This is a genomic window from Pseudarthrobacter sp. TE3704, from assembly GCF_056279405.1.
In genome coordinates this window covers 790,156-841,443 of the sequence record NZ_JBWCCJ010000001.1, presented here as the reverse complement: position 1 = coordinate 841,443, position 51,288 = coordinate 790,156, and the positions used below count along the sequence as shown (strand labels likewise).

Annotated in this window: 50 protein-coding genes and 3 riboswitches (1 of these 53 only partly in view); of the genes, 18 read left to right on the top strand and 32 right to left on the bottom strand. The window is 67.2% G+C overall.

The annotated features are described in order from the left end of the window. Positions 1 to 88: 88 nt before the first annotated feature. On the bottom strand, positions 89 to 838 hold the full coding sequence (locus ACZ9BC_RS03945) for a 3-hydroxybutyrate dehydrogenase (RefSeq protein WP_476244818.1): 750 nt from the start codon (positions 836 to 838) through the stop codon (positions 89 to 91). A 52-nt stretch (positions 839 to 890) separates the two neighbouring features. Then, positions 891 to 2,273 (bottom strand): MFS transporter, encoded by a 1,383-nt coding sequence (locus ACZ9BC_RS03940; RefSeq protein ID WP_476244817.1) that lies wholly within the window; start codon positions 2,271 to 2,273, stop codon positions 891 to 893. Positions 2,274 to 2,401: 128 nt separating this feature from the next. On the opposite strand from ACZ9BC_RS03940, the gene ACZ9BC_RS03935 reads away from it, so the two are divergent. Beyond that, positions 2,402 to 3,319 (top strand): LysR family transcriptional regulator, encoded by a 918-nt coding sequence (locus ACZ9BC_RS03935; RefSeq protein WP_476244816.1) that lies wholly within the window; start codon positions 2,402 to 2,404, stop codon positions 3,317 to 3,319. A gap of 28 nt (positions 3,320 to 3,347) precedes the next feature. Here ACZ9BC_RS03935 and ACZ9BC_RS03930 read toward each other — a convergent pair whose 3' ends face one another. The 11 genes from ACZ9BC_RS03930 to ACZ9BC_RS03880 all read right to left on the bottom strand — a co-directional run bounded on the left by ACZ9BC_RS03930 (position 3,348) and on the right by ACZ9BC_RS03880 (position 15,419). After that, a complete protein-coding gene (locus ACZ9BC_RS03930; RefSeq protein ID WP_476244815.1) occupies positions 3,348 to 4,268 on the bottom strand; it encodes a spermidine synthase in 921 nt (306 codons plus the stop codon). A 32-nt stretch (positions 4,269 to 4,300) separates the two neighbouring features. Continuing rightward, on the bottom strand, positions 4,301 to 5,842 hold the full coding sequence (gene rfaE2, locus ACZ9BC_RS03925) for a D-glycero-beta-D-manno-heptose 1-phosphate adenylyltransferase (protein WP_476244814.1): 1,542 nt from the start codon (positions 5,840 to 5,842) through the stop codon (positions 4,301 to 4,303). After that, positions 5,839 to 7,335, bottom strand: coding sequence for an aldehyde dehydrogenase family protein (locus ACZ9BC_RS03920; protein WP_476244813.1), 1,497 nt, complete (start codon positions 7,333 to 7,335; stop codon positions 5,839 to 5,841). Before ACZ9BC_RS03920 ends, rfaE2 begins: the two co-directional genes overlap by 4 nt. A 41-nt stretch (positions 7,336 to 7,376) precedes the next feature. After that, positions 7,377 to 8,078, bottom strand: coding sequence for an SDR family oxidoreductase (locus ACZ9BC_RS03915; protein WP_476244812.1), 702 nt, complete (start codon positions 8,076 to 8,078; stop codon positions 7,377 to 7,379). Positions 8,079 to 8,126: 48 nt separating this feature from the next. Next, complete coding sequence (locus tag ACZ9BC_RS03910) at positions 8,127 to 9,599, bottom strand: PfkB family carbohydrate kinase (RefSeq protein ID WP_476244811.1); 1,473 nt, start codon at positions 9,597 to 9,599, stop codon at positions 8,127 to 8,129. Further along, positions 9,596 to 10,354 carry a D-sedoheptulose-7-phosphate isomerase gene (locus tag ACZ9BC_RS03905; protein ID WP_476244810.1) on the bottom strand — a complete coding sequence of 253 codons (759 nt, stop codon included), beginning with the start codon at positions 10,352 to 10,354 and terminating at the stop codon, positions 9,596 to 9,598. The genes ACZ9BC_RS03910 and ACZ9BC_RS03905 overlap by 4 nt, the downstream gene beginning before the upstream one ends. Further along, entirely contained in the window at positions 10,351 to 11,604 is a 1,254-nt protein-coding gene (locus tag ACZ9BC_RS03900) for a glycosyltransferase (protein ID WP_476244809.1), read from the bottom strand. The genes ACZ9BC_RS03905 and ACZ9BC_RS03900 overlap by 4 nt, the downstream gene beginning before the upstream one ends. After that, positions 11,601 to 12,635 (bottom strand): glycosyltransferase, encoded by a 1,035-nt coding sequence (locus ACZ9BC_RS03895; RefSeq protein ID WP_476244808.1) that lies wholly within the window; start codon positions 12,633 to 12,635, stop codon positions 11,601 to 11,603. The genes ACZ9BC_RS03900 and ACZ9BC_RS03895 overlap by 4 nt, the downstream gene beginning before the upstream one ends. Further along, positions 12,632 to 13,720, bottom strand: coding sequence for a glycosyltransferase family 9 protein (locus tag ACZ9BC_RS03890; RefSeq protein ID WP_275730744.1), 1,089 nt, complete (start codon positions 13,718 to 13,720; stop codon positions 12,632 to 12,634). The genes ACZ9BC_RS03895 and ACZ9BC_RS03890 overlap by 4 nt, the downstream gene beginning before the upstream one ends. Next, complete coding sequence (locus tag ACZ9BC_RS03885; RefSeq protein ID WP_476244807.1) at positions 13,720 to 14,256, bottom strand: D-glycero-alpha-D-manno-heptose-1,7-bisphosphate 7-phosphatase; 537 nt, start codon at positions 14,254 to 14,256, stop codon at positions 13,720 to 13,722. The genes ACZ9BC_RS03890 and ACZ9BC_RS03885 overlap by 1 nt, the downstream gene beginning before the upstream one ends. Before the next feature lie 200 nt (positions 14,257 to 14,456). Next, complete coding sequence (locus ACZ9BC_RS03880) at positions 14,457 to 15,419, bottom strand: sigma-70 family RNA polymerase sigma factor (RefSeq protein WP_476244806.1); 963 nt, start codon at positions 15,417 to 15,419, stop codon at positions 14,457 to 14,459. Between the two features lie 145 nt (positions 15,420 to 15,564). Between ACZ9BC_RS03880 and ACZ9BC_RS03875 the strand changes: the two genes are divergently transcribed. Then, complete coding sequence (locus ACZ9BC_RS03875) at positions 15,565 to 16,605, top strand: NAD-dependent epimerase/dehydratase family protein (protein ID WP_476244805.1); 1,041 nt, start codon at positions 15,565 to 15,567, stop codon at positions 16,603 to 16,605. 48 nt (positions 16,606 to 16,653) lie between these two features. Here the strand turns inward: ACZ9BC_RS03875 and ACZ9BC_RS03870 are convergent, their stop codons facing one another. Next, entirely contained in the window at positions 16,654 to 17,298 is a 645-nt protein-coding gene (locus ACZ9BC_RS03870) for a hypothetical protein (protein WP_476244804.1), read from the bottom strand. Positions 17,299 to 17,482: 184 nt separating this feature from the next. Between ACZ9BC_RS03870 and ACZ9BC_RS03865 the strand changes: the two genes are divergently transcribed. The 6 genes from ACZ9BC_RS03865 to ACZ9BC_RS03840 all read left to right on the top strand — a co-directional run bounded on the left by ACZ9BC_RS03865 (position 17,483) and on the right by ACZ9BC_RS03840 (position 21,770). Beyond that, positions 17,483 to 18,466, top strand: a complete 984-nt coding sequence (locus ACZ9BC_RS03865; RefSeq protein WP_476244803.1) for a hypothetical protein — start codon at positions 17,483 to 17,485, stop codon at positions 18,464 to 18,466. Continuing rightward, on the top strand, positions 18,466 to 18,897 hold the full coding sequence (locus tag ACZ9BC_RS03860) for a phage holin family protein (RefSeq protein ID WP_476244802.1): 432 nt from the start codon (positions 18,466 to 18,468) through the stop codon (positions 18,895 to 18,897). The genes ACZ9BC_RS03865 and ACZ9BC_RS03860 overlap by 1 nt, the downstream gene beginning before the upstream one ends. Continuing rightward, positions 18,894 to 19,556 carry a DUF3618 domain-containing protein gene (locus ACZ9BC_RS03855; RefSeq protein ID WP_476244801.1) on the top strand — a complete coding sequence of 221 codons (663 nt, stop codon included), beginning with the start codon at positions 18,894 to 18,896 and terminating at the stop codon, positions 19,554 to 19,556. The genes ACZ9BC_RS03860 and ACZ9BC_RS03855 overlap by 4 nt, the downstream gene beginning before the upstream one ends. A 109-nt stretch (positions 19,557 to 19,665) precedes the next feature. Beyond that, positions 19,666 to 20,865 (top strand): YihY/virulence factor BrkB family protein, encoded by a 1,200-nt coding sequence (locus ACZ9BC_RS03850; protein ID WP_476244800.1) that lies wholly within the window; start codon positions 19,666 to 19,668, stop codon positions 20,863 to 20,865. A 331-nt stretch (positions 20,866 to 21,196) separates the two neighbouring features. Beyond that, a complete protein-coding gene (locus ACZ9BC_RS03845) occupies positions 21,197 to 21,454 on the top strand; it encodes a hypothetical protein (protein ID WP_476244799.1) in 258 nt (85 codons plus the stop codon). A 139-nt stretch (positions 21,455 to 21,593) separates the two neighbouring features. Next, positions 21,594 to 21,770, top strand: a complete 177-nt coding sequence (locus ACZ9BC_RS03840) for a CsbD family protein (RefSeq protein ID WP_476244798.1) — start codon at positions 21,594 to 21,596, stop codon at positions 21,768 to 21,770. 69 nt (positions 21,771 to 21,839) lie between these two features. On the opposite strand, the gene ACZ9BC_RS03835 is transcribed toward ACZ9BC_RS03840, so the two are convergent. The 6 genes from ACZ9BC_RS03835 to ACZ9BC_RS03810 all read right to left on the bottom strand — a co-directional run bounded on the left by ACZ9BC_RS03835 (position 21,840) and on the right by ACZ9BC_RS03810 (position 26,753). Beyond that, on the bottom strand, positions 21,840 to 22,589 hold the full coding sequence (locus tag ACZ9BC_RS03835) for a glycosyltransferase family 2 protein (protein ID WP_476244797.1): 750 nt from the start codon (positions 22,587 to 22,589) through the stop codon (positions 21,840 to 21,842). Positions 22,590 to 22,591: 2 nt separating this feature from the next. Continuing rightward, entirely contained in the window at positions 22,592 to 23,971 is a 1,380-nt protein-coding gene (locus ACZ9BC_RS03830) for a PIG-L family deacetylase (RefSeq protein WP_476244796.1), read from the bottom strand. Further along, positions 23,965 to 24,975, bottom strand: coding sequence for a hypothetical protein (locus ACZ9BC_RS03825; protein WP_476244841.1), 1,011 nt, complete (start codon positions 24,973 to 24,975; stop codon positions 23,965 to 23,967). The genes ACZ9BC_RS03830 and ACZ9BC_RS03825 overlap by 7 nt, the downstream gene beginning before the upstream one ends. Before the next feature lie 113 nt (positions 24,976 to 25,088). Continuing rightward, complete coding sequence (locus ACZ9BC_RS03820) at positions 25,089 to 25,568, bottom strand: Dps family protein (RefSeq protein WP_476244840.1); 480 nt, start codon at positions 25,566 to 25,568, stop codon at positions 25,089 to 25,091. 109 nt (positions 25,569 to 25,677) lie between these two features. After that, positions 25,678 to 26,355 carry an O-methyltransferase gene (locus ACZ9BC_RS03815; RefSeq protein WP_476244795.1) on the bottom strand — a complete coding sequence of 226 codons (678 nt, stop codon included), beginning with the start codon at positions 26,353 to 26,355 and terminating at the stop codon, positions 25,678 to 25,680. Between the two features lie 74 nt (positions 26,356 to 26,429). After that, positions 26,430 to 26,753 carry a thiamine-binding protein gene (locus ACZ9BC_RS03810; protein ID WP_476244794.1) on the bottom strand — a complete coding sequence of 108 codons (324 nt, stop codon included), beginning with the start codon at positions 26,751 to 26,753 and terminating at the stop codon, positions 26,430 to 26,432. Positions 26,754 to 26,872: 119 nt separating this feature from the next. Between ACZ9BC_RS03810 and ACZ9BC_RS03805 the strand changes: the two genes are divergently transcribed. Together ACZ9BC_RS03805 and ACZ9BC_RS03800 are read left to right on the top strand one after the other, a co-directional pair. Continuing rightward, positions 26,873 to 27,520: a TetR/AcrR family transcriptional regulator gene (locus ACZ9BC_RS03805; RefSeq protein ID WP_476244793.1), complete on the top strand. Its 648-nt coding sequence runs from the start codon at positions 26,873 to 26,875 to the stop codon at positions 27,518 to 27,520. A gap of 175 nt (positions 27,521 to 27,695) precedes the next feature. After that, entirely contained in the window at positions 27,696 to 27,920 is a 225-nt protein-coding gene (locus ACZ9BC_RS03800; protein WP_476244792.1) for a hypothetical protein, read from the top strand. A 98-nt stretch (positions 27,921 to 28,018) separates the two neighbouring features. Here the strand turns inward: ACZ9BC_RS03800 and ACZ9BC_RS03795 are convergent, their stop codons facing one another. The 7 genes from ACZ9BC_RS03795 to ACZ9BC_RS03765 form a co-directional block, all read right to left on the bottom strand. Further along, on the bottom strand, positions 28,019 to 28,315 hold the full coding sequence (locus ACZ9BC_RS03795; protein WP_476244791.1) for a hypothetical protein: 297 nt from the start codon (positions 28,313 to 28,315) through the stop codon (positions 28,019 to 28,021). Between the two features lie 84 nt (positions 28,316 to 28,399). After that, positions 28,400 to 28,657 (bottom strand): hypothetical protein, encoded by a 258-nt coding sequence (locus ACZ9BC_RS03790; protein ID WP_476244790.1) that lies wholly within the window; start codon positions 28,655 to 28,657, stop codon positions 28,400 to 28,402. Positions 28,658 to 28,797: 140 nt separating this feature from the next. Next, positions 28,798 to 29,109, bottom strand: coding sequence for an AzlD domain-containing protein (locus tag ACZ9BC_RS03785; protein WP_476244789.1), 312 nt, complete (start codon positions 29,107 to 29,109; stop codon positions 28,798 to 28,800). Beyond that, positions 29,106 to 29,936 carry an AzlC family ABC transporter permease gene (locus ACZ9BC_RS03780; RefSeq protein WP_476244839.1) on the bottom strand — a complete coding sequence of 277 codons (831 nt, stop codon included), beginning with the start codon at positions 29,934 to 29,936 and terminating at the stop codon, positions 29,106 to 29,108. Before ACZ9BC_RS03780 ends, ACZ9BC_RS03785 begins: the two co-directional genes overlap by 4 nt. Continuing rightward, positions 29,933 to 30,490: a DoxX family protein gene (locus ACZ9BC_RS03775; RefSeq protein WP_476244788.1), complete on the bottom strand. Its 558-nt coding sequence runs from the start codon at positions 30,488 to 30,490 to the stop codon at positions 29,933 to 29,935. The genes ACZ9BC_RS03780 and ACZ9BC_RS03775 overlap by 4 nt, the downstream gene beginning before the upstream one ends. Positions 30,491 to 30,585: 95 nt before the next feature. After that, positions 30,586 to 31,950 (bottom strand): CoA transferase, encoded by a 1,365-nt coding sequence (locus ACZ9BC_RS03770; protein ID WP_476244787.1) that lies wholly within the window; start codon positions 31,948 to 31,950, stop codon positions 30,586 to 30,588. Between the two features lie 7 nt (positions 31,951 to 31,957). Beyond that, a complete protein-coding gene (locus ACZ9BC_RS03765) occupies positions 31,958 to 32,857 on the bottom strand; it encodes a glycerophosphodiester phosphodiesterase family protein (RefSeq protein WP_476244786.1) in 900 nt (299 codons plus the stop codon). A gap of 49 nt (positions 32,858 to 32,906) precedes the next feature. On the opposite strand from ACZ9BC_RS03765, the gene ACZ9BC_RS03760 reads away from it, so the two are divergent. Beyond that, entirely contained in the window at positions 32,907 to 34,256 is a 1,350-nt protein-coding gene (locus tag ACZ9BC_RS03760) for a DUF445 domain-containing protein (RefSeq protein WP_476244785.1), read from the top strand. Between the two features lie 9 nt (positions 34,257 to 34,265). Here ACZ9BC_RS03760 and ACZ9BC_RS03755 read toward each other — a convergent pair whose 3' ends face one another. The 4 genes from ACZ9BC_RS03755 to ACZ9BC_RS03740 all read right to left on the bottom strand — a co-directional run bounded on the left by ACZ9BC_RS03755 (position 34,266) and on the right by ACZ9BC_RS03740 (position 38,286). Next, positions 34,266 to 35,015, bottom strand: a complete 750-nt coding sequence (locus ACZ9BC_RS03755) for a LamB/YcsF family protein (protein ID WP_476244784.1) — start codon at positions 35,013 to 35,015, stop codon at positions 34,266 to 34,268. Continuing rightward, entirely contained in the window at positions 34,999 to 35,811 is an 813-nt protein-coding gene (locus ACZ9BC_RS03750) for a hypothetical protein (RefSeq protein WP_476244783.1), read from the bottom strand. The genes ACZ9BC_RS03755 and ACZ9BC_RS03750 overlap by 17 nt, the downstream gene beginning before the upstream one ends. An 85-nt stretch (positions 35,812 to 35,896) precedes the next feature. Then, the gene (locus ACZ9BC_RS03745; protein ID WP_476244782.1) at positions 35,897 to 36,760 is read right to left on the bottom strand and encodes a methylenetetrahydrofolate reductase; all 864 of its coding nucleotides are present in this window, start codon (positions 36,758 to 36,760) and stop codon (positions 35,897 to 35,899) included. Further along, a complete protein-coding gene (locus ACZ9BC_RS03740; RefSeq protein WP_476244781.1) occupies positions 36,757 to 38,286 on the bottom strand; it encodes an amino acid permease in 1,530 nt (509 codons plus the stop codon). Before ACZ9BC_RS03740 ends, ACZ9BC_RS03745 begins: the two co-directional genes overlap by 4 nt. A 51-nt stretch (positions 38,287 to 38,337) precedes the next feature. Next, a riboswitch (glycine riboswitch) is annotated at positions 38,338 to 38,435 on the bottom strand. A gap of 1 nt (position 38,436) precedes the next feature. Continuing rightward, positions 38,437 to 38,535: riboswitch (glycine riboswitch) on the bottom strand. Between the two features lie 210 nt (positions 38,536 to 38,745). Continuing rightward, positions 38,746 to 38,846, top strand: a riboswitch (glycine riboswitch). 179 nt (positions 38,847 to 39,025) lie between these two features. Between ACZ9BC_RS03740 and gcvP the strand changes: the two genes are divergently transcribed. The 7 genes from gcvP to ACZ9BC_RS03705 all read left to right on the top strand — a co-directional run bounded on the left by gcvP (position 39,026) and on the right by ACZ9BC_RS03705 (position 49,154). Next, on the top strand, positions 39,026 to 41,908 hold the full coding sequence (gene gcvP / locus ACZ9BC_RS03735) for an aminomethyl-transferring glycine dehydrogenase (protein WP_476244780.1): 2,883 nt from the start codon (positions 39,026 to 39,028) through the stop codon (positions 41,906 to 41,908). Between the two features lies 1 nt (position 41,909). Further along, complete coding sequence (gcvT, locus tag ACZ9BC_RS03730; RefSeq protein ID WP_476244779.1) at positions 41,910 to 43,058, top strand: glycine cleavage system aminomethyltransferase GcvT; 1,149 nt, start codon at positions 41,910 to 41,912, stop codon at positions 43,056 to 43,058. A gap of 211 nt (positions 43,059 to 43,269) precedes the next feature. Beyond that, positions 43,270 to 43,653 (top strand): glycine cleavage system protein GcvH, encoded by a 384-nt coding sequence (gene gcvH / locus ACZ9BC_RS03725; RefSeq protein WP_275730844.1) that lies wholly within the window; start codon positions 43,270 to 43,272, stop codon positions 43,651 to 43,653. After that, complete coding sequence (gene glyA, locus ACZ9BC_RS03720; protein WP_476244778.1) at positions 43,650 to 44,975, top strand: serine hydroxymethyltransferase; 1,326 nt, start codon at positions 43,650 to 43,652, stop codon at positions 44,973 to 44,975. The genes gcvH and glyA overlap by 4 nt, the downstream gene beginning before the upstream one ends. 309 nt (positions 44,976 to 45,284) lie before the next feature. After that, on the top strand, positions 45,285 to 46,727 hold the full coding sequence (locus tag ACZ9BC_RS03715; RefSeq protein WP_476244777.1) for an L-serine ammonia-lyase: 1,443 nt from the start codon (positions 45,285 to 45,287) through the stop codon (positions 46,725 to 46,727). Between the two features lie 52 nt (positions 46,728 to 46,779). After that, positions 46,780 to 47,793 carry a lipoyl synthase gene (gene lipA, locus ACZ9BC_RS03710; RefSeq protein WP_476244776.1) on the top strand — a complete coding sequence of 338 codons (1,014 nt, stop codon included), beginning with the start codon at positions 46,780 to 46,782 and terminating at the stop codon, positions 47,791 to 47,793. A gap of 56 nt (positions 47,794 to 47,849) precedes the next feature. Beyond that, a complete protein-coding gene (locus ACZ9BC_RS03705) occupies positions 47,850 to 49,154 on the top strand; it encodes an MFS transporter (protein ID WP_476244775.1) in 1,305 nt (434 codons plus the stop codon). Positions 49,155 to 49,212: 58 nt separating this feature from the next. Here ACZ9BC_RS03705 and ACZ9BC_RS03700 read toward each other — a convergent pair whose 3' ends face one another. Beyond that, a protein-coding gene (locus tag ACZ9BC_RS03700) for a glycoside hydrolase family 65 protein (protein ID WP_476244774.1) crosses the window boundary here: on the bottom strand, positions 49,213 to 51,288 show its 3' portion. The gene runs 270 nt beyond the window's last position; the window shows 2,076 of its 2,346 coding nt (coding positions 271-2,346); its start codon lies beyond the right edge, outside the window; it ends in the stop codon at positions 49,213 to 49,215.

Genomic DNA, 51,288 nt, shown 5'->3' with positions numbered 1-51,288 from the left:
ATCAACCCAAACCCATAGCCCAAGCCAGAGCTCCGGTGAGGCGAGGGCATACTTTCTCCCATCACGGAGCGACAGCGACGCGGGATCGCTAGCGGGCAGACCAGCCGCCGTCCATGGTGTAGCTGGCGCCGGTGACCATGCCGGCATGGCCGGATGCCAGCCATCCCACCAGGGAGGCCACCTCTTCAGGCTCCACCAGGCGCTTGATGGCGGACTCGGTGAGCATCACTTTGGCCAGGACTTCAGACTCGGGGATGCCGTGCACCTGGGCCTGGTCCGCAAGCTGCTTCTCCACCAGTGGGGTGCGGACGTAGCCGGGATTGATGCAGTTGGACGTCACGCCGTGCTCCCCGCCCTCCAATGCCGTCACCTTGCTCAGGCCCTCAAGGCCGTGCTTCGCGGAAACATAGGCACTCTTGAACGGCGAGGCCCGGATGCCGTGCACGGATGACACGTTGATGATGCGGCCGAAGTTGTTGGCGTACATGTGCGGCAGCGCTGCCCGGATCAGCAGGAACGGTGCCTCCAGCATCAGGGTGAGGATCCGCCGGAAATGGGCGGGATCGAACTCCTCGATGGGGCTGACGCGCTGGATCCCGGCGTTGTTCACCAAAATGTCGCAATCCAGGCTCAGGGTGGCGAGCGGGTCCACGTCCAGCAGATCCACCACCCAGGCCGTGCCGCCCACCTCATCGGCGAGGGCCGCGGCCCCGGCGGAGTCGACGTCGGCCACCACCACCTTTGCCCCGCGGGAGGCGAGTTCCCGCACGCAGGCGGCGCCGATGCCGCTGGCCCCGCCTGTGACCAGTGCCTTCCGGCCGTTCAAATCGTGTTCCATCACTGTTCCCATCGTATGCATAGTCAACTGGCTGTCCAACGGCTCAAGCAGCTCAGCGCCGGGCCGCCGGGAGCAGTCCCTCGCGGGCGGCGTCGGCCTTGTCCACGTCCTCCAGGGCAATGCCCTTGGTCTCCCTCAGGCTCAGTACGGCAATGGAGGTGACGACGCAGGCAACCACCAGGTACAGGGCGGTGGGCACCCAGGAACCGGTGTCCTTCAGCCACTGCGTGGCCAGCAGCGGGGCGAGCGAGCCGGCGAAAATGGACGTCACCTGGGAACCGAGGGACACACCGGAGTACCGCATCCGGGTGGGGAACAGCTCCGCCATGATGGCGGGCTGGCCCGCATACATAAAGGCATGCAGGCACAAGCCGATGGTGACGGCGGCGACAATGATCACAGCGTTGCGGGTATCGAACATGGGGAACGCGAAGAACGGCCAGGCGGCACCGGAGATGGCACCGATCAGGTACACGGGCTTGCGCCCCAGCGTGTCCACGAGCCGTCCCACCTGCGGGATGACCAGGAAGTGGATGACGTGGGCGATCAGCAGTGCCAGCAGGAGCGAGGACGTGTCGTACTGGTGCACGCTCTTGAGGTAGACGATCGAGAAGCTCACCACGAGGTAGTACATGATGTTCTCGGCGAAGCGCAGGCCCATGGCCTGCAGGATGCCCTTGGGGTACTTGCGGACAACTTCAAACACGCCGTAGCTGACGGCCTGTTCCTTCTCCACCAGGGCCTTGGCCTCGAGGAAGATGGGGGCCTCGGTGACGTGGGTCCGGATGTAGTAGCCAACAAACACGATCACCGCGGACAGCCAGAACGCCACGCGCCAGCCCCAGCCCAGGAATGCCTCGGGGCTCAGGGTGGAGGACATGATGAACAGCACCAGCGTGGCAAGGAGGTTGCCGACGGGTACTGCCGCCTGCGGCCAGCTGGACCAGAAGCCGCGGGACTTGTTGGGGCTGTGTTCGGCAACCAGCAGCACCGCACCGCCCCATTCGCCGCCCAGCGCGAAGCCCTGGATGAAGCGCAGCGCCACCAGCAGCGTGGGCGCCAGGTAGCCGATCTCGGCGAAACCGGGGAGGCAGCCCATCAGGAACGTTGCCACGCCCACAATGACGATGGTCAGCTGCAGCGTGGGCTTGCGGCCCAGCTTGTCGCCGATCTGGCCGAACACGATGCCGCCGAGCGGACGTGCCACGAATCCGACGGCGTAGGTGATGAAGGCCTGGATGATGCCGTCCAGCTCGTTGCCGGTAGCCGGGAAGAAGTACTTGCCGAAGACCAGGGTGGCCGCGGTGGCGTAGAGGAAGAATTCGTACCACTCCACCACCGTGCCCACCATGGAAGCGGCGACGATCTTCTTCAGCCCCGACCCTTTGGCTGCGGACCCGGCATTGTTGCCTGCCGGGCGTTGCTCTACGCTCACTGTTTCTCCTCAGTGTCCACACTGACACGTGCCGTGATCCACGGCACTGATAACTATCCTGAGTATTGCTGCACAAACTTGCGGCTTCAATGACCAAAGCGGCACCAACTGTGTGCAGAATTGCAGATATGAACGCCAACCCGGATGACCTGCTGGTCCTGCTCGCCGTCTCCCGCTCCGCCAAATTCACGACGGCGGCACAGGCTTTGGGCCTCAACCACACCACCGTTTCCCGCCGGATCGCCGCGCTGGAGAAGGCGCTGGGCGGACGGGTCCTGGCCCGCGCAACGGGCGGCTGGGAACTGACGGAATTGGGCGAACAGGCCGTGCGTGTTGCCGAGCAGGTGGAGGCGGTGCTGGGCACGCTGGGATCTGGAGGCAAGGCACCCGACCCCATTGCCGGCGTCGTGCGCATGACGGCGACGGACGGCTTCAGCGCCTATATCGCCGCCCCGGCGGTTGCCCGGTTGCGGCGGGAGCACCCCGGACTGAGCGTGGAAGTGGTGACCATGACCCGGCGGGCGCTGCAGCAGCGTTCCGGGCTGGACATCGAGGTGGTGGTGGGCGAGCCGCAGGTGCACCGCGCTGAGGCCGTCCGGCTGGGCGACTACATGCTGGGCATGTATGCCTCGCGGGCCTACCTGGCAGAACACGGAACCCCGGCAACGGTGGCCGAACTGAATGAGCATTCGCTGGTCTACTTCGTGGACTCGATGCTGCAGGTGGACGACCTCGATGCGCCGCGGCGGCTGGTGCCGGCCATGCGGGACGGGCTGACGTCCACCAACGTCTTTGTGCATGTGGAGGCAACCCGTGCCGGTGCTGGTATTGGCTTCCTGCCCTGCTTTATGGGCGACCTCCACGATGACCTGGTCCGGCTGCTGCCAACCGAGATCGCCGAACTGCTCCCCTACTGGATGGTGCTCCGGCCGGATTCACTGCGGCGGCCGGCCGTCGCGGCGGTGGTGCAGGCGCTGCGGGAACAGATGGCAGCCCACCACGAAGCGCTTATCGGGAGGGGCAAAACCTCATCGAGTGCTCCGTAACGGCCTTTTTGGGGCTCGAAAACGGCGTTTATGGAGCAATCGATGGTGCCGGAGGATCGTGGCGGACCGGGGACCCGGCGGCGAAGGCGCGAACCTGGGCGTCGTTCCACAGGTGCGCGGGAACGGCACCGCCGAGGAGCCGGCGGGCAAGCTGGGGGTCGTCCCCGAAGGGAACGTCGCTGCCGGCCATCACCATATTTCCGTAGCGCCGGCCCTTCAGCATGGCGGGGTCCGCGATGATCACGGTGTGTTCGAAAGCGGCCGCGATGGTGGCGGCGTCCTCCCGGGCGTTCTTCAGGTCCGGCGCATCGCCGGAGTTCACCACATAGAGCCCGCCCGGTGCCAGGACCCGCCGCACATGCCGGTTGAATTCCGCGGTGGTCAGGGAGCGCGGGGTCAAGGCGCCGGCGAAGACGTCCCGGATGATGAAGTCCCGGGTGTCCGCCGTGAGGGACTCCGTCACCTCACGTGCCTCCCCCACCCGCAGGCGCAGCAGGGGCGCCTTGGGCAGGTCGAACCAGCCTCGCACGTATTCCGCGAGCTTCCCGTCCAGCTCCACCACCACCTGCCGCGCGTCCGGGTAGGCGGCGGCAAAGTAGCGGGCCAGGGAGCAGGCGCCGCCGCCCAGGTGCAGGCCACGCAGCCGCGCGGGCCCGGCAGGAGAAGCGGACGACGGCGGCCAGCGCGACTCTATGAGCGCCGCCATCCAGCGCATGTACTCGAAGTCCAGGAACAGCGGGTCCGCGAGGTCGATGTGCGAGCTCATGACGCCGTTGATCTTCAGGAGCCAGCCGGTGGAATTGTCCTGGTCCGTGATCAGCTCGCAGTCACCGGTGTCGATGTAATAGACGCCCTCCACGGGACCGTCCGGCCTGGTTCCCTTCGGCACGTCCACGACTCCCGCCGTCGAACGGCCGCCCCGGCCTCCTGACCTTCCGCGTTTCGCCATTACCCGTGTCCCGCTTCAGTCATGCTTCAACCCTAGTTGGTAGGCACCGCTCCTTCGCCTTCGCGGATGCGCTTCACCACGGCCGTGGTGGAACGTTCCGCCACGTAGTCCAGGATGGCCACCCGGCCGCCGTACTCCTCCACCGCCGGGGTCTCCGCCAGCATCTCCGGGGTGTAGTCCCCGCCCTTGGCGTACACCTCGGGCCGGAGCTGCTTGATCAGCGGCGCGGCGGTGGGTGTATCGAAGACCGTTACGTAGTCCACGCAGCTGAGTGCGGCCACCACGGCTGCCCGGTCGGCAACACCGTTGATGGGCCGGCCTGCACCCTTGAGCCGGCGGACGGAATCGTCGCTGTTGAGGGCCACCACCAGGATGTCACCCAACTGCTTGGCCTGGTTGAGGTAGCGGGTGTGGCCGCTGTGCAGTACGTCGAAGCAGCCGTTGGTGAGCACGATCTGCTGGCCCTGTGCCCTGTGCACCGCGAGCTGGCGTTCCAGTTCGTCCGCACCCAGCGCCGTGTCCGCGAATGCCCGCAAATAGCGGCTGAGCTGTTCCGTGCTGCAAACCGAAGTGCCCGGCTGGTGCACCACAACGTCCGCTGCGGACTGCGCCAGGTCCAGGCTGGCCGTGAGCGGCAGGCCGGCCGAGCGGGCCAGCGTGAGTGCCGCCACGAACGTGTCCCCTGCGCCGGATGCCTGCTTCTCGGCTGCCGGGCGTGCCCACGTCCGGTGCCGCACGCCGTCGGGGGTCAGGAGCACAGTACCGTCGCGGTCCAGCGTGACCACCACGGCCCGGGCCCCGGTGGCCGCCAGCAGCGCGTCCGCCTGCCCGCCCACGGCGTCCACCCGTTCCTGGCCGTCGGGGAGCCGGCGGTCCAGCAGCCGGGCAGTTTCCTGCGCGTTGGGGGTGACCAGGTCCGGATGCAGCGGTGCCCAGGGGCGCGGGTCGTGCGCATCGACCACCACCATCTGCCGGCGCGTTTCCCGGTCCCCCTGCTCCGCCGCGGCGAGCGCCTCCACCAGTCCGGCACGCACCGGGTCTGCCAGCACTCCGGTGCCGTAGTCGCACACGAGCACGGCGTCCTGGCGTTCGACGGCGGCACGCACCGAGGCGGCGAGCGCGGCCAGCGCATCGGCCGGGACGGTCTTGGCTGAGTCGTCGAGGCGGAGCATTACCTGTCCGCCGCTGCTGATCCGGATCTTGGTGGTGGTCACCATCTCCGGGTGGGAGTGCAGGTGCCGGACGTCGATGCCGGCGGCCACCAGTTGGTTCTTCAGGTCCACCCCGGCGTCGTCCGTTCCGATGATTCCGGCCACGGAAACCCGGGCGCCCAGGGCGGCCAGGTTCATGGCGGTGTTGGCGGCGCCGCCGGGCGCGGAGTCGCGGGCCTGGAGGTCCACCACCGGGGCCGGGGCCTCCCGGCACAGCCGCTCGATGCGGCCGCTCCACCAGCCGTCCAGCATCACGTCGCCGATCACCAGGATGCGCGGTTCTTCAGCCGCGAGCCGTCCGGGCAGCCACTCGGACAGGGCCCGCTGGGTGGAGAGGTCCACGGCGTCGGGAGAGATGCTCATGGCTGGTCCTGCCCTTCAGGGGCCCGTTTTTCAGCGGCTCGTTCTTCAGCGGCTCGTTCTTCCGTTGCCGGTCCGGCGGGACGCATGGCACCGGCGGGCGGCGCGGCGATGTGCACCACCTTGACCTGGCTGAACTCATCCAGCAGTTCGGGACCGTAGCCGAACCCGTGGCCGCTCTCGCCGCGCGGCTGGGCGGCGCCGCCGGGTGCGCCGCCGAACACTTCGTTGACCTTGACCGTTCCTACGGGCAGGGACGCCACAGCCTGCTGGATATGGGCAATGTTGCCGCTCAGGACTGTGGCGGCGAGGCCGTACTTGCCGCTGCACGCCAGGCGCAGGCCGTCGTCGAACGTTTCGACCACCTGCACCGGGGCGACGGGACCGAACGTCTCCTCCGTCATCACCTGCATCCCTTCCGTGCAGCCGAGCAGCACCGTGGCCGGGTAGAAGGAGCCCGGCCCGCTGGGCAGGACACCACCCTCCACTGCCCGCGCGCCCTGGTTGATGGCGGCCGTGACGTGGGCGTGCACCTCGTCCCGCATGCGCAGGTCCACCAGCGGTGCCACCGTGCCGTTGCTGTTCCGCAGCGCGGCTTCGGCTTCAAGGGCGGCGCAGAATTCGGCGGCGATGTCCTGGTGGACGTAGATCCGTTCCACGGAGGTGCAGATCTGCCCGCTGTTGCTGAAGGCGCCGATGGCAGCCTGTTCAGCTGCCCAGGCCGGATCCACGTCGCGGTCCACCAGCAGGGGATCGTTGCCGCCGTTTTCCCGGATGACGTGGGCACCGGTCAGCGCACCAGCCCTGGCAATCCGGGCACCGGAAGCACTGGAACCGACGTGCGCCAGCACATCCACGTCCGCCTCGGACAGAACGGCACCAACGTCCGCTCCGCCGGAAACGGTCAGGAAAACGCCAGGCGGGAAGGCCGGCGCCAGGACTTCACCGAGTGCTTCACCCAACCGCGGGCACCGCTCGCTGGGTTTGTGGATGACGGTGTTGCCTGTGGCCAGTGCCGCGCCAATCAGGCCGCAGGCCACCGCAACCGGATCATTCCACGGAGTCAGGAGGACGGCCACGCCCCGCGGTTCGGCCACCGTGTAGTCGGAGGCAAGCCGGTTGCCCCGGAGGCTGCGGCCGCGGTGGACCGGGCCCAGTTCAGCGTACTGCTCAAGGGTGGAAACAGCGGCGGCGATCCCGGCCAGTGCTTCCCCGACCGGACGGCCCGTCTCGCTGGCGTTGAGCCCCGCCAGTTCCTGCGCTGCTGTCTCGAGCGCCTTCGCCGCTTTGCGGAGCGCGGCGCCCCGCTCGGCCGGTGCGGTGGCGGCCCACTCACCGGCGGCGCGGCGGGCCACCTCCACGGCATGGTGCACCGCACCGGGTTCTGCTTCCGGTACGGTCCACAGCTCCTCGCCGGTACGCGGGTCCCGGATGGTGATGCCGGAGCCTTCTGCTGGGTCCGGTCTTGTGGTCACTTCGGTGGCGGTTGTAGGCATGGTTTTCCTCCCGACGATTCCGTTCTAGTCCGTTTGCGGGTTTAGGGCCAGGAGCCCTCTTCCTCGTGGCAGATCAGCATCTCGCGGACCTCGCACCCGGTGGGCTGCCGCAGCGCGAACAGAATGGCCTGTGCCACATTGCCGGGGTCGTTGAGGCGGGAATCGTCCTGCGGCTTGTACTGCTCGGTGCGGTCGTCAAAGAAGCGCGTTTTCATGCCGCCGGGGATCATGGTGGTGACGCCGATTTCGCCGCCGGTCTCCGCGGCGAGCGCGTGGCTGAAGCCCACCACACCGAACTTCGAGGCGCAGTACGCCGTTGCGTCGGCCACCGCCCGCTTGCCCAGCGTGGAGGCTACGGTAACCACCCGGCCATGGCTGGTCTTGAGGTAGGGCAGGGCGGCGCGCACCACGGACACGGTGCCCATCAGGTTCACCCCGATGACCTTTTCCCATTCTGTGGCTTCGACGTCGGCGAGCTTGCCGCAGCGGTCGATGCCGGCCGCGGTCACCACCGCGTCCAGGCCACCCATGGTTTCGGCCGCTTCCCGCACCGCCTTTTCCACGGCGAGGCGGTCGGCAACGTCCACTTCGAAGGCCTTCACGGCAGACACGCTGCTGATGTCGCGGTCCAGCACCACCGGAGTGCCGCCCGCCTGCAGGACGGCGTCGACGACGGCGGCGCCCAGTCCCGAGGCACCTCCCGTCACGAGGACGCGGCCGGGTGTTGTGGAATCTGCAGTCATGGTGTTCCTTTCGATGGGGAATACAAGTCGATCGGGATGGGAAAAAGGTCAGCTCACCTTGGCGAGCGCGTCGGCCAGTCCGGTGGTGGACCGTGCCGGGTGGTAGGGGACAGTGAGGCAGCGGCCGCCCCAGCTTTCCACGAGTTCCGTTTCGGGGAGCCGGGCGCCCTTGTAGTCGCCGCCCTTGACCCAGATGTCCGGGCGCAGCCGCTCCAGGGCGGCTTCCGGGGTGTCTTCGTCGAAAACCAGCACCGCGTCCACGCATTCCATGGCGAGCAGCAGTTCGGCCCTGTCGTGCTGGCCGATGATGGGGCGTTCGGGGCCCTTGAGCCGCCGCACCGAATCATCCGAGTTCAGGCAGACGATCAGGCAGTCCCCCAGCTCGCGGGCCGCGGTGAGGGACCGGACGTGCCCGGCGTGCAGCAGGTCGAAGCATCCGCCGGTGGCCACCACCGTGCCGCCGCTCTGCCGGACCGAACGGGCAAGCAGCAGCGGTTCCGTGGAGCGGCGCCCGGCTGCCGCCGGGGATTCGTTGTTCCGGCCGGCAGGTTCTGTGGTGCGGTCCGGGAGTGCCGAGACGCCGCCCGCGGCAAGGAAATCCGCTGCCTCGTGGACTGCCAGTTCGGCGGCTTCCTGGAGGGAACGGCCGGCCAGGAGGTGCACGGCCAGCCCGGCCGCCAGGCGGTCGCCGGCTCCGCACGGATCGCCCGCCTCCACGCGCGGGGCTGGAACGGGGTGCGGTGTTGCATTGTTGTCCCGCAGGAGGACTGCGCCCTGTTCGCCCTTGGTGACCAGGACTGCCTTGCTGCGCCAGTGGTCCAACAGGATCCTGCCGGCCCCGACGGCCTGGTCCTGCGGCGTCTGGGACTGCGGCGTCTGCTCCTTATGCGTTTCGGACTGGTGCGCTTCGGGCTGGTGCGTTTCGGTCCCCGCATCCTTCGGGGCCCGGGACTGGGCGGCCTTGACGGCTTCGGACAGGTTCGGCGTAACCACGGCGACGCCGGGGACGGGGTCCGGCCCGGCGGGGTGCGGGTCCCAGATGATGGGTACCTCATCGGCAAGCCGGGCCAGGAGATCCCGCAGCCGGGGGTTGGCCGCTACTCCCCGGCCGTAATCGGCGATGATAATCACGCCGGCTTCTTCCACGGCACGGAGCATGGCGGGAGTGACCTCGGGAACCGGCGTCTTTTCGCATCCTTGGTCAAAGCGGACCACTGGATGGGATCCGGCCCTGACCCTGGTTTTGACCGGCGAGGGGTAGCCGCTGGGCCCTGCCACCAGGCGCACTCCGGCGAGATGTTCCTGGAGCTGCCGCCCGGCGTCGTCGTCGCCCAGCACCGTTACCAGCGTGACGGGCCAGCCGTCCTCAGCCAGCATCCGGGCCACCAGGCCGGCGCCCCCTGCCCGACGCCGAACGTCCGAGACATCCACCACCGGCACCGGGGCATCCGGGCTGAGCCGGGTAGCCTCCCCGGAGAGGTCCACATCCAGCATGACGTCGCCCACCACCACGATCCTCATGGCCGGCCACCTCCCTGGGGCAGTCCGGTTGCCGGCAGCCCGGCTTGAGGCATTCCCGATTTCGGAACTCCGGCTGGAACGGCGGGACTGCGGCGGCCTACCTCCAGGTCGAAGGCCCGGCACAGCGCGTGCAGCGCGATCAGGTGCCCCTCCTGGGCATTGGCGTTGAGGGCGTCGATCATCACGGCCTCATCGCAGGCGTCGGCCAACGGGTTGGGCCCCGCGCCGGTCAGTGCCCAGGTGGTCACGTTAAGGCGGGACGCCACCTCGGCAGCGCGCAGCAGGTTGGGGCTCTTGCCGCTGGTGGACAGCAGCATCAGCACGTCCCCGGACCGGGCGTGCGCCCGCACCTGCCGGGCAAAGACGTCGTCGTAGCCGTAATCGTTGGCGATTGCGGTCACGGCCGATGACTCGGCGTGCAGGGAGATCGCGGAGAACGGGACGCGCTCGCCGTCGAACCGGCCCACCAGTTCGGCGGTGAGGTGCTGCGCCTCGGCAGCTGAACCGCCGTTGCCGGCGGCGAGGAGCCGCTGCCCGCGGAGCAGGCGCTGGGCCAGTTCCACGCCCCAGGCGGCGAGCCTGCCGGACTGGCTGCGCAGGGAATCCAGCGCCGGAAGCACGTTGTCCAGGTGGATGCGGACGGCGTCGGTGCTGGCCGGGTCCACGAACGCGGCACCAGGCATCGCAGCGGGCAGGGCAGGCGGAGTGGCCAGGACCCGCAGGTCGGCTTCCTTCAGGGACCATTCAGCAGTCACAGCACTGCTCCTTCCATGGGAACCACGCCGGCCGGGGCCTCCGCCACTGCCAGCTGGTAGGCCTTTTCGGTTTCGGCGGCCACCCGGTCCCAGGAATAACGGGTCCGTGCACGTTGCTGGCCGGCATTGCCGAGCTCCGCGCGCAGGGACGGGTTCCCAAGCAGCAGGGTCAGTGCCGACGCGATGGCTTCCGGGTCGCGCGGCGGCACGTGCAGACCGGTGGCGTGGTCCACCACCGTGTCCCGGAGGCCACCGACCGCGGCGGCCACCACGGGAACACCGCAGGCCATGGCCTCGAGCGGGACAATGCCGAAGGGCTCGTACCAGGGGGCGCACACCACGGCATCGGCGCTGCGGAAGATCCCCGGCATCTCGCCCCGGGAAACCTGGCCCTGCAGGGACACCTGGTCCGAGACTCCCAGCTCGGCGGCCAGGTCCAGCAGGCGCCGGACCTCCGGGTCGGCGTGCAGCGCACCGGAGTCCCCGCCGCCGCCCACAATCAGCAGCTCGACGTCATCGAACCCCGCCCCACGCAGGTACGGCAGGGCGCGGATCACCAGGTCGACGCCTTTCCGCGGCACCAGCCGGCCCACGGAAAGGATGCGGTGGCGGCGTTTCCTGGCGGCAATGGGGCCGTCCGCGGAGAAGAAACCGAGGTCCACGCCGCAGGGCGCGATGGAAACCTTGCCGGTAGTGATGCCCATGGCTTTGAGCTCAAAGACCTCGTCCGAGCAGGTGGCAATGATCCGGTCCGCGGAGCGGCCCACACCCGGTTCCAGCCAGCGGCGCTCCTGCGGGCTGGTGTCCTCGGCGCCCTGGTGCCGCCGCTTGACGGTGCCCAGGGCGTGGAAGGTCTGGATGACCGGGACGCGGTAGCCGGCGTCGGGCCGCCTTGCAGCGTCCAGTGCAGCCAACCCGGACATCCAGAAGTGGCCGTGCACCACATCCGGCGGCCGCTGGCCCCAGTCCCGGGCCACGCCGTCCGCGAGCTCGCCCATGTACGGCAGCAGCTCATCCTTGGGAACATGGCAGGCAGGGCCTGCATCGACGTGGACCACGTCGAACTGGTGCCCCACCCGAACCCGGGAGGGAAGCCCCGTCGCGTCCCTGCGGGTATACACGGTGACGTGGTGGCCCCGCTTGGCAAGCGCCTCGGAGAGCGCGGCAACATGGACGTTCTGCCCCCCGGCATCCACCCCGCCCAGCGCCGCCAGCGGACTGGCGTGCTCGGAAATCATGGCGATTTTCATGGTGTCTTCCTCTCTCGCGCCGGGACAAGGATCCGCTCGTCCCGGTGCTCGTTGACGGAGTGCCGGGGCAGGCTGCGCAGGTCCGCCAGGAGCTCATCCCAGCGGTCCTGGAACTTGCCCAGGCCGTAACGTTCCAGTGCCGCCTCACGCGCGGCAACGCCCCGCCGTCGGGCTTCATCCGGATTGGCGATCAGCCGCTGCGCACAGCGGAGCAGCTCATCAACATCGGCGGAAACGGCGCCGGCCTCCGGCGGCACCGCCCGCGGCGCTTCGGTGGTGGCCAGGGCCACCACCGGCATTCCCAGGTGCATGGCTTCCAGGAGGGACAGGCCCAGGGAAGTCCAGCGCATCGGGTGTACGTAGACGCGGCAGCGCGCCAGTTCGCGGTGCAGTTCCTGCGTCCGCAGGTCTCCCCGCGCCGTCAGGCGGGTCTCCGCGATCCCGGTGGCGGCGGCAAGCCCGTCCGTCTTCATGCCGAAGACCTGCAGCGGGGCCACCGAGGCGAATGCCGGCAGCAGGTCGGTGCCCGTGACGCGGCCGCGGCGTACCGGTTCGTTGACCACAACCCCCAGCTCCGCCAGCTCACCAGTGTAAAGCTGCCCGGGGTCCGGGATGCCATGTTCGATGACCGTGCTGGACGCGGAACCGTTGTCCCAGGCCAGCCTGTTGAAGTGGGTCACGTGGACGATCGGAATGTTGTGCTGGTCCGCGAGCGGGTGGGTGGTGAACGGAAAGTCGCCCTTCGGCGTGTTGTGCTCCACGTACACCGCCGGGAGGTCCAGCCCGGGGGTGCGGCCGAGTATCCGGATGACCTCCCCGATCTCCTCGGGGCGTTGGAGGACGACGGCGTCAACAGCGTCCGCGTCGAGCGTCGCCAGGTCCACCTCCCGCACGGATGCCGGCCAGTCCCTGCCGGCACGGCCAAGTCCCCAGGCACCGCCTTCCGGCAGGACTGGAAGCAGGTACTCATGACGGCCGCGGACGAAGGCGTCCGTCCAGGAACCGTGGACATGCCAGAGCAGGATTTTCATCTGTTGCGGGCCTTTCTACGGGTGCTGACGTGGGTGCTGAAGGAGCTCACTCCGCCCATCAGCCGTTCCACGGCTGCCACCACTTCCTCAGGGGATACGGAGTCAAGGCAGGGGTGGCCCGGGACGGGGCATACGCGGGCACGGGTCATCCGGCAGGGCGCGTTCTGGTCGCCAAGGAGCTCCAGGGGCACCCCGTAGGGTGCCCAGCGGATGGCCGGCACCACGGGTGAAAAGAGGCAGACGACGGGGGTTCCCACGGCCGCGGCAAGGTGCGCGGGGCCGGTGTTCCCGGTGACCACGGCCTCAGCCCCCGCCATAACACCGGCCATCGTCTGAAGGTCAGTGCGCCCGCCAAGGTCCAGGGCCGAAGGGCCGGCAACGGTTGCGGTGAGGGAGGTTTCATTCGGTCCGCCGGTCACCACCACCCGGTGGCCCGAACCCTGGAGGAGTTCGACGGCGGCCGCGTGGTGCAGCGGCGGCCAGGCCCTGGCCGGGACGGCAGCCCCGGGATGGACCACCACGTAGGGTTCGTGTCCCACCAGGTCCCGGACGTCGGGGACGGATGCCACCCGGAGCTTGCCGTCGTCGCCCGCCGGCAGCCGAAACCCGGCGGCCTCGGCGATGCCCAGGGCACGTTCCGCCTCGGGCTGGTCTTCCGGAAAGTCCTCCCCCGGCTTCAGCCGGACGTCCAGCAGGGATCCCGCGTAGTCGGTGGACGCCCCGGTGATCCGTTGAACGCCGGCCAGCCGGAGCAAAAGTGCCAGCGGCAGCGGGGACTGGTGGAAGGACGTCAGGATGACCGCTTCGGTGATCCTGGAATTGCGGACGTATTCGATGAGCCTGTCGGCGTGCGGGCCGGTCATCTTCGGCGCAGGATTCATGATCCAGGGGCTGTCCCAGCTGTAGACCTCCGCCACCCCGGGCAGCAGGCCAGCGGCGGCCTCACCTTGCCTGCCGCACAGCATCACCACGTGGTTGGCACCGCTGCCGTCCGGGATCCGGCCGTTCGCCACGGCCCGCACAGCAGGCCCGGCCAGGAGCACATCGCCCATGCTGTCCAGGCGCGCCACCAGGACGCGGCCCATCAGGGCGCCTCCCGCAGCAGCCCGACGGCGGCCGCCAGGTCCGGTGCGACCAGCCGCGCTGCGGCCACCTCCTCAGCCCGGGTCACCGGGGTGGGAACCAGCACGCCTGTTGCTCCGGCGGCTTCAGCAGCGCCGACGTCCGCCCCGATGTCGCCGATCAGTGCTGCCTCCGATTCCCGGATGCCGAGTTTCCTGCAGGCACTGTGGACCATGCCGGGTGCCGGCTTGCGGCAGGTACAGCCGTCCTGCTCGGAGTGCGGGCACACTTCCCACACATCAAAGGGTCCCAGGAGTTCTTCCACCCTGGCGTTGACCCCTGCCACGTCGGCTTCGGTGATCAGGCCACGCGCAATACCCGACTGGTTGCTGATGACGCCGGTCGCTATGCCTTCTGCCCGGAGGCCGTCCAGCACGGCTTTGGCGCCCGGCATCGGCCTGACCAACGCGGGGTCCCCGTTATAGGGCACATCGACCACCAGGGTCCCGTCCCGGTCGAACAGGACAGCCCGGAGCTTGGAGGTTACGGAGCTTCCCATATCCACACTGTTCCCCACTGCTCCTGCTCCTAAACAGGGCCGGACGCTTTTCTCGGCTTTCGGGCAGAGAAGTTCCAAGCCGCTGAACAGGCAAGATAGGAATTACGGGACTGTTGCTGCTCCTTCAGGGCCGCCGCGGCGGTGTCACCAGGGATGGTTTCGGGGGCCGGTTTAGCGTGCGGAATGCGGCTGGACAGCCGCTACCTGGTCCTTGCCCTGGCACCGATCCGGCGCGCCGGAACGTCACCTGCTGCGCCGGCATTCACACTCCGGACAGGCCGGCAGGAGCCTACAGGGCCGGGGGCACGGCCAGCGCCGGCACTGAGCCGCGCTTCTGCGCCGCCACTCTGGTCACCGGCAGTTCCACCAAGCCGCGAGCTGCTCTCAAGCCGCCGCTGGAGTTCCACCAGCACACGGGCCAGCCTCCGTGAAACCTGCATCTGCGACATGCCCAGCCGCTTTCCCAGTTGCACCTGGGTCTCCTCGCAGAAGTAGCGGCGATAGAGCAGTTCCCTGTCCTCCGCGGCCAGGTCCTGCATGGCGTCGCGCAGGCATGCCAGTTCTTCCAGCCGTTCGAGCGGAGTATCCGGACACGCCAGCAACTCCCCGATGGACGGCGCGTCCGAGTGCGGGTTGACGGCGTCCAGCGAGTCCGGGTGCATGCTGCTGGATGCCGAGATCGCCTCCTGGACTTCCGCCGGGTCCGTCCCGAGCTCCCCGGCCAATTCCTCCACGCTGGGGTTCCTTCCCAGCGCCTGGGTCAGCTCCGGCTCGGCGCGGAACATGCGGGTTCTCAGGTCCTGGATGTGCCGTGGAGGACGGACCACCCACGTGCGGTCGCGCAGGTATCTCTTCAGCTCACCGGTAATGGTGGGGGCTGCATAGGCAGGAAAGCTCTCACCTTTGGACTGGTCAAAGCCGCGGGCTGCCTTGACCAGTCCCAGATAGGCCACCTGGTTAAGGTCTGCGCGTTCACGGCCGCGGGCTTCGAACCGCGCGGCAAGGGCTTCCGCGAGGTCCAGGTAGCCCAGGACAAGGTCGTTCTCGAAGGCCTGCCGCAACCGTCCCGATGAGGCGGTCGAAGCATTCCGGTGCGGAGGTTCTGGTTGTTGTTGGCGGACTGGCGTAACATCCACGGCAAGTGCGGCAAGAGAGTCGGGCATTGTCGTTGGTACCTCCGGTCTGGTTCCGAAAGCCTGCGGCAAGACTTAGCAGTAGGAAATCATAAGCCTGCTTATAAAACAATCCTTCCTGGCTATAGGCTCGGCATGTCAGCGGAAATACCCACCCCGCCAAGGAGTATTTTTCATGCGCATCGCCATTACCGGAGCCAGCGGAAATGCAGGAACCGCACTTCTCCGCAACCTTCAGGGCCAGCTGGCCAAAAAGCCCGGGAGCCTGCAGCTGACCGGGATCAGCCGCAGGCTCCCCGACACCTCCCGCGAACCCTACGCGGGCGTTGAGTGGCACACCCTGGATATCGGCGTGGATGCTGACCGGCCACTGCTGGAGTCGGCGCTGGCCGGAGTGGATGCCGTGGTGCACCTGGCCTGGCAGATCCAGCCCAACCGGGACCTGGAGCAGCTGTACCGGACCAACGTCAACGGCACCAGGCGCGTTCTGGAAGCGGCCAGGACCGCGGGCGTCAAGCAGATCGTCTGCGCTTCCTCCGTGGGCGCCTACAGCAAAGCCCCCAAGGACCGGCGCGTCGACGAGTCGTGGCCGGCAGCGGGCATGGCCGGCTCCCATTACAGTCGGCACAAGGCGGAGCAGGAAGAGATCCTGGACCGTTTTGCGGAAGCAGAGCCGGGCATTGCTGTGGCCAGGCTCCGCCCGGGCCTCATCTTCCAAAGCCAGGCAGGGAGTGAGATCGGCAGGTACTTCCTGGGCCGGGTCATTCCCCGACTCCTGCCCGGAAAGCTCAGGGTTCCGCTGCTGCCGGCCCCGGACAACCTGATCTTCCAGGCGGTCCATGCCGACGACGTGGCGGAGGCCTACTGGAGGGCCATCGACCAGCGCGCGTCGGGAGCCTTCAACATTGCCGCCGAACCCGTCCTGACACCCCAGGAACTCGCCCGGATCGTGGGCGCGCGAAGGATCCTCCCCGTCCCCATGGGACTGCTCCATGCGGTTGTGGACATCTCGTGGAGGTTGCGGCTGCAGCCCACGGACTCCGGATGGGTCGAGATGGCGGCAGGGGCTCCCATCATGGACACAAGCCGGGCCCGCCGCATCCTGGGATGGGAAGCGAAAACCTCATCCGTCGATGCCGTCAAGGAAGTCCTTGAGGGCATGGGAAAGGGGAAGGGTGTCAGCCCTTCCCCCCTCCTCAAGCCGCGCCGGCCCTGACGGCCTCAGCGGCGGCGGGCCGGCCCTATGAAAGCCTGATACCGGCGGCTAGATACCGTTTCGCGGGTTTTCCCTGTCCCTGCGGGCGGCTTCCTCCCGCGCAGCCTCGGCACGGGCAGCGTCGCTGCGGATCGGATTGCGCCCGTCAGTTTCTGCCGGGATCCCATCCTGGCGTGCAGCGTCGCCGCGGCGGGCTTCTTCGTCATCAATCCGCCCCCGGTCCGCGTGCAAGCCCTCGCCCCGGGCGCCGCCCATTCCACCAGCCGGACCGGCCGCTGCATCCCTGTCCACTGCTACGTCCCGGGCAGCGTCATCACGGGTGGCTGCACTCCTCCTGCTGCCATCCTTCTGGACATCGGGATCCACCTCGTCCGCCTTGCGGGTATGGCTGGCAACGTCAGCACGAAGCGACTGCGCTTCCCGGGCGGTCGACTCAGCTTCCTGCCGGAGCCGCGCAGCGTCCACCTGGGCCTGTTCCGCGTCAGCACGTGCACGGGTGGCCTTAGCCTCGCGCTCCCGGGCGTCCAGTTCCATTTTTTCGGCCTCGCGGCGAATTTCTGCTGCCTTTTCCCGGTGCGCTTCGTCGCGCTTTTGCTGCAACGCCTTCCGGCGCCTCCCGGTTAACAGCAGCAGCACAATCAGCACCACCACAACAATGGCGACAACCACCCAAACCCATGGAGCTGTTTCCAAATTACCCACCACTTTCCACTCGATGTGACCGTGCAGGCCTGCGCCATTCCGGCTGACTTCTGGAACCGTTATAACTCGCTTAGCAAGGGTACTTACCTTTTATTAGTAATCATGCTTATTATTTTACGGCCAGTATTGCTGGTTCTTGATCAACAACCGGCCTTCTTGGAAAGAGAGAGCGAAGATGACAGAGAACCAATGGCCCGAGGATCCCGCTTACACGGCTCCCCCGGCCTCTACGGGAATTCCGGGCGAGCGGACGGCCTCCACCTTTCCACCCGCCGCCACTCCTCAGACCGGAGTTACACAGACCGGGGTTACACAGACCGGGGACACCTCCGGGGCGTCCCGAAAGGATGCGGCGAAGGAAGAAGCAGCAGACGTAGCCCGCACCGCAAAAGGCTCCGCCCAGAATGTGGCGCAAACGGCCAAGGAAGAGGCGGCCAACGTCGCGTACGAGGCGAAGAACAGCGCAAAGGATCTCCTCAACCAGGCCAAGTCCGGGCTGAGCAGCCAGGCCGGCACCCAGCAGCAGAAGGCGGCCGAGGGCATTCGCACCATTTCCGGCCAGCTGCAGAGCATGGCTAACGCTCCGGAGCAGCAGGGCGTGGCCAGCGACCTCATCCGGCAGGCCGCGGAGCGCAGCGAGTCCATGGCTTCCTGGCTTGAGAACAGGCAGCCGGGCGACCTGCTCGGCGAGGTCCAGCGCTTCGCCCGCAACCGCCCCGGCACCTTCCTGCTCCTCGCAGCAGGCGCCGGCATCCTGGCCGGCCGCCTCACCCGCGGACTCACCGCAGGCGCCCCGGAGAGCTCCACCACCACGCCCCGCACAGCCGGGCTGGCAGGACAGTACTCCGGCACCCCCTATGGCGACCAGTACAGCGAATCCTACGTACCGGCCGGTGGCACCGTCCCGCCCCCGCCGGTCCAGCTCCCCGGCCCGGCCACTACCACGGCAGGGTACGACGGCGGCGCTCCCGGCAGCGGCTACGGTGAGACCGTGCGTCCGGCCAGTGGGCTGGACAGCCCGCAACTGGTGGAGGAACCGTGGTCGGGAAACCAGGTTGCCAATGATCCCTTGGGTGACCGGGATCTCGCCGACGAGCCGATGACCAATGATCCCCTGACCCGCGATCGCCGCGCAGGCGGCCAGTCAGGCGGGCTCTGATGAGTAGTCAGATTCCGGAGCCTCCGCCGACTGAGGCGCATCAGAAGGCGGAAAACGCGTCGCTGGGTGAGTTGCTGGGTGATGTAACCCGGGACCTGTCCACCCTGATGCGCCAGGAAGTGGAACTCGCCAAGGCCGAAGCCAAGCAGTCCGCCACCAAGGCAGGCAAGGGCGCCGGGATGCTCGCTGGCGCCGGCGTGGCCGGACACTTCGTCCTGGTCTTCCTGTCCCTGGCGCTGATGTTCGCCCTGGGCGCCCTGATGCCGCTGGGCTGGGCCGCCGTGATCGTCGCGGTGATCTGGGGCATCATCGCCGCGGTCCTGGCCTCGATCGGCCGCAAGGAACTCAAGCAGATCAAGGGCCTGCCCCAGACCGGCGAAACACTGTCCGAAATTCCCCCAACCCTAAAACCAGGTGAGGTAAACCGATGAGCGATAACCCGGACGCAATCCGCCAAGACATAGAAGCCACCCGCGCACGCCTGGGCACCAACGTAGACGCCGTCGCGGACAAGGTCACCCCGTCCAACATCGTCCACCGCCAGACCGACAAGGTCAAAGACGCCGTCAGCGGGGTTAAGGAGAAGATCATGGGAGCAGCAGACACCGCCACCACCCGGGTCCAGGACAGGGTCCACACCGGCACCGAACACACCGGCAACGCCCTGCACAGCACCGGCGACACCCTCCACGGAGCCAAGGACAACGCCGCGGCCAAACTCAGCGACGCCGGCACCGCGATCTCCCACGCACCGGACCAGGTCAAAGCCAAAACCCAGGGCAACCCCCTGGCCGCAGGCCTGATCGCGTTCGGCGCCGGGATGCTCGTCTCATCCCTGATCCCGGCCAGCCAAAAGGAACGCGAAGCGGCCGACCAGCTCAAGACCGCCGCGCAGCCCCTGGCCACCCAGGTCACCGACGCCGCCAAGGACATGGTCCAGGACCTCAAGGAACCGGCCCAGGAAGCCATGGAAAACGTCAAGGCCACCGCCACCGACGCAGCCCAGAACGTCAAAGCCGAAGGCCAGCACGCCGCCACCGACGTCAAAGACCGCGCCACCGACGCCAAAACCAACGTCCAGAACACCTGACCCGCCACTGGACGCGGCACCAAGAGGCACGAGCACCACCTGAGAGGCCGGCCCCGCCATCCGCGGAGCCGGCCTTTCAGTTTTCGCACCCTTATCGAGAGGACACCCCATGGCCACTCATGACGCATCCGAGACCAGCACCGCCAAGGCGGGCCAGGCCCCGGATCCAAATGACTCACGGAAACCGGACAGCCCCAGAGACCTGGACAAGCCGAACTGGAAGTACATTGCCAAGAAGACCCTGCGGGAATTCAACAAGGACCAGTGCCCCGACCTTGCCGCAGCCCTGACCTACTATGCGGTGCTGTCGCTGTTCCCGGCCATCCTGGCACTCGTTTCATTGATCGGGATTTTCGGGGATCCGCAAAAAACCACCGACGCCCTCCTGCAGATCGTGAGTGGTTTCGCTCCCGCCGAGACGGTCAACACGGTCAGCGGCACCGTCTCGGAACTGGCGAATGCGCCGGCCGCAGGCTTCACGCTGGTCATCGGCCTTGCCACCGCCCTCTGGTCCGCGTCGGGGTACGTAGGGGCTTTCGGCCGCGCCATGAACCGCGTCTATGAGGTGGATGAGGGCCGGGCGTTCATCAAGCTCCGCGGCACCATGCTCGCAGTCACACTGCTCGCCATTGTGATCATTGCCATCCTCGCTGGCATGCTGGTCCTCAGCGGCCCGGTCTCCGAAGCCGTGGGCGGGCTGATCGGCCTCAGCGGCGTGTTCCTCACGGTCTGGAACATCGCCAAATGGCCGGTGATGGTAGCCCTGATCATCGTCATCATCGCTGTCCTCTACTACGCCACTCCCAACGTCAAGCAGCCGAAGTTCAAGTGGATGAGCATGGGCTCCGGCATTGCCCTGTTCGTGTTCCTGCTCGCCTCGCTGGGCTTCGGGTTCTATGTCGGTAACTTCGGCAACTACAACAAGACCTACGGCGCACTGGGCGGCGTCATCGTCATGCTGCTGTGGCTCTGGATCCTGAACATGTCGCTGCTCTTCGGTGCAGAGTTCGACGCCGAGATGGAGCGCGGCCGCCAACTCCAGGCAGGTATCGAGGCCGAAGAGACCATCCAGCTGCCGCCGCGTGACACCAAGAAGAGCGAGAAGCTGCAGAAACAGGAAGAAGAGGACATCAAGCACGGCCGGGAACTGCGCGAGAAGTACAGCGCCGATGACGACCAGACTGACGATTCAGGCGGGGACCGGAGCCCAGGCCAGGAAACGCGGCCCCACCGCGACCGCGTCCGCGACAAGGTGCAGGACCGCACCACGCGCGACGACGACGACGGCCAGGGAAACGGCCGCCGTTAGGCACGCAGCCCAAAGGACTAGGCAGGACCTCCACAATGGGGGAAAATTGTTGTGGAGGTCCTGTTCAAGTTTCCCGGGTTGTCGGCAGCCCGGGGCAAGGCGGGGCCGGCGGTGAGATGGCCTCTTCTGAGACCGAGGCCAGTCCCCCCAGTCGCCGTCGGCCCCCTCGATCCGGCTAAACCGGCGGGGGTCCCGGCACATTTAGAGGGCACGACTGGACAAAATGATCCGTACTGCAATACTTTCATGATTACTCTGCTGGCCCTTTTGGTGCCGGCAGGGCCGCTGAAGCAGATACGGCGGCATCACGGTCGACCCTTAATGAGCGGACATGCCTGCTACCCACTTTGAAGATTTTCTTGCCGAAGCAGTTGTTCCGGACAGGGAGCCCGGCCTGGGCCTCGGACGCGACGAGCTTTATGGCCTGTACACCAGCTGGTGCCTGCTCCACAAGGCCCAGCTGCAACCTCCCGAAGCCCTCTGGGAAGCGTTGCAGGAGCAGGGCATCAACCCGGACAGCAATAACCTCTCGATGACCGGTCCTGCCGCGGCTGACTACATCGTTGCCAGCGCTCCTGACCTGGTCTGACATTCCCGCCCTGCCTTTGATGGCTTTTTGCAGGTCAGGCGCTTGCGCGCCTCTGTTGCAGCGTTGCGTGTCTGGCTAGCATAAAAGCATGACCGGTGGCGTTCTGATCCGCCGGTCACCAGCCGAAGGGAGAAATGCCATGGGTTTGGATGACAAGATCGAGAACGCCGCCGAGAAAATGGGCGGCAAGGCCAAGGAAGCCTCGGGCCGGGCTACGGATGACCCGGGGCTCGAGGCCGAAGGCAAGATGGACCAGAGCAAGGCCGACCTCAAGCAGGCCGGCGAGAAGGTCAAGGACGCCTTCAAGAAGGAATAGGTCCAGGCACAAGGGCTGCTGCGTTTACCGCGGCAGCCCTTTGTCATGCCACCCCTTTCGCGCGGGCTGTCAGCCCTCAAGCGCCGCAACCTGTTCCAGCGCAAGCGCCATCAGGTAGGCGGAGAATCCGTGCGGGGCACGCGACTGGGTCCTGCCCGATGTCACGACGCGGATGCTGTCTGTTGCCTTGACCCTGCATTCCAAACGACGCAGACGGGCCACGAGATCCCGGTCCTCGTGCACGGCCTTCCCCGGAAATCCACCCGCCCGCCGGTAAGCGGAGGCCCTGATGCCGAAGTTCGCACCATAAATATGCGGATGGTCCTCAATGAAAGGGTGCTTCGCCCGCCAGAGGCGGAGCAGTTCCGGATCCATGCCGGCCGGGTCCGGTTCCACGGAACCCAGCACTGCATCGGCGCCCACCGCGGCCAGCGCAACCTGGCCGGTAAGCCAGCCCTCCGGAACAACGGAATCGGCATCAGTGTTGGCCAACCAGAGCCGGTGTCCGGAAGCCGCGTCCATCCCACCCCCAAGGACATGCCGGATCCCCGCATTCCGGGTACGGCCTACGTTGCGGAAGTCCACGGTAAGGACCTGCATGCCGGGGTCCTGGCCGGCGGCGTGCATGGCTATCGCCGCAGAGTTGTCCGTGCAGGAATCCAGCACAACCACCGTTGAGACGCCCGTTTCCGGATGCAGGCGCCGAAGTGATGCTGCGGCCGCCTGCACTCCCGCCAGCGCCCTGGCCAGGAGGCGTTCCTCGTTGTGGACCGGTATCACCACCGCCACCCGGTCTACCGGCGCGAATGTTTCCGGCACGCTCAGGAGGCCACGGCCGCGACGGGAGCCGTCAGCGTCTCCAGGATGAAGTCGCGTTCCCGGTACAGGCCCGCGGTGGGCCACCCTAAACGGTTGCGGACCATCGTATGGACCGTCTCGCCGTCGAGCTCCCATCCCCGGATGGGGTGCCGCCAGTGGCAGAGCAGCAGGGTCCCGCCGGGCATCATGGACTCCTCGATGCGGTCCAGCAGCAGCCCAAGCTCGTCCCGGCCAAGGTAGTAGCCCACCTCGGAAACCACCACCAGGTCATAACTCCCGCCGGGCCAGGAGCCGGGAAGGGTCAGCTGCTGTGTGGTGACGCCCGGGAACGGTGCCAGGCGGGCGGCTGCCCGGTCCAGCGCGGTGCTGCTCGCGTCCACCGCAAGGAGGGCGCGGCAGCGGGGTGCCAGGGCGGCGGTCAGCATTCCGATGGAGCAGCCTACTTCAAGCCCGGACTCATAGCTTTCCCGGGGCAGTGCGGCCAGCGTCAGGGCGCGCTTTCTGCGCTCGTACCAGCTGCCCAGGTAATCCCAAGGATCTTCGGCCCCGGCGTGCACGGCGTCAAAGATGCGCTCGGCGTCGGCGCTGCGGTGCGGTGCGCCGGTGGTTTGCGCAGGGGGCGTCCACGCGAAGACCTCATAGCCGCGGGAAAAGTGCTTCAGGAATGCTCCGCTGAGCAGCACCTCGTCCCCGGCAGCCGGCGAGAGCGGGCGGACCTGCGTGGCGTGGGCATCCATGGCACGGGCTTTGGCCGCCAGGGCCGGAGGGTCCGGGTGGAACCGGACCCAGGCCTGCCACTCCGGGTTGTCCGGCGTTGCCCAGTGCCAGTACCACACGGGGTACTCGAGCAGGCCGTGGCCGCCCTGCCGGGCAACCTCTGCTGCCACCTGCCCCAGGACATCATGGTCGGCGTGGCCGTCCTGCCGGTAAGGTGCCACCAGCACCACTTGCCCCGGGTCACCCGGCAACCGGCGCACCGCCTCCCGGACGACGGAGGTGATGCCGGCAGCATGACCACCCAGTCCCCGGTCCTGATAGCCCAGGCAGCGCCACCGCCCTTCCAGCCCCAGGGCTGCGAGGCCGGCGGCGAATTCCTCCAATCGGGTCCCTGCGAGCTGGTCCGGGGTGACCGTGGGTGAGTCCGGATGGGAGCCTTCCCCCGCGGTGCACAGCAGGACTTCGACGTCGGCGCCCAGGGCGTGCACGTGGGCCAGCAGGCCCCCGGCGCCCAGGGTTTCGTCGTCGGGGTGGGCCGCCAGGACAAGGAACCGCATGGCTGCCAACTCCGGTGGGCCGAGTGGCAGTTCCGGGATGACAGGCAGGCCGCGGTCCACCCAGGCTGCCTCGTCCGTCCCGTCGTCGGTGTGGGAAAAGGTCACCACGCGGAGCCGCCGTCCAGCGTGAGCCTGCCCAGTTGGGCGTCGTCGCGCATGGCGTGGTGCTGCCGGACGTACAGGCCCAGGTCCGCCATCCGCTTGGCGTAGGTCTCGTCGAAGGCCAGCGGCGCCGGCCCGCGGTTGCTGGCCACCAGGTGCAGCACGCGTTCGACGGCGGCAGCCACCGTACCGCGCACCCGCAGCGCGTCGCTCCACCCCGGACCGCGGTCCCCGGCGGCTGTAAGTCCTGCGTCGATAGCCTCGGCCGTGCGCGCCAGGTACTGCAGGCATGCGCTCAGGGTGCGGTCGATTTCACCCAGGGCCACCAGCGCAACCTGGTCCGGTGTGCGGCCGGAGGCAGCCCCCTCCTGCAGGGAGTTCCGGTAGTCCCGGCCAACGCCGATGGCGCCGCCCAGCCAGCAGGCGGCGACTCCCATGCCGCCCCACGCGAAGCCCGGCCGGCTGAAGTACCAGTCCACGCCCGCCAGAGGCTGCGCCGGTACGTCGTCAAAGTGGACGGTGCCGCTGGGGATTTCCCGGAGCCCGCGGGCCACCCATTGCAGCTCGTCAAAGGTCACGCCGGCGTGGTGGAGGTCAACGGCGAAGGCCTGCCGGCCGCCGCCGGTGTGTGCAGTGATGACCGCATGGTCCAGGACCGGCGCCAGCGAACACCACGGTTTTGACCCGCTGAGAAACGCTCCCGAAGTGCCGCCGGATGCCTCGAGGCGCAGGCCCGGCCCCTCCGCGGCGTAGACTCCCCAGGCACCTCCCTCCAGGGCATGATCATGGCCCGCCTGGGCCAGGATTGCCAGTGCGTCCAGGTGCGGTTCAAAGATGCGGCCGGCGGCGACGTCGATGGCCGATACAGAGGCAAGGAGTTCCCAAAGGACCTGGGTGCTGCCTCCGCCGGGCTGCGGCCAGACCCGCCCCGCTTCCTTGGCCACTTCGAGTAAGGCCGGCACGTCGCCTGCGGCGGTTGCCACGGCCTTCAGCAGCGCTGCCGTTTCCAGCGGCTGCGCGTTTCCGGAGGACAGGCGGACAGGCTTAACCGGTTCCGCCTGTCCGCCGGGTTCAACCTGGGGAGGGCGTTGTTCTGCCGCTTTCACGCGGGCCCCGGCGGCGCCTACTTTTCTGCCGGTTCGGTCACGGATGCGGTGGGTGCCATGATTTCGGCATTGACCATCCAGGCCAACTGTTCCAGGCGCTCAATGGCCGCATGCAGCAGGTCGGCGCTGGTGGGATCTTCCTCATCAACCTCGTCATGCACGTCGCGCATCGTCTTCACCGTGCGTTCCAGCCTGGCGGTGACCAGCTTGACGGTGTCCTTGGTGGAGGTCAGGCCAGCCGGAAACTCCTCGAGGCGGTTGTCCGCCGTGACCGTGCTGCTGCGTCCGTCGGGAAGGGCATGCAGGGCACGCATCCGCTCGGCTGTCTGGTCCGCGAAGAGCCGGGCGGCAGCGATGATCTCGTCAAGCTGAAGGTGCAGGTCCCGGAAATTGGTGCCCACCAGGTTCCAGTGCGCCTGCTTACCCTGCAGGTGCAGCTCAATCAGGTCGGTGAGGACCATCTGCAGGTTGCTGGCAAGGGTGGGTGACGCTTTCATCATTTTCCTCCGTTGCGGCCTGTCCGGCTTCCCGTCAGCCGGACGCTTATGCTCAGCATACTTACAATTGGGGTGCCGCCAGTCAAACCGGCCGCAGGCCGGAGACGCGTCAGAGGATGCGGGCCAGCGCGAATCCGTCCCAGCCTTTGGAACCCACCGTCTGGATGACAGTTGCGTCCAGCGCCGGGTGCTCCCCCAGCAGCCTGAGGGCCTCGATGATGCCGGGAGCGTTGACCGGGTCCATGGACGGGTCCAGCACCGCACCTTCCCAAATGGTGTTGTCCAGCACCACGGTGGCTCCGGGCCGTCCCAGCCGCACCGCCCACTCCAGGTAGTGGCTGTCGTTTTCCTTATCCGCATCGATGAAGATGAAGTCGAAAGGCTCCCTGTCCTCTTCCTCGAGCGCAGCCAAAGTGTCCAGCGCCGGTCCCAGCCGGATCTCCACCTTCTCGCCCAGCCCGGCAGCATCGATGTTCGCCCACGCCACTTCCGCATGCTTCGGCAGGAATTCGCACGTCACGAGAGTGCCGTCGTCGGGAAGGCCGCGGCCCATCCAGATGGTGCTGAAACCGGCGAGGGTTCCGATTTCCAGGATGCGGCGGGCGCCGGACAGCTGGACCAGGAGCTTGAGGAGCTTTCCCGCGTTGGGTGCCACCTCGATAGCCGGCATGCCCGCCTCGGCGGCGGAGTCAATGGCCTGCTGCAGTGCAGGGTCCGGATGAACCACAACGTCAGACAGGAACTTTTCGGTGGCGATCCACTCCGGACGGGGCTTGTGCTCGAACATTGCCACAGTTTGGCACGGAGCGACGTACTGGTCCAGAGACCTGCAGGTCCTGGAACTACCGGGAGGCTTGTGGCTCAGGAACCGTCGGTGAGGGCTTGCTCCAGGCGGTCCACTTTGGCGGTGAGTTCACCTGTGTAGCCGGGCCGGATGTCGGCCTTGATCACCAGGGACACCCGGCTGCCGTACTGCCCCACTGCCTCGGTGGCACGCTTGACGACGTCGAACACCTCGTCCCATTCGCCCTCGATGGTGGTGAACATCGAGTCTGTCTGATTGGGCAGCCCCGACTCCCGGACGACTTTCACCGCGGCGGCAACGGCGTCGTGCACCGACGCGTCACCGGGGCGGGAACCTTCAGGGGGAGTGCCGGAGGGGGCAACGGAAAAAGCAAGCAGCATAAGGCCAGTTTGCCATGCGCCCCGAGCCGGTGCGGGGCGCATCGGGGCTCTGCCGTCACAATAGGCGCCTACCCCCCAGTAACGGTGAACGCCTGCAGCTGCGTTGCTAACCTTTTCGCATGAGTCTCGCAGTCGCCCGTAAGCCCCTTCGTGCCGACGCGGCGCGAAACGTGGACAAGATCATCACCGCGGCGCGGCAGTGCTTCCGCGAGTTTGGCCCGGATGTGCCCCTGCAGACCATCGCAGTTACCGCCGGCGTTGGACCGGCCACCCTCTTCCGGAATTTCGCGGACAAGGAAGAACTGGTCCTTGCCGCACTGAACCGGCAACTCCGGCTCACCGTGGATCCTGTGATTGACGGCGCCCTGGCGGACATCGACGCCACCAATGGCCTGTTCCGGGTGCTGGAGTCGCTGATGGATGCGGCCAGCGCGGACGCCAACCTGCTGGGAGCCGTGGCCGGGCGGCGGGAGCTGCTGACCGGCATTGCGGGTTCCCTCATGGAATCCATCAGCGTTTTGCTGGTACGCGGCCAGGGACAGGGGAGCCTGCGGGCGGACATCTCCATGACCGATATGTTCCGCCTGCTCGCCATGCTGATCGGAGTGGTGGACACCATGGAACCGGGCTCGGACGCCTGGCAGCGTCCGCTGGCTCTCGTGGAGGATGCCATCCGGACCACCCGGCCAAGCCGGCCGCTTCCTGCTCACGTGCCGGTGCCGGCTTCCGCTTCGGCCGCGCTGCCGGCCGGTATCCTGCCCAGGTAGCTGCTGCCCACGGGCACGTACCGGCCTTCCTGGCCTCCAACTTCGACCATTGTGGGCACCCAGCAGGTGCAATAGACTTCTAGAGGGTTACGCAGCCAGCCTCTGTACGTTCGAGATGGAGAGCCGTCCCTATGAAGCAGTTCCTGCATTTCCGGCGCCCAACGGCTGTAGTGCGATGAACAGTTCCAAGCTGTCGCGCTACCTTAACGATCCGCGGGGGCCTGAAGAGATCCTTCCCACGCTCACCGCGGAGGAACTGGCGGACCTGCTGGACGGCCTCTACCAGAATCTGGACACTCCCGAACCGGAATTCGGCGCGGAGGCCTGGTACGAAATGGCCGTCGAAGAGAGCTGCCGCAGGAGCGTCTCGCCGGACGGCGCCGCCCACGGAGTGGCATAGCAACTCCCCCGGCCCTTTGGGCCCCCGTTTCCCTCCCTGCGCATCAGGGCTTGTTTCCGCGCGCCAAGGCTTCTTCCCGCAAGGCTCTTTTTGGCCTGCTAGCCGCGATGTCCGGAGCCGTTGTGTTCAGGGTGCTGATGGTGTTCGTTGGGGATGTGGTCCTTCGCCTGCAGGAGATGCTGCTGCAGCTTCTCCTCGGCGTCCCGGCGGCGCCGCGCGGTATCACGCATTTCACGGGTGGATTCGGATCCCCGGGGGTCAAGATAGCTGGTGCGGGATTTTGCCTGGTACTCCCCTGCCGGCAGACCCGGCAGTTGCTTTTCGGCGAATTTTTTCCCGGCGTCCCCTGCGTCCTGGGCGTCTTCCGTCTCTACGGGCGGTGACTGTTCGTTCATCTGGTACCTCCTCCTGGCCGCCGTGACATGGTGCGGCCCTTTCTTCAGTCCATCACAGTTGGACTTTTGAATGCTGGCAGGATGTCAGCCGCGGGCAGCGTCTTCCCGCTTACGGATCTCCTGCCGCACCAGGGCCTGAAGCGCCGGAATGGGCGACGACGGATCAAGGTCAAACGAGTGGCCCAGGCTTGCGGAGAGCTGCTCCAGGTCCTCGGGCGGGACACCGGATAAACCGGAGTAGCGGGTGTAGAAGCGTTTGGGGGGCAGCCCCGCCCGCCGTCGTGCGTTTTTGTGGTGGGGCCTGCCGGCTCGTTCTCCGGCAGCATGCAGCTGATTGTCCATTGTCGCCATTCGCCGAATTTCAGCGGCCAACTGCATCAGCCGGTTTCATAGTACAGCCGCAGGCACGCATCCGGCGTGACCTGAATCACTTGAAATGCGGCACGGCACGTCGCAGGCCTCCGTCCGGCCTGAGTTCGGTGTTAGCTCCACCCGAGCATGCGCAAGAGGGCGGCAGCGCCTGCACCTGCGAGGACCACCACCAGGAACGGGGCCCGGAGCGCCAGGGCTACCGCTGCCGCGGCCAGGGCGCCCAGCCGCGCGTCGGCAGCCAGCGCCTGACCGGAGGCAACCGTGTTCACTACGGTCAGGGACGCGAGCAGGCCAATGGTCATGGTGCCGGCGATGCGGGACATCCGCGGGTCCTCCAGGAACCGTGCGGGCACGAAGTAGCCCACCAGCTTCCAGGCGTAGGCCAACGCACAGGCAATCACAATCCAGAACCAGAGGCTCATGAGTCAACTCCCGGAACAGAGCCGTCGCGGCGGCGGTACCGGCCGTCGTCGTGGGCCTCCTGGCCGTGCCGACCTCCCTGATCGGCCTGCTGGCGGTGCCGCCCGCTGTGGTGGCCGTGGTGCTCGCGGTACGGTTCCACATCCGGCTCCAGGCCCTCGTCGCTGCGGCCGTGGCTGAACCAGCCGATCACCGCAGCAACCACCGCCGCGACCAGGATGGGCACGCCGGCCGGAACAAACGGCACGGCGATCACCGTGGCCACGGCACACACCACGGCGATGGCCACGGGTTCGCGGCCCTTGAGCCGCGGCCACAGCAGCGCCAGGAAAGCGGCCACGGCAGCACCATCGAGTCCCCACTGTTTGGGGTCGCCCAGCCCGCTTCCGGCGAACGCACCCACCGCCGTGAAGAAGTTCCAGAGCACATAAATCCCGATGCCGGCGGCCCAGAATCCCCGGCGCTGCTCCGCAGGATCGGTCTGGCCGGTACTGGTGGCAGTGGATTCGTCGATGGTCAGCTGGGCACTGACGTATTTGCGCCAGCCGGTGGGCCGCAGCAGGGCATTCAACTGCATCCCGTAGATGCCGTTGCGCATGCCCAGCAGCGTGGCGGCGCTCATCGCGGCGATGCCGGAGCCGCCGCCGCCCACCACCCCGATGAACGCGAACTGGGAGCCACCGCTGAACAGCAGCAGGCTCAGTGCCATGGTCTGCCAGATGTCGAGCCCGGATGTCACGGACAGCGCCCCAAAGGACACCCCGTACAGCCCCGTGGCGATGCTGATGGAGATCCCCACCCGCACTGCCGGAGATGCCAGCAGCTTCACCGCAGCAGCCCTGCTGTCAGGCTGGACGGCGCCGGTCGGCGGAGGCTCCACGCCCACAGGATGAGCGGGGCCTGGAGCGGCAGGCGCACCGTATGGATCTTCCGCTGGGCAGGAGTACCGTGCGGACCGTAGGCCCGCCGGAGCGCATCCAGATGTCCCGCCAGGAACGCGGTGAACATCGCCGCGAGTCCGGTGGCGGTCGCCGTCCGCGTCAGAGGGACAAGGATCCCGACGGCGGCGGCCAGTTCCAGCAGTCCGCTGGCTGCGATCCATTCCTCCCGTGACAGCAGGGCGAACGGACGTGGGGGCTGCGCACTGTGGCGTGGGCCGGCGTCGGGCGTCCCTGCACGTCCGCCTGCCGTGCTGCCTGCGCTGGCGGCGCCGTCTGCGCTGCTGCCCGTGGCTGATGCGTCGTCTCGGCAGAGGTAGCCGGGAACCACCTGGTGGTAAAAACCGGGGTTCCTGAAATGCTGCCTGGCGCTGGCCAGGAGCAGGGCGCTCATGGCCGCGGCGGAGAGAATCCGGGCAGCCCGGCCGGACCGGGGAGAAGACATGGCTCCACTCAATCACAGGCGCAGCCGGTGGTTGAAACCGCCCGCTCCGCCGTGATGCGGCGTTCCTCCCGGCCGGCCGTCAGGCCGTCACGGCGTCAGGCCCATGCCAACCCTGAGCTGCCGTAGGGCGGCGGAGGGCTGCGGTAGTCGAGCGGGTGGCCGTCGATCAACAGCGGCGGCCGGACATAGCGCAGCTCCCCAAAGGAGCTGGGCATGGACCGGTATTCGGGCCCCGGCAGTTCTGCAGCCTCCTCAAGGTTCCCAGGCAGGGAGAAGAGCTCCTCGGCGGTCCTGGCCAGGGACAGCCGGCATGCTCCGCCCAGGCCGGTCTGCCGGCGGACGGCGAGCAGGGCGACAGCCGCGGCAGCAGCGCCGTACCCGGTGGCATGGTCCAGCGCCTGGACAGGCAGGGCACCCGGCCGCCATCCGCCGTCGTACTCCTCTCCGTAGAGGTGGGCAATGCCGCTGGCGGCCTGGACGATGCTGTCGAAGCCGCGGCGCGCGCTCCAGGGTCCTGCACCGCCCCAGCTGTCCAGTGTGACCACCACCAGGTTCGGGCGGGAAGCCAGCAGGGCGCCGGCGTGGAGCCCGAAACGGTCCAGAGCCCCTCGGCGGTAGCCGCTTACCACCACGTCGGCGTCCGCCAGGAGCTGGTGCAGCCGGCGCTGGTTTTCCGGGCTGCCAAGGTCCGCCTCCGCGCTGCGCTTGCCGAAGCAGGTGTCAACGAACTGGTCGGGAAGTTCGGGCAGCGCGGGCGGGTCGATCCGCAGGACCTCGGCACCCAGTGCTCCCAGGAGCCTGGTGGCGACGGGACCGGCGATGACTCTGGTAAGGTCCAGGACCCGGACACCTGCGAGCGGTTGGGCAGGATCTGTGGCATGGTGTGGCGCCGGCGCTGGTGGAATGTCCAGCCCGGTCAGCTCAAGCCCCGCCCCCGGCTTGGATAGCCCCAGCCCTGCGTGTTGACCGCCGGAGGAAGTGACGGAGATCCACGGGCCGGAGCGCGCCGCCTCGCCCATTCCGGTGGCGAGCCAGCCGCCGCGCGTCCGGACGGCAGCGGCAATGCCGCCGAGGCCTTGGATTGCCGCTTCGGCCTCCAGCGATGTCATCTCCCGGAGGGCCGCTTCGACGCCCTCCGGGCTGCCGGTACCGAGCGCCTGCATCAGCCGCTTTTCGTGGTGCGGGTAGTTGGCGTGGAGCCGGATCCAGCCGTCCTGCGTGCGCCGGAACCCGGACAAGGGCGCGAACCCCTGCAGCTTCCGGCCGGCAATCCGAAGAAGGCCTGAGGAATCGAAGGCGGCTGCGGTCAGCCGGGAGGTGGTGGTGAACCGGCCAGGCGATCCCGAGTAGGAATTCAGGGCCGCGGCCGCGGTATTCACGGCGCCCAGGGCCAGCCCCTCAACGTCCAGGGGACCTGCCCACCAGCGGCGGGGGCCGCCGTCGTCCGGATGCCTGCTCACGCCATGCCTACCTTCCCTGCGGCGAGGCCACCTGCAGTTGGTTCAGCACCCGGGCGGGAACGTTGGTGGTGATTTCATGGATGCCCAGCTCGTGGCAGAGGGCCACGTCCTCCGCGGAATCCACCGTCCACACCCGGAAGCGCCGGCCGGCATCCAGCCAGCGCCGTACTGTGTCCGGATGCTCGCGCACGTAGTCGATGCCCGGGCCTGCAAGGCCTGCCAGCCGCGCGTCCAGGATCCGCTCGGCCTCCAGCTGGGTTGCCTTCATGAGGTTCGCGATGGCTCCGCCCGTGATCAGTCCCAGGCCCAGCCCGCCGCGGATCTCGTGGATATTGATGTCGTCCACCAGCTGGCAGATGTATTGTGCCGGAACAGAATGGAGCAGGTGCCGGACGGAATCCGGGCTGAAACTCATGAATGTCACGGCGATGTTGTCCACCGTTGAACCGGCCGGGTCCCAGCCTTCGCTCCGGAGTACCTCCAGCACCCTGTCCTCCAGCTTGAGCTGATAGGGACTGGGGTGCTTCAGTTCGATGGCGAGCTTTACCGGCCGTCCCGCTCCACGGAGGATATCGAGCAGCTCCGGGAGGGTCAGGAACTGCTCGGAGCGTGCCCCGTAGATCTCCGGGATGCGGGCGCCCTTCCACGAGGAAAAGTCCAGGTGGCGCAGCTGGCGCAGGGTCCGCTCGGCCACGGGCCCCGTCCCGTCCGAGGTGCGGTCCAGGTTGGCGTCATGCAGGAGGACCACGTGCTGGTCACGCGTGAGGTGGACGTCGCACTCGACACCGTCGGCGCCGTCCGCCAACGCCTGCAGGTAGGCGGCCCGGGTGTGTTCGGCGAACGCGGCGCTGGCACCGCGGTGGGCAAAGACCAGGGGCCGCTGCGGCACCGACTCCTCACTTGTCATGGAGACACGGTAGCCGACCACACCCCTGCTGCGGGGCTAGGCTTGGCACATGCAGGTGAACTCTGAGCCAACTACCCAGGAAGCCCCGGCCCAGCCAGCCCGCGCGGTGCCGGCGGACGCACAGGCAGGTGCCGCCGCCGTCGGCCGCCAATTCAGCGCCGGTGATGCCGAAAAGGCGGCAGCGCTGCGGAAAATGAAGCTTGTGGCCTTGGCCCTGCTGATCGCCATGGCGGTGGTTTTTGTCTTCGCCTTCGCGCTGCAGAAGGAGTACCCGTGGCTGCAGTACGTGCGGGCGGCGGCGGAAGGCGGCATGGTGGGCGCGCTGGCCGACTGGTTTGCTGTGACCGCGCTGTTCAAGTACCCGATGGGCATCAAGATTCCGCACACCGCCATCATTCCGCGGCGCAAAGACCAGATCGGCGCCTCGCTGGGTGAGTTCGTGGAGACCAACTTCCTCTCCGAGCAGGTGGTGCAGGAGAAGCTGGCCAGCGTCAACATTGCCCGCCGGGCCGGCGAGTGGCTGGCCACTCCGGCCGGCGCCGACCGGGTGGCCAAGGAGGGTGCGGCGGTCATCCGGGGCCTGTTCAAGGTCCTGAACGACGACGACGTCCAGGCCGTCATCGAGGGAATGGTACGTAAGCACCTTCTCACTCCGCCGTGGGGACCTCCGGTGGGCAGGATGGCGGAGCGGATTTTCCACGACGGGCACCACCACAAGCTGGTGGACCTGCTGGTGGACCGCGCGGCCGACTGGGTCAGCGAAAACCACGAAACGGTCAGCCGGCTGGTCTCGGAACGTTCGCCAACCTGGGTGCCGCAGTTCGTGGACGGGCTGGTGGGCGACAAGGTCTACATCGAGTTCCTCAAATTCGTCCGTGCCGTGCAGTCCGATCCGAACCACCAGGTCCGGCAGTCCATCGACAAGTACCTGAACGACCTTGCCCAGGACCTGCAGCACGATCCTGTGATGATCGCCCGCGCCGAGGACATCAAGGCCCAGGTCCTGGGCGACCCGGAGGTCCGGGAACTCGCGTCGCGCACGTGGGGAACCGTGAAGAACGCCCTGCTCGGAGCGGTGGAGGATAGGGACAGCGACCTCACCGTAAAATTCAAGGCAGCCGTCCGCGACTTCGGCTCCAGACTGGTCAACGACCCCGAACTGGCCGGCAAGGTCAACGCCTGGATCGGCGACGCCGCGGGGTATCTGGTGCGGACGTACCGGTCCGACATCGCCGGGGTCATCACGGATACCGTTGCCCGCTGGGACGCGGAGGAAACCTCGCAGAAGATCGAGCTGCAGGTGGGCAAGGACCTGCAGTTCATCCGGATCAACGGAACGGTTGTGGGGTCCCTGGCGGGGCTGGCGATCTTTACGGTGGCGCACCTGATTTTCGGCTAAGCGACCGGCCTACGCGAACGACTCCAGCTCAACGCCGGCTGCCTCGAGTCCTGCCCGGACACCCGCGGCCATCTCCACCGCACCGGGGGTGTCGCCGTGGATGCACAGGGAGTCCGGCCGGACCTGCACCACTGTTCCGTCGACGGCCACCACTTCGCCCTTGGTTGCCAGGCGGACTGCGCGCTCAACGATCGCATCGACGTCGTGCAGGACGGCACCTTCCTGCGAGCGCGGCACCAGCGTGCCGTCGCCCCGGTAGGCGCGGTCCACGAAGGCCTCGATGAACACCGGATGCCCGGCTTCCTGCGCCTGCTTCAGCAGTTCCGAGCCCGGCAGTCCCAGGATGGGCAGCCCGGGATCGTACGCGTTGACCGCTGCAACCACAGCCGAGGCCTGCCCGGCGTCGTGGACCAGCCGGTTGTACAGCGCACCGTGGGGCTTCACGTAGTCCACGGAGGCACCCACGGCGTGGGCAACGCCGTCGAGCGCGCCCAGCTGGTACAGCACGTCGCCGAACAGCTCATCGAAGCTTGTGTCCAGGGAGCGCCGGCCGAAGCCGGGCAGGTCGCGATAGCCGACGTGCGCACCCACCGTGACGTCGAGCTCGTAGGCTGCCCGGCAGCTGTCCAGCATGGTGATGGGGTCCCCGGCGTGGAACCCGCAGGCCACGTTGGCGCTGGTCACCAGCTGGAACATCGCGGCGTCGTCTCCCATCGTCCAGGAGCCGAATGATTCGCCGAGGTCAGCGTTGAGATCCAAGTGAGTTGCCTTCCAGCGTCAGGTTGTCCGGAGCGGCAGCGGTGGGCTTAAGCTCCCCGGGAATGGTGTCCGGCATGGGGCCGAACGCTTCCTTGGCGTTGGACACCACCGCGCGGCCCATCATGAGGTTACCTGCTCCACCCACCACAGCCCCGATGCCGAACGGCAGGGCCCGGCCAAACAGTGCCGTGCCCTGGCGCTTGAGGAGGTTTTTGAGGAAAGCCTTCTGGATCCTGCTCCGGATGCTGCTGAATCCCGGCATGGGCATGGATTTGGAAAGCATGCTGCCCCAGGCCCTGGTGGCGTTGACTCCGCTGCCCGCGGCCTGGCCGCTCAGGGTTCCCAGCAGCGCCGTCCCCTCTTCGCCAAGCATGATGGCCATGACCATGGTGCTGGCCTTCTCGGGGTTGGTGAGGCGGATGCCGTGCAGCTCCGCCAGGGACGTCGCGTACAGGGCTGTTGCTTCCAGGAACCCCACGGTGGCGGCAGCAGAGAGTCCCAGCGACGCCACCGTTCCCACCCCGGGAACGACGGCGGTAGCGCCCACCACTGCACCCCCGCCGGTGACGGCACGGAGGTAGTCACGTTCCAGGATGTCCGCCAGCTGCGCCGCCGTGGCGCGGGGATGCTTCTTTTGCAGCCGGCGGATGTAGGCCACCACCAGTGGACGCTGGATTTCCACCGCCTTCAGGAGCATGTTGTGGACGCCCGGCTTGGGCTTGCCGTCGGCGTCGAACACCGCGTTGTGGGCGGTTTCCTGTGCGATTCGTACTGCGGGATTGCTGCTCCTGGCCATGGTCACCTTCATTCAAATCGACCTGCAGCGGTGGGCTGCCGTGCTTCTCCATCCTAAGTGGATCAACACTAAGCATGCTTAACTTCTATGACGTGGCCTGGGGGTTTCCATGGACCAGGCTGTTGAAGGTGTACAGGTGCACGCCCGCAATCTCCGGAACATCGCGGAGCTGGTCCAGGATCGGCCGGGGCGAGTAGCTGCTGCCACTGAGCAGACGGCGGCCGAGCGGCCCCTGCCGGGTGAGGAACTTCAGGGACGGGCCGACGCCGATCTTTGCCGCCAGCGCAATGAGCTTGGCACGGGGGACGGCGCCGGGCACCCCCGCCCAGATGGGCAGCTGGACACCTTCGCGCCGGAGGGTTTCCGCGTACCAGCTGATCCGGGGAACGGAAAAGCACATTTGGGTGGTGACGCCGGATGCCAGGTGTTGCTTTTCCAGCAGGGCGTCGAGCATGTGGAGCTCTCCGTGATGCGGGTGCCCTTCCGGGTAGCCCGCCACTCCCGCCGAGATGTCCCCGTCCGAAAGCTCCATGATGTCCTCCAGCAGTTGAAGGGAGTTGCTGTATGGGCCCGCAGCTTCCGCAGCATCACCGCCGATGGCGAACACCTCCGTGATCCCTGCATCCCGGCAGTCCCGCAGCGCGTTTTCCAGCTGCCCGCGGCTCCCGATGCTCCGGGCAGCAAGGTGCGGGACCACGCTGTATCCCATACCGGCCAGCTGCAGCGCCGTCTGCATGGTCCGCGCGATGCCATGGTGCGGCAGGCACGTCACGGTGATGGTGGAGCCCGCAGGAACGTGGGCCCGGACGCCGGCGGTGATGCCCTCCGTCGGGATGATCTCCAGCCGGGTGGGAAGGCTCCTGGCTTCCCGGGACGCCCGCGTATGCGGGTTGGAGCCGGACCGGATGACCCGCTCGCTTGCCGCACCCGTCAGTTCGGTGCCGATCACTTCGGCGCCTGCTCTTTCTGGGGAGTCCTGTCATTCGCTGTCCCCTTGCTGCGGCTCGCTGCAGCCTCATCGGCCCGGAGCTCTGCTTGGAAAACGGCGAAGCGGGCGAGATGTGCCGGCCGGCGCCGCAGGATGGCCCACGCAACGCCCAGGACAAGGAACCATGCCGGGGTGACCAGCAGCGCGGCAAGGGTGTCGGGCTGGGTGGTGAGGGCCCAGAGGACAAAAGCGAAGAAGGCGAAGATCAGCCACACCACGGGGATGCCCCCGGGCATTTTGAACCTGGACGCCGCGTGCAGGTGCGGGCGGCGGCGCCGGAAGGCGAAATAGCTGGCAAGGATGATGGACCAGACGAAGATGAAGCAGACGGCGGACACGGTGGTGACCATCTCGAAGGCCTTGCCCACGTCCTGGCCGGCATACATCAGGACGACGCCGGAGAGCAGCAGCACGCAGGACAGGAACAGCGCGTTGCTGGGTACTTTCCTCGTGGAGAGGCGGCTGAAGATTCCGGGAGCGTCGCCTTCCTGGGCCAGGCCAAAGACCATCCGGGACGTGGAGTAGATGCCCGAGTTGGCGGAGGACATGGCGGAGCTCAGGACTACCAGGTTGACGACGGTGGCTGCGGCTCCAAGCCCGGCCAGGGAGAACATTCCGATGAAGGGGCTATGGCCGGCCGCGAACTGGGTCCAGGGGGTAACGGACATCAGGATGATCAGGGCGCCGACGTAGAAGAGCAGCACCCGGATGGGGATGGCGTTAATGGCCTTGGGCAGGTTCCGTTCAGGATTCTTGGCCTCGGCGGCCGTTGTGCCAACAAGCTCGATGCCGACGAAGGCGAAAACGGCGATCTGGAAGCCGGCCACGAAACCCATGAATTCGTTGGGGAAGAAACCGCCGTGGCTCCACAGGTTGCTGAACCCGGCGGTTCCTGCGTCGCTTTGGAACCCCGTGAAGATCATGAACAGGCCCACGATGATCAGCGCTGCGATGGCGAGGATCTTGATGAGGGCGAACCAGAATTCCGTTTCACCGAACGCCTTCACGGTGGCGAGGTTGAGCAGCAGGAGAATGGCGACCGTGGCCAGCCCGGGGATCCACAGCGGCAGTGAGGGCCAGAGTTCCCGGGAGTACCCGGCGATGGCGATGACGTCGGCAATGCCGGTGATCACCCAGCAGAACCAGTAGGTCCATCCCGTGAAGAACCCGGCCCAGGGCCCCAGGAGGTCGGCCGCGAAATCGCTGAAGGACTTGTAGTTCAGGTTACTCAGCAGCAGTTCGCCCATGGCCCGCATCACGAAGAAGAGCATGAACCCGATGATCATGTACACAAAGATCACGGACGGGCCGGCCGCGGAGATTGTTTTGCCGGAGCCCATGAAGAGGCCCGTGCCAATGGCTCCGCCGATGGCGATGAGCTGGATGTGCCGGTTGCTGAGCTGCCGCTCCAGGTGCGGGGGTTCGCTGTGTTGGGCAGTGCCTGGGTGTGGTTGGCCGCTGGGGGACGTCGGGGGATGAATCGTCATGAGGAACTCCATCGTTCAAGCAGCACCGTCAAGTGCCACAAAGATTCGGTTCCTCCCCGCTCTGTACAGGACCTGAGAGTTTCCGCAGCCATAAAGGCGTGCTTGCACCGTCGGTGAGCCAGGACCTGCCTGGCTGCTTTCCAGAGTTGCCTTTCCGCGGCGGTACGGGGGCCTGAGAGTTTCCTGGGGAGGGTTTGCTCCTACGGCGCCTGCTGAATGTACCGGGCAGGACTCTCCCGCCGCAGGTCAAAGGCATTTTAAGTTAGAAGTCGTGATCAGTTGCGAAGCAGCGCCGATCACGGGTTTAGTGTGGTTCCGGTCACGAACGATTGTCAAACCCCTGCCCGCAACAACGTCGCGAAACCGCTGCTCCCGCCCGTCATGGCTGGACGGATTTGCTTTCGGAGCCCTTCAGCCTGTACCTTGTGAGCCGAATCACCCACATTTGAATAAGCCTTTCGAGCTGTGACGGGAGAGTCCTCCCGGAGCGACACCGGGCAGGCGCCGTAGGAGCAAATCCTCCCCAGGAATCTCTCAGGCCCATGTACCGTCACGGCGAGGCGACTCTGGAAAGCAGCCCGGTTACATCCCCTTTGACGAGGGGTCCCGGACTCACCGACGGTGCAAGGCGGGCCCTGCCACAAACAGGCTCCACCGGAATCTCTCAGGTCCAATACAGAGCGGGGAGGAACCCAAACCATGCCGTGCCACCCGTGGCCGGCCAGACCTGGAGTTCCTCATGACGATTCAATCCCTTCCATCGACTTTTGCCGACCGGCACATCGGCGCGCGCCGCCAGGCCGACGTCGACGCGATGCTCAAAGCCGTGGGCTACGACAGCGTGGACGGTCTCGTGGACGTTGCCGTTCCTGCCTCGATCCGCCAGGACAAGGCCCTCCGGCTGGCAGACGCACTGAGCGAGGTTGAGGTCCTGGCCGAGCTGCGCCGGATCGCCGCCAAAAACAAGACCGCGGTCCAGATGATCGGCCAGGGCTACTACGACACCGTCACCCCGGCCGTCATCCGCCGCAACGTCCTGGAAGCGCCGGCCTGGTACACGGCCTACACCCCCTACCAGCCTGAAATTTCCCAGGGCCGGCTTGAGGCGCTGCTGAACTTCCAGACCATGGTCCAGGACCTGACCGCGCTTCCGGTCGCCAACGCCTCGCTGTTGGACGAAGCCACCGCCGTGGCAGAGGCCGTGCTGCTGATGCGCCGGGCCAACAAGAATAAGGACGCCAAGGACGGCAAGACCGTCCTGGATGCCGATTGCCTTCCCCAGACCATTGCCATCGTTCAGGGCCGCGCCGAGGCGCTCGGGTTCGAGGTGGAGGTCGCCGACCTGTCCGCGGGCTTGCCGGATGGCGACATCAACGGCATTGTCCTGCAGCAGCCCGGAGTCTCGGGCCGGGTGTGGGACCAGTCCGCGGTCATCACCGAAGCCAAGGAACGCGGCGCCCTCGTCACCGTCGCTGCCGACCTCCTGGCCCTGACCCTGATCACCCCGCCGGGTGAGCAGGGCGCCGACATCGCCGTCGGCTCCACCCAGCGCTTTGGCGTGCCGCTGTTCTTCGGCGGCCCGCACGCGGCCTACATGGCCGTCCGGACCGGCATGGAACGTACCCTCCCGGGCCGCATCGTCGGTGTGTCCAAGGACAACGCAGGCGCGCCCGCCTACCGGCTCGCGCTGCAGACCCGCGAGCAGCACATCCGCCGCGAGAAGGCGACATCGAACATCTGCACCGCCCAGGCGCTGCTCGCCATCGTGTCCTCCTTCTACGCCGTTTACCACGGCCCGGACGGTTTGAAGGCCATCGCCGAGCGGGTCCACAACAACACCCGGGTGCTCGCCACTGCCCTCGCCAAGGTGGGCCGGGAGCTCGTCAGCGACTCCTTCTTCGACACCCTTACCGTCCGTGTCCCCGGCAAGGCCCGCAAGGCCATCACCGCGGCTGAGGCCCGGGGCATCAACCTGCGCTTCGTCGACGAAGACACCGTGGGTGTTTCCATCGATGAGACGACGACGGCGGCAACACTTTCCGCTGTTGCCGTCGCCTTTGGTGCCGGTCCCATCGGGGACGCACAGGGCTACGAGCTGCCCGGAACGGTGCTCCGCACCTCGGGCTACCTGCAGCACCCGGTGTTCAACACCCACCGCTCCGAGACCCAGCTGCTGCGTTACATCCGCCGCCTCTCGGACCGCGACCTGGCGCTGGACCGCACCATGATCCCGCTGGGTTCGTGCACCATGAAGCTGAACGCCACAGTGGAGATGGAAGCCATCTCCTGGCCCGAATTCGCCTCAATCCACCCGTTCGCCCCCGACTCGCAAACTGAGGGCTGGCGCGAACTGATTGAAGGCCTGGAAGCCGACCTCACGGAGATCACCGGCTACGACCAGGTGTCCATCCAGCCCAACGCCGGTTCCCAGGGTGAACTTGCAGGGCTGCTGGCGATCCGCGGCTACCACCTGTCCCGCGGCGACGACCAGCGCAATGTCTGCCTGATCCCGGCCTCCGCGCACGGCACCAACGCTGCCTCCGCGGTCCTGGCCGGCATGAAGGTTGTGGTGGTGGCCACCGCCGCCGACGGAACCATCGACCACGCGGACCTGACCGCGAAGATCGAGGCCAACAAGGACGTCCTGTCCTGCATCATGATCACCTACCCCTCCACCCATGGTGTGTACGACGCCGACGTCCGCGAGGTCTGCGACGCCATCCACGCCGCGGGCGGGCAGGTCTACGTCGACGGGGCGAACCTCAATGCCCTGGTCGGTCTGGCGCAGCCGGGCAAGTTCGGCGGCGACGTGTCCCACCTGAACCTGCACAAGACCTTCTGCATCCCGCACGGTGGCGGCGGCCCCGGCGTCGGACCCGTAGCTGCCAAGGCACACCTGGCACCCTTTATGCCGGGCGACGCCAACAAAGCCGCGCATGAGGAGGGCCACGGCGTGGCCATCAGCGCATCGCGGTACGGCTCCGCCGGTGTCCTGCCGATTTCGTGGGCCTACGTGAAGCTGATGGGCGGCGAGGGCCTGACCGAGGCAACGAAGGCCGCACTCCTGGCGGCCAATTACGTCGCTTCCCGGCTGAACGAGTTTTTCCCGATCCTGTACACGGGTGAGGGCGGGCTGGTGGCGCACGAGTGCATCCTCGACCTGCGCGAACTGACCGCGAAGACGGGTGTCACCGCCGAGGACGTGGCCAAGCGGCTTATCGACTTCGGCTTCCACGCCCCCACCCTCGCCTTCCCGGTAGCCGGGACGCTGATGGTGGAACCCACAGAGTCCGAGGACCTGGCCGAGATCGACCGCTTCATCGACGCGATGATCACTATCCGCACCGAAATCGATCAGGTGGCCGCCGGGGACTTCACCCTGGAAAACTCGCCGCTGCGCAACGCACCCCACACGGCAGCGGCCGTCGTCAGCTCTGACTGGGACCGCGCCTACCCGCGCGAGCAGGCCGCCTTCCCTGTCCCTGCACTGCGGCAGGACAAGTACTTCCCGCCCGTCGGCCGGATCGACGGCGCAGCCGGGGACCGCAACCTCGTCTGCTCCTGCCCGCCGCTCGAAGACTTCGAGGTTTCGACAGGCTCAACCACCGGATCGGAAGACTGACATGACCGAGAAATACACTGCCCTGTTCGAGCAGCACAAAAAAGCCGGCGCCTCCTTCACGGACTTCGGTGGCTGGCAGATGCCGCTCAAGTACGCATCAGAGCTGGCGGAACACCACGCGGTCCGCAATGCTGCCGGGTTGTTCGACCTCTCCCACATGGGTGAAGTCTGGGTGACCGGTCCCGACGCCGCCGCGTTCCTGGACTACGCCCTGGCCGGAAAACTCTCCGCGGTTGCCGTCGGCAAGGCGAAGTACTCGCTGATCTGCGACGCCGACGGCGGCATCATTGACGACCTCATCTCCTATCGCCGCCCTTCTCCGGAGGAAGGCGTGGACCAGTACCTGGTGGTTCCCAACGCGGGCAATGCCGCCGTCGTGGCCAGGGCGCTCCTGGAGCGGGCGGCGGACTTCGAAGTCGCCGTCGAGGACGCCTCTGCCGAAACTTCGCTGATCGCAGTCCAGGGGCCGGCGGCCGAAGAAATCCTGCTGAAGCTCGTCCCGGCGCACCAGCACCCGCTGGTCACGGAGCTCAAGTACTACGCCGCCGTTGAGGTGGGCATCAGCGTCAACGGCGCTGTCCAGGATCTCCTTGTGGCCCGTACCGGGTACACCGGCGAGGACGGCTTCGAGATCTACATTGGCAACCTGGACGCGGCCGGGCTCTGGGACGCGCTGCTGGAAGCAGGTGAAGGCTCCGGCCTGATCCCCGCCGGCCTCGCCGCCCGCGACTCGCTCCGCCTTGAAGCGGGCATGCCGCTGTACGGGAACGAGTTGTCCCGCCACGTGAACGCCTACGCCGCGGGCCTCGGCCCCGTTGTGTCGCTCGCCAAGGAGAGCGACTTCGTGGGCAAGGAGGCGCTGGCATCGATCAAGGCTGCCGGCTTCGGATCAACGGTGGGCCAAAAGCTGGTGGGCCTCAAGGGAACCGGCCGCCGCGCCGCCCGCGCCCACTATCCCGTCCTCAAGGACGGCACCCTGGTGGGCGAGGTCACCTCCGGCCAGCCCAGCCCGACGCTCGGCTACCCCGTGGCCATGGCCTACGTCGACGTCGAGTTCGCCACCCCCGGCACCGTCCTGGACATCGACCTCCGCGGCAAGGCAGAGCAATTCGAGGTAGTTGAACTCCCGTTCTACAAGCGCGACAAGTAGCCCTCTCGGGGCCGGGTCCGGTCCGGCGGACCGGACTTTTCACGCGTGCTGCTCCTTCGTCGCTTTGACGCACGCTTTCGAAAAACCCGGCTCCGCCGGCCCTCCGACGCTCTCTCACCTTTCGCAGGGTTTGAGCCAACGCTCTCTCACCTTTCGCAGGGCTAAACCAAACGCTCTCGCACTTTTCACACTCCAAAAAAAGGAACTACACATGAGCAAAGTTGTTGCTGAACTGAAGTACTCCGCCGAGCACGAATGGGTTGCTGGTGACGGGTCCGGGCCCACGGGGGTCGGAATCTCCGCTGTCGCTGCCGACGCCCTTGGTGACATTGTGTACGTGGACCTCCCCGAGGTGGGATCCACGGTTACTGCCGGCGAAACCTGCGGCGAAGTGGAATCCACCAAGTCTGTCTCCGACCTCTACGCCCCGGTCACCGGCGAGGTCGTCGAGATCAACGACGGCGTCGTCTCGGACCCCGCCCTCATCAACACCGATCCTTATGGCGCCGGCTGGCTCTTCAAGGTGGCGGTCACTGAAGAAGGCCCGCTCATGTCCGCCGAAGAGTACGCCGCAGCCAACGGCGGCGAGCTGTGAGCGGCGCCGCTGCCGTAACGGCAGCTTTCGAGCAGGTCATTTCCCCGTCCCTGGACGCGGACCTGTCCACGCTGGACCCGGAGATCGCAGCAAAGATCGACGACGAACTGGGCCGCCAGCGCGACGGCCTGGAAATGATCGCGTCCGAGAACCACACGGCCGCTGCTGTCATGCAGGCGCAGGGCTCGGTGCTGACCAACAAGTACGCCGAGGGTTACCCCGGCAAGCGCTACTACGGCGGCTGCGAACACGTGGACGTGATCGAGCAGTTGGCGATCGACCGCGTCAAGGCCCTTTTCGGCGCCGAGTACGCGAACGTCCAGCCGCACTCCGGCGCCCAGGCGAACGCGTCAGTCATGCACGCGCTGATCAAGCCGGGCGACACCATCATGGGCCTGAACCTGGCCCACGGCGGGCACCTCACCCATGGCATGAAGATTAACTTCTCCGGCAAGCTCTACAACGTGGTTCCGTACCAGGTCCGCGAAGACACCCACACCATTGACATGGCAGAGGTGGAGCGCCTGGCCCAGGAGCACAAGCCGCAGCTGATCGTGGCCGGCTGGTCCGCCTACGCACGGCAGCTGGACTTCGCCGAATTCCGCCGCATCGCCGACTCCGTGGGCGCCTACCTGATGGTGGACATGGCCCACTTCGCCGGCCTCGTTGCCGCCGGACTGCACCCCTCCCCCGTACCCCACGCGCACGTCACCACGTCCACCACGCACAAGACCCTCGCCGGTCCGCGCGGCGGCATCATCCTCTCCAACGATGCCGACGTGGCCAAGAAGATCAACTCGGCAGTGTTCCCGGGCCAGCAGGGCGGGCCGCTCGAGCACGTCATTGCCGGCAAAGCCGTGGCGTTCAAGATCGCCGCGTCTGCCGAGTTCAAGGAACGCCAGGAGCGCGTCCTCGCCGGTGCCCGCATTCTGGCCGAGCGCCTGGTCCAGCCCGATGTCACCGCCAAGGGCATCAACGTGATCTCCGGCGGCACCGACGTCCACCTGGTCCTGGTAGACCTGCGCAACTGCGAACTCGACGGCCAGCAGGCCGAAGACCGGCTCGCGGCGATCGACATCACGGTCAACCGCAACGCCGTCCCCTTCGACCCCCGCCCGCCCATGGTCACATCCGGACTGCGCATCGGAACGCCCGCCCTGGCCACCCGAGGCTTCGGTGAAGCAGCCTTCCGCGAGGTTGCGGACATCATCGCCGAGGCCTTAACGGCCGACGCCGATGCGGACCTTTCCGGGCTCCGTCACCGCGTCGAGGCCCTGGCTGCAGCCCACCCGCTCTATCCGGGCATCGCAAACCTCGCCTGAGTGGCTTGTCCCGGTTGCTTCCGCGACGGCGGACCGGACTTTTCACGCGTGCTTGGGCCCACGCCGTCAGGGTTCCCTGGCCGAGCTTGCGAGGCTAGGGAGACGGTGGGGAGCACGCTTTCGAAAAGCCCGGCTCTGCCGACGCTCGCGGGTCCGTCACCTTGGTAACGGACCCTCGGAGGTGGTGGGGCATCCGGCAGCATGCGTCTAAGGGAGCGTCACGTCCGCGCAGCGGGCGTCTTCGCGACCGAGCATGCAGAGGATGTCCCGTCACCTCCACCCCGCCCAGAACTTAGTTAGGAAACGCGCATGGCTGTTGGAGTCTTTGACCTTTTTTCCATTGGAATAGGACCATCTAGCTCGCACACGGTGGGGCCGATGCGGGCTGCTGCTGTGTTTGCGGAGGAGTTGAAGGCTTCCGGGGCGCTGGCGGAGGTGGCGGGGTTGCGGGTGGACCTGTACGGGTCGCTGGCCGCGACCGGTCACGGGCACGGGACGATGACCGCGCTCCTGTTGGGGTTGGAGGGGTTCCATCCGGAGCTGATCCTGCCCGATGAGGTGGAGGCCCGGCTGGCTGCGATAGCGGAGACCGGTGTGCTGCAGCTGGCCGGGGCGGTGGCATTGCCGTACGGGGTGAAGGACATGGTGCTGCGGCCGTTGACCGTGCTGCCGCGGCACACCAACGGGATGACCTTCACCGTCACCGGCGCAGACGGTCGGGTGCTGCACACGGCGACGTTCTTCTCGGTCGGTGGCGGGTTCATCGTCCGTGAGGGTGAGGAGGACGCGGCGCAGCAGGAGCTGGAGGAGTCGAAGAAGGAACTGCCGCTGCCGTTCCGCACCGCCGCCGAGCTCCTGGAGCACTGCCGTGTAACCGGGTTAGGCATCAGCGATGTCATGCTGGTCAACGAGAAGGCTTCCCGTACTGAGGCGGACATTCGGGCCGGGCTGCTGCATATCTGGTCCGTGATGGAGGACTGCGTTCAGACGTCGTTGAAGCGTGAGGGGGTGCTGCCGGGCGGGCTGAAGGTCCGGCGCCGGGCCCCGGACTGGTACGAGCGGCTGAAGAAGGAAAGCTCACGGCTGGAACCTGGCACCCCGGACGGCGAGGGGCAGGACCAGGACTTCCATGACCCGAAGTACTGGCAGGAGTGGGTGAATCTGATCGCGCTGGCCGTGAACGAGGAGAACGCCTCCGGCGGGCGGGTGGTGACCGCCCCGACCAACGGCGCGGCAGGGATCATCCCGGCGGTGCTGTTCTACGCGCTGCATTTCGCCCCGGGCATGGACAACGCCGGCCAGCAGGACCGCGACGACGTCGTGGTGAAGTTCCTGCTGGCAGCCGGTGCCGTCGGGGTGCTCTACAAGGAACAGGCGTCCATTTCCGGGGCGGAGGTGGGCTGCCAGGGCGAGGTGGGGTCGGCGTCGTCGATGGCGGCCGCGGGCCTGGCCGAGGTGATGGGCGGGTCCCCGGCGCAGGTGGAGAACGCCGCGGAAATCGCGATGGAACACAACCTGGGCCTGACGTGTGACCCGATCGGCGGGCTGGTCCAGGTCCCGTGCATCGAACGGAACGCGATCGCCGCCGCGAAAGCGATCAACGCCGCGAAAATGGCGCTCTGGGGCGACGGCACCCACCGCGTCTCCCTCGACGAGGTCATCATCACCATGCGCGAAACCGGCAAGGACATGTCCTCCAAATACAAGGAAACCGCCATGGGCGGCCTCGCCGTCAACGTCGTCGAATGCTAGCAACCGCTGCCGGCTGACGTACAACAACCCCGCACGAACAAAGGAAACAACCATGACACTGGCACCTGAAGGCCGGAAGATGCTGCGGATCGAGCAGCGCAATGCGGCCACCCCGGTGGAGCGCAAGCCGGACTGGATCAAGGCCAAGGTCCAGATGGGCCCGGAGTTCGTCGGGCTGAAGAACCTGGTGAAAAAGGAAGGCCTGCACACCGTCTGTGAAGAAGCCGGCTGCCCCAACATCTTCGAATGCTGGGAAGACAAGGAAGCCACGTTCCTGATCGGCGGCTCCGAATGCACCCGCCGCTGCGACTTCTGCCAGATCGACACCGGCAAGCCCTCCCCCGTGGACCGGTTCGAACCCACCAAGGTGGCCCGCTCGGTCCAGGCCATGCAGCTGCGCTACGCCACCGTCACCGGCGTGGCCCGCGATGACCTCGAGGACGAAGGCGTCTGGCTCTACGCCGAAACCGTCCGCAAAATCCACGAGCTGAACCCCGGCACCGGCGTCGAACTGCTCATCCCGGACTTCTCCGGCAAACCAGAGCACATCGCCGCGATCTGCGACTCGAAGCCGGAGGTGTTCGCGCACAACGTCGAAACCGTGCCCCGGATCTTCAAGCGGATCCGCCCGGCGTTCCGCTACGACCGGTCCCTGGACGTCATCACCCAGGGCCGGAACCTGGGAATGGTCACCAAGTCCAACCTGATCCTGGGCATGGGCGAAACCCGCGAGGAAATCTCCGAAGCCCTCCGCGACCTGCACGCCGCCGGCTGCGACCTGATCACCATCACCCAATACCTGCGCCCCTCCGAACGCCACCTGCCCGTGGACCGCTGGGTCAAACCCCAGGAATTCGTGGACCTGCAGCAGGAAGCGGACGAGATCGGCTTCCTCGGCGTCATGTCCGGCCCCCTGGTCCGCTCCTCCTACCGCGCCGGCCGGCTCTGGGCCACCGCCATGCGCAAAAAAGGCCGCGACATCCCCGCCGCCCTCGCCCACATCGCCGACGGCATCCAGGACTCCGGCACCACCCGCCAGGAAGCCCGCACCCTCCTGGCGGGCTGAGATGCGGGGAGCATTCGGCCGGTCCCCGCTATGCTCCAGAGCCTAGAATTAACCCCATGCCCGCCCCCAAGGCCCTGCGCCCCTTTGCCCACCGTGAGTACCGGGTCCTGATCGCAGCGCTGGCCATTTCCATCTTCGGCTCGGGCATGTGGGCCGTGGCCATGGTTTACCAGGTGATCCACCTGGGCGGCGGACCGCTTGAACTCTCCATGGTGGCGGCCGCCGGCAGCATCGGCCTGGTGGCGTTCGTCCTGGCCGGCGGCATCGCAGCCGACCGGATCCCGCAGCGCCAGCTGATCATCGCCGTCGAAGGCGCCAACCTGGCGGTTATCGCAACCATCAGCGGACTGGCGATAACCGGTTGGCTGCAGCTGTGGCATGTTGCGGCGGGCGCGTTCGTCCTGGGCGTCGGCGCAGCCTTCTTCTTCCCCGCCTATTCGGCCATCCTGCCGCGCATCCTCCCTGCTGAGGACCTGCTGGCAGCCAACGGCATGGAAGGCACCATGCGGCCGGTCCTCCAGCAGGCGGCAGGCCCTGCCGTGGCGGGCATCCTGGTGGCCGCCCTCTCGCCGTCGCATGCGGTGGCGGGTGTGGCCATGTGCCACCTGCTGGCATTCATCGTGCTGAACTTCCTGGGCCGCCATACCCTGGCCGCGCAGCACAGCGGGCATGGACAGACCCCCGGGGAGCACCGGAAACAGTCTTTCTTGAATGACCTTCGCGAGGGCGTCAGCTACACCCTGCGCACGCCGTGGCTGCTGTGGACCCTGATCTGGGCGTGCATCTCCGTGCTGTTCCTGATCGGCCCCATCGAGGTGCTGCTCCCGTTCGTGGTGCGCGACCAGCTGGGCGGCGACTCCAGCATGTTCGGATTCCTCCTGGCCGTCATGGGCGTCGGCGCGGCAGCAGGCTCCCTCGTCACGGCGTCGCTTCGGCTGCCGCGGCGCTACCTCACAGTGATGATGGTGTCTTGGGGAATCGGCAGCATGCCGCTGGCGGCCGTCGGCCTCATGGACAATTTCTGGGTCATGGCCGCAGCCCTGTTTGTGTGGGGCGTGACCGGCAGCGTGGGCATGGTCATCTGGGGCACGCTGCTCCAGCGGCGCGTTCCGCCCCACCTGCTGGGCAGGGTTTCCAGCCTGGACTTCTTCGTGTCGCTCGCCCTGATGCCGGTGTCCATGGCCCTGGCCGGCCCCGCGGCGGAGGTCCTGCCCATCTGGCTGATCTTCCTGCTGGCCGGAGGCGTCTGCCCCGTCATGGCGGTGGTCGCCATGGCAGTGGCAAGGATGCCCGACGACGAACTGGCCCACCCCATGGACCGGTCACCCGAGGTGGAACGGACGACGGCGGCAGGAGAGTGAGGCGGCGGCCAGCCGCCGCCTCCTCCCCTGCTTAGCCCGCGCTGGGATGGGCAGCGGCTCAGCTGTGGCCGCGCACCACCGGGATGCTCGCCGTCGGAAGTCCGCTCGGGAAGACCGTGGGCTCCGGTTCAATGACGGGCTCAAGTGCCACCCGGACCGGCTCGGCCCCAACAGACAGCCGCTGGCCGCGGACATCCACCTCGAGGGTTTCGCCGTCCTGGACTGTCAGCGTCAGCGAACCGGACGCGAGCTGCACCAGCAGCAGCCTGCCCCGGATCTTGAGGTGGAAGGTCAGCCCGTTCCACTCGGCCGGCAGGCGCGGGTCAAAGTAGGGCATCGGCCCCTGGTCGCGGAGGCCGGCAAAGCCGCAGACGAGCGAGCTCCACACCCCGCCAGTGGAGGCGATGTGCACCCCGTCGATGGTGTTGCCGTGGGTGTCATCAAGGTCGATGAACACGGCATTGGTGAAGTGGTCCAGTGCTTCCTTGGAGTACCCCACCTCGGCGGCCATGATGCCCTGCACGCAGGCGGAGAGGGTGGAATCGCCCGTGGTGATGGGGTCGTAGAAGTCGAACGCCCGCTGCTTTTCCTCCGCGGTGAAGTCCTGCCACTGCAGGAACATCGCCAGGACGGTGTCAGCCTGCTTGAGGACCTGGTGGCGGTAGATCACCAGCGGGTGGAAGTGCAGCAGCAGCGGGTATTTGGACCGCGGTGTGGTCCAGTCCCAGGCTTCGAGGGTCATGAAGTCGTTGTCCTGGGAGTGGACCTGCATGCGGTCATCGTACGGCAGCTGCATCAGGTTGGCCGCGGCCTCCCACAGCTGCCGTTCTTCCTGGGTGACGCCGGCATGCTCCAGAGCGGCAGCAGCGCGGAGGTTAAAGCGGGCCATGACGTTCGTGTAGAGGTTGTCGTTGACCACGGCGGTGTACTCGTCCGGGCCGGTGACGCCGTGGATGTGGAAGAGCCCGTCCTTGCCGAAGAAGCCCAGCGAGATCCACATGCGTGCGGTTTCGATCAGCAGTTCGGCGCCCATCCCGTCACGGAACGCGATGTCCCCGGTAGCCCAGAGATACCTGTTCGTGGCGAAGGCGATGGCTGCGGCAATGTGGAACTGTGCCGTGCCGGCTGCGTAGTAGGCGCTGGCCTCCAGCCCGTTGATGGTGCGCCAGGGGAACAGTGCGCCGTCCACGCTGAGCTCCTTGGCGCGGATCCTGGCCTCGGGAAGCATGCCGTGGCGGAACTCCAGGACCTGGCGGGCGCCCTCCGGGTTGGTGTAGGTCATGTACGGCAGGAGGTAAACCTCCTGGTCCCAGAAGTAGTGGCCCTCGTAGCCGGAGCCGGTGACACCCTTCGCGGGGATGCCGGCCACGCCGGCACGTGCAGTGGCCTGGGCCAGCTGGAACAGGTTCCAGCGGATGGCCTGCTGCAGTTCCGGGCTGCCGCCGTCAACCACAATGTCCGAGGTTGCCCAGTAGTCGCGGAAGTGGGCTGCACTCTCGGCGAAGATGTCCTGGACGGACCGGAGGCCTGCTTCGGCCACCTCGGCCGCGTCGATTCCGGCGTCCTGGATTGCCCGCCCGGCCGCATAGCTGACGCTCTTCTCCAGCGTGAAGGGTTCGTCCGCGCTGACGGCCAGCACGTAGCGGACGCTGCTGTCGTCCTGGTCCACCTGGGTGTCGAACGGCTGGTAGCCGGCCGAGGTCCAGTGGTCCACGGCGATGCCCACGCGCTGTTTTGATTCGGCAGCTTCCCAGGCCAGGCGCAGCGAGCCGTCGCCGCCGTCGAGCCGCAGCGGCAGCAGCACCCGGCCGGCGTGGCGGCCGGCCCGGCGGGGATCGTGCACGGAGTGGTCCTCCACCGGCTGGTCCTGGCGGTTGATGACGGATGACGTCACGTCCAGCGCAACGTCGCGGTCGGCGGCCACCTGGAGCGAAATACCCAGGCTGCCCCGGGAAGCGAAGCCCAGGGCCCTGCGTTCCGTAGTGGTCACGGTGGCGCCGGAGCGGCACTGCCAGGTGATCCGGCACTCGTAGGTTCCGGTGGCGAAATCAACGGAGCGGCGGTAGTCCAGCACCTCGGATTCGGCAAGGCTCAGGGTCTCGCCGTCAATGATCACCGTGAAGTTGTTGGCGTC

What these genes read in the sequence shown, in the direction of transcription:
- ACZ9BC_RS03845 (WP_476244799.1), top strand. Translation starts at nt 21,197, where the DNA reads ATGCCTGCTACCCACTTTGAAGATTTTCTTGCCGAAGCAGTTGTTCCG.
- ACZ9BC_RS03935 (WP_476244816.1), top strand. Translation starts at nt 2,402, where the DNA reads ATGAACGCCAACCCGGATGACCTGCTGGTCCTGCTCGCCGTCTCCCGC.
- ACZ9BC_RS03805 (WP_476244793.1), top strand. Translation starts at nt 26,873, where the DNA reads ATGAGTCTCGCAGTCGCCCGTAAGCCCCTTCGTGCCGACGCGGCGCGA.
- gcvP (WP_476244780.1), top strand. Translation starts at nt 39,026, where the DNA reads ATGACGATTCAATCCCTTCCATCGACTTTTGCCGACCGGCACATCGGC.
- ACZ9BC_RS03860 (WP_476244802.1), top strand. Translation starts at nt 18,466, where the DNA reads ATGAGTAGTCAGATTCCGGAGCCTCCGCCGACTGAGGCGCATCAGAAG.
- ACZ9BC_RS03790 (WP_476244790.1), bottom strand. Translation starts at nt 28,657, where the DNA reads ATGGACAATCAGCTGCATGCTGCCGGAGAACGAGCCGGCAGGCCCCAC.
- ACZ9BC_RS03900 (WP_476244809.1), bottom strand. Translation starts at nt 11,604, where the DNA reads ATGAAAATCGCCATGATTTCCGAGCACGCCAGTCCGCTGGCGGCGCTG.
- ACZ9BC_RS03815 (WP_476244795.1), bottom strand. Translation starts at nt 26,355, where the DNA reads ATGTTCGAGCACAAGCCCCGTCCGGAGTGGATCGCCACCGAAAAGTTC.
- ACZ9BC_RS03895 (WP_476244808.1), bottom strand. Translation starts at nt 12,635, where the DNA reads ATGAAAATCCTGCTCTGGCATGTCCACGGTTCCTGGACGGACGCCTTC.
- ACZ9BC_RS03945 (WP_476244818.1), bottom strand. Translation starts at nt 838, where the DNA reads ATGGAACACGATTTGAACGGCCGGAAGGCACTGGTCACAGGCGGGGCC.
- ACZ9BC_RS03850 (WP_476244800.1), top strand. Translation starts at nt 19,666, where the DNA reads ATGGCCACTCATGACGCATCCGAGACCAGCACCGCCAAGGCGGGCCAG.
- ACZ9BC_RS03750 (WP_476244783.1), bottom strand. Translation starts at nt 35,811, where the DNA reads ATGGCCAGGAGCAGCAATCCCGCAGTACGAATCGCACAGGAAACCGCC.
- ACZ9BC_RS03910 (WP_476244811.1), bottom strand. Translation starts at nt 9,599, where the DNA reads ATGAGGATCGTGGTGGTGGGCGACGTCATGCTGGATGTGGACCTCTCC.
- ACZ9BC_RS03765 (WP_476244786.1), bottom strand. Translation starts at nt 32,857, where the DNA reads ATGACAAGTGAGGAGTCGGTGCCGCAGCGGCCCCTGGTCTTTGCCCAC.
- ACZ9BC_RS03875 (WP_476244805.1), top strand. Translation starts at nt 15,565, where the DNA reads ATGCGCATCGCCATTACCGGAGCCAGCGGAAATGCAGGAACCGCACTT.
- ACZ9BC_RS03890 (WP_275730744.1), bottom strand. Translation starts at nt 13,720, where the DNA reads ATGGGCCGCGTCCTGGTGGCGCGCCTGGACAGCATGGGCGATGTGCTC.
- ACZ9BC_RS03930 (WP_476244815.1), bottom strand. Translation starts at nt 4,268, where the DNA reads ATGGCGAAACGCGGAAGGTCAGGAGGCCGGGGCGGCCGTTCGACGGCG.
- ACZ9BC_RS03795 (WP_476244791.1), bottom strand. Translation starts at nt 28,315, where the DNA reads ATGAACGAACAGTCACCGCCCGTAGAGACGGAAGACGCCCAGGACGCA.
- ACZ9BC_RS03880 (WP_476244806.1), bottom strand. Translation starts at nt 15,419, where the DNA reads ATGCCCGACTCTCTTGCCGCACTTGCCGTGGATGTTACGCCAGTCCGC.
- ACZ9BC_RS03775 (WP_476244788.1), bottom strand. Translation starts at nt 30,490, where the DNA reads ATGTCTTCTCCCCGGTCCGGCCGGGCTGCCCGGATTCTCTCCGCCGCG.
- gcvT (WP_476244779.1), top strand. Translation starts at nt 41,910, where the DNA reads ATGACCGAGAAATACACTGCCCTGTTCGAGCAGCACAAAAAAGCCGGC.
- ACZ9BC_RS03920 (WP_476244813.1), bottom strand. Translation starts at nt 7,335, where the DNA reads ATGCCTACAACCGCCACCGAAGTGACCACAAGACCGGACCCAGCAGAA.
- ACZ9BC_RS03865 (WP_476244803.1), top strand. Translation starts at nt 17,483, where the DNA reads ATGACAGAGAACCAATGGCCCGAGGATCCCGCTTACACGGCTCCCCCG.
- ACZ9BC_RS03760 (WP_476244785.1), top strand. Translation starts at nt 32,907, where the DNA reads ATGCAGGTGAACTCTGAGCCAACTACCCAGGAAGCCCCGGCCCAGCCA.
- ACZ9BC_RS03705 (WP_476244775.1), top strand. Translation starts at nt 47,850, where the DNA reads ATGCCCGCCCCCAAGGCCCTGCGCCCCTTTGCCCACCGTGAGTACCGG.
- ACZ9BC_RS03785 (WP_476244789.1), bottom strand. Translation starts at nt 29,109, where the DNA reads ATGAGCCTCTGGTTCTGGATTGTGATTGCCTGTGCGTTGGCCTACGCC.
- ACZ9BC_RS03915 (WP_476244812.1), bottom strand. Translation starts at nt 8,078, where the DNA reads ATGACTGCAGATTCCACAACACCCGGCCGCGTCCTCGTGACGGGAGGT.
- lipA (WP_476244776.1), top strand. Translation starts at nt 46,780, where the DNA reads ATGACACTGGCACCTGAAGGCCGGAAGATGCTGCGGATCGAGCAGCGC.
- ACZ9BC_RS03810 (WP_476244794.1), bottom strand. Translation starts at nt 26,753, where the DNA reads ATGCTGCTTGCTTTTTCCGTTGCCCCCTCCGGCACTCCCCCTGAAGGT.
- rfaE2 (WP_476244814.1), bottom strand. Translation starts at nt 5,842, where the DNA reads ATGAGCATCTCTCCCGACGCCGTGGACCTCTCCACCCAGCGGGCCCTG.
- gcvH (WP_275730844.1), top strand. Translation starts at nt 43,270, where the DNA reads ATGAGCAAAGTTGTTGCTGAACTGAAGTACTCCGCCGAGCACGAATGG.
- ACZ9BC_RS03740 (WP_476244781.1), bottom strand. Translation starts at nt 38,286, where the DNA reads ATGACGATTCATCCCCCGACGTCCCCCAGCGGCCAACCACACCCAGGC.
- ACZ9BC_RS03800 (WP_476244792.1), top strand. Translation starts at nt 27,696, where the DNA reads ATGAACAGTTCCAAGCTGTCGCGCTACCTTAACGATCCGCGGGGGCCT.
- ACZ9BC_RS03715 (WP_476244777.1), top strand. Translation starts at nt 45,285, where the DNA reads ATGGCTGTTGGAGTCTTTGACCTTTTTTCCATTGGAATAGGACCATCT.
- ACZ9BC_RS03820 (WP_476244840.1), bottom strand. Translation starts at nt 25,568, where the DNA reads ATGAAAGCGTCACCCACCCTTGCCAGCAACCTGCAGATGGTCCTCACC.
- ACZ9BC_RS03855 (WP_476244801.1), top strand. Translation starts at nt 18,894, where the DNA reads ATGAGCGATAACCCGGACGCAATCCGCCAAGACATAGAAGCCACCCGC.
- ACZ9BC_RS03840 (WP_476244798.1), top strand. Translation starts at nt 21,594, where the DNA reads ATGGGTTTGGATGACAAGATCGAGAACGCCGCCGAGAAAATGGGCGGC.
- ACZ9BC_RS03885 (WP_476244807.1), bottom strand. Translation starts at nt 14,256, where the DNA reads ATGGGAAGCTCCGTAACCTCCAAGCTCCGGGCTGTCCTGTTCGACCGG.